Source organism: Bacteroides sp. RCH18, assembly GCF_058231005.1.
The window spans coordinates 1,268,771-1,326,441 of the sequence record NZ_JBIPTC010000001.1; the positions used below are offsets into that span (position 1 = coordinate 1,268,771).

The 57,671-nt window shown below is 43.6% G+C and carries 49 protein-coding genes (2 of these 49 running past the window's edge); 13 read left to right on the forward strand and 36 right to left on the reverse strand.

Annotation, left to right across the window (positions count from 1 at the left end):
- The 5 genes from ACHLI0_RS05090 to ACHLI0_RS05110 all read right to left on the reverse strand — a co-directional run.
- Positions 1–224: the 5' end (the start) of a TetR/AcrR family transcriptional regulator gene (locus tag ACHLI0_RS05090; RefSeq protein ID WP_054959585.1), read on the reverse strand. It extends 400 nt beyond the left edge of the window; the window shows 224 of its 624 coding nt (coding positions 1–224); its start codon is at positions 222–224; the stop codon falls past the left edge of the window.
- Entirely contained in the window at positions 211–4,434 is a 4,224-nt protein-coding gene (locus ACHLI0_RS05095) for an acyl-CoA dehydratase activase (protein ID WP_490748578.1), read from the reverse strand. Before ACHLI0_RS05095 ends, ACHLI0_RS05090 begins: the two co-directional genes overlap by 14 nt.
- Before the next feature lie 118 nt (positions 4,435–4,552).
- Positions 4,553–7,861 carry a S41 family peptidase gene (locus ACHLI0_RS05100; RefSeq protein WP_490748579.1) on the reverse strand — a complete coding sequence of 1,103 codons (3,309 nt, stop codon included), beginning with the start codon at positions 7,859–7,861 and terminating at the stop codon, positions 4,553–4,555.
- A 67-nt stretch (positions 7,862–7,928) separates the two neighbouring features.
- Entirely contained in the window at positions 7,929–8,855 is a 927-nt protein-coding gene (locus ACHLI0_RS05105) for a homocysteine S-methyltransferase family protein (RefSeq protein ID WP_490748580.1), read from the reverse strand.
- A 42-nt stretch (positions 8,856–8,897) separates the two neighbouring features.
- On the reverse strand, positions 8,898–9,719 hold the full coding sequence (locus ACHLI0_RS05110) for an MBL fold metallo-hydrolase (protein WP_490748581.1): 822 nt from the start codon (positions 9,717–9,719) through the stop codon (positions 8,898–8,900).
- Between the two features lie 213 nt (positions 9,720–9,932).
- Between ACHLI0_RS05110 and ACHLI0_RS05115 the strand changes: the two genes are divergently transcribed.
- The gene (locus ACHLI0_RS05115) at positions 9,933–10,478 is read left to right on the forward strand and encodes a methylated-DNA--[protein]-cysteine S-methyltransferase (protein WP_090615043.1); all 546 of its coding nucleotides are present in this window, start codon (positions 9,933–9,935) and stop codon (positions 10,476–10,478) included.
- Between the two features lie 195 nt (positions 10,479–10,673).
- Here ACHLI0_RS05115 and ACHLI0_RS05120 read toward each other — a convergent pair whose 3' ends face one another.
- Positions 10,674–11,213 carry a flavodoxin family protein gene (locus ACHLI0_RS05120; protein ID WP_234119298.1) on the reverse strand — a complete coding sequence of 180 codons (540 nt, stop codon included), beginning with the start codon at positions 11,211–11,213 and terminating at the stop codon, positions 10,674–10,676.
- Positions 11,214–11,479: 266 nt separating this feature from the next.
- Between ACHLI0_RS05120 and ACHLI0_RS05125 the strand changes: the two genes are divergently transcribed.
- Entirely contained in the window at positions 11,480–12,169 is a 690-nt protein-coding gene (locus ACHLI0_RS05125; RefSeq protein ID WP_008762363.1) for a Crp/Fnr family transcriptional regulator, read from the forward strand.
- Positions 12,170–12,258: 89 nt separating this feature from the next.
- Here the strand turns inward: ACHLI0_RS05125 and ACHLI0_RS05130 are convergent, their stop codons facing one another.
- From ACHLI0_RS05130 to ACHLI0_RS05165, 8 genes are all read right to left on the reverse strand, one after another.
- Positions 12,259–13,545, reverse strand: coding sequence for an alginate export family protein (locus tag ACHLI0_RS05130; protein WP_011107761.1), 1,287 nt, complete (start codon positions 13,543–13,545; stop codon positions 12,259–12,261).
- A gap of 7 nt (positions 13,546–13,552) precedes the next feature.
- The gene (locus tag ACHLI0_RS05135) at positions 13,553–14,344 is read right to left on the reverse strand and encodes a cytochrome c biogenesis protein (RefSeq protein ID WP_234155132.1); all 792 of its coding nucleotides are present in this window, start codon (positions 14,342–14,344) and stop codon (positions 13,553–13,555) included.
- On the reverse strand, positions 14,341–15,576 hold the full coding sequence (locus ACHLI0_RS05140; protein WP_234155131.1) for a cytochrome c biogenesis ResB family protein: 1,236 nt from the start codon (positions 15,574–15,576) through the stop codon (positions 14,341–14,343). Before ACHLI0_RS05140 ends, ACHLI0_RS05135 begins: the two co-directional genes overlap by 4 nt.
- 11 nt (positions 15,577–15,587) lie before the next feature.
- Positions 15,588–17,069: an ammonia-forming cytochrome c nitrite reductase gene (gene nrfA, locus ACHLI0_RS05145; RefSeq protein ID WP_217741215.1), complete on the reverse strand. Its 1,482-nt coding sequence runs from the start codon at positions 17,067–17,069 to the stop codon at positions 15,588–15,590.
- A gap of 43 nt (positions 17,070–17,112) precedes the next feature.
- The gene (nrfH, locus tag ACHLI0_RS05150) at positions 17,113–17,709 is read right to left on the reverse strand and encodes a cytochrome c nitrite reductase small subunit (protein ID WP_016267178.1); all 597 of its coding nucleotides are present in this window, start codon (positions 17,707–17,709) and stop codon (positions 17,113–17,115) included.
- 156 nt (positions 17,710–17,865) lie between these two features.
- On the reverse strand, positions 17,866–18,360 hold the full coding sequence (locus tag ACHLI0_RS05155) for a DUF4625 domain-containing protein (RefSeq protein ID WP_016267177.1): 495 nt from the start codon (positions 18,358–18,360) through the stop codon (positions 17,866–17,868).
- Entirely contained in the window at positions 18,360–20,516 is a 2,157-nt protein-coding gene (locus tag ACHLI0_RS05160) for a TonB-dependent receptor (protein WP_490748582.1), read from the reverse strand. The genes ACHLI0_RS05155 and ACHLI0_RS05160 overlap by 1 nt, the downstream gene beginning before the upstream one ends.
- 86 nt (positions 20,517–20,602) lie before the next feature.
- Positions 20,603–20,917: a hypothetical protein gene (locus ACHLI0_RS05165; protein ID WP_022471004.1), complete on the reverse strand. Its 315-nt coding sequence runs from the start codon at positions 20,915–20,917 to the stop codon at positions 20,603–20,605.
- Positions 20,918–21,369: 452 nt separating this feature from the next.
- On the opposite strand from ACHLI0_RS05165, the gene ACHLI0_RS05170 reads away from it, so the two are divergent.
- Complete coding sequence (locus ACHLI0_RS05170; RefSeq protein WP_490748583.1) at positions 21,370–22,653, forward strand: DUF2262 domain-containing protein; 1,284 nt, start codon at positions 21,370–21,372, stop codon at positions 22,651–22,653.
- Between the two features lie 10 nt (positions 22,654–22,663).
- On the opposite strand, the gene ACHLI0_RS05175 is transcribed toward ACHLI0_RS05170, so the two are convergent.
- From ACHLI0_RS05175 to ACHLI0_RS05210, 8 genes are all read right to left on the reverse strand, one after another.
- Positions 22,664–23,110 (reverse strand): glycoside hydrolase family 20 zincin-like fold domain-containing protein, encoded by a 447-nt coding sequence (locus tag ACHLI0_RS05175; protein WP_258893952.1) that lies wholly within the window; start codon positions 23,108–23,110, stop codon positions 22,664–22,666.
- 8 nt (positions 23,111–23,118) lie between these two features.
- Positions 23,119–24,465 (reverse strand): hypothetical protein, encoded by a 1,347-nt coding sequence (locus ACHLI0_RS05180; protein WP_490748584.1) that lies wholly within the window; start codon positions 24,463–24,465, stop codon positions 23,119–23,121.
- 54 nt (positions 24,466–24,519) lie between these two features.
- Positions 24,520–24,729 (reverse strand): hypothetical protein, encoded by a 210-nt coding sequence (locus tag ACHLI0_RS05185; protein ID WP_008764868.1) that lies wholly within the window; start codon positions 24,727–24,729, stop codon positions 24,520–24,522.
- Between the two features lie 37 nt (positions 24,730–24,766).
- Entirely contained in the window at positions 24,767–26,479 is a 1,713-nt protein-coding gene (locus ACHLI0_RS05190; protein WP_490748585.1) for an ATP-binding protein, read from the reverse strand.
- A 77-nt stretch (positions 26,480–26,556) separates the two neighbouring features.
- Positions 26,557–27,174 carry an HU family DNA-binding protein gene (locus ACHLI0_RS05195; RefSeq protein WP_022471001.1) on the reverse strand — a complete coding sequence of 206 codons (618 nt, stop codon included), beginning with the start codon at positions 27,172–27,174 and terminating at the stop codon, positions 26,557–26,559.
- Positions 27,175–27,531: 357 nt separating this feature from the next.
- Positions 27,532–28,230, reverse strand: coding sequence for an SIMPL domain-containing protein (locus ACHLI0_RS05200; protein WP_008764865.1), 699 nt, complete (start codon positions 28,228–28,230; stop codon positions 27,532–27,534).
- A 72-nt stretch (positions 28,231–28,302) separates the two neighbouring features.
- Entirely contained in the window at positions 28,303–28,941 is a 639-nt protein-coding gene (locus ACHLI0_RS05205; protein ID WP_008764864.1) for a DUF1062 domain-containing protein, read from the reverse strand.
- Positions 28,942–29,003: 62 nt separating this feature from the next.
- Positions 29,004–29,843, reverse strand: coding sequence for an RteC domain-containing protein (locus tag ACHLI0_RS05210; protein WP_490748587.1), 840 nt, complete (start codon positions 29,841–29,843; stop codon positions 29,004–29,006).
- 395 nt (positions 29,844–30,238) lie between these two features.
- Between ACHLI0_RS05210 and ACHLI0_RS05215 the strand changes: the two genes are divergently transcribed.
- Positions 30,239–30,514: a putative quinol monooxygenase gene (locus tag ACHLI0_RS05215; protein ID WP_062695920.1), complete on the forward strand. Its 276-nt coding sequence runs from the start codon at positions 30,239–30,241 to the stop codon at positions 30,512–30,514.
- A gap of 142 nt (positions 30,515–30,656) precedes the next feature.
- Here ACHLI0_RS05215 and ACHLI0_RS05220 read toward each other — a convergent pair whose 3' ends face one another.
- Both ACHLI0_RS05220 and ACHLI0_RS05225 read right to left on the reverse strand, forming a co-directional pair.
- Entirely contained in the window at positions 30,657–31,073 is a 417-nt protein-coding gene (locus ACHLI0_RS05220; RefSeq protein WP_062694845.1) for a pyridoxamine 5'-phosphate oxidase family protein, read from the reverse strand.
- Positions 31,074–31,162: 89 nt separating this feature from the next.
- Positions 31,163–31,981 (reverse strand): DUF6597 domain-containing transcriptional factor, encoded by an 819-nt coding sequence (locus tag ACHLI0_RS05225; RefSeq protein ID WP_062694842.1) that lies wholly within the window; start codon positions 31,979–31,981, stop codon positions 31,163–31,165.
- 99 nt (positions 31,982–32,080) lie between these two features.
- On the opposite strand from ACHLI0_RS05225, the gene ACHLI0_RS05230 reads away from it, so the two are divergent.
- The gene (locus tag ACHLI0_RS05230; RefSeq protein ID WP_008762345.1) at positions 32,081–32,623 is read left to right on the forward strand and encodes a 3'-5' exonuclease; all 543 of its coding nucleotides are present in this window, start codon (positions 32,081–32,083) and stop codon (positions 32,621–32,623) included.
- Positions 32,624–32,727: 104 nt separating this feature from the next.
- Here ACHLI0_RS05230 and uxuA read toward each other — a convergent pair whose 3' ends face one another.
- The 6 genes from uxuA to ACHLI0_RS05260 form a co-directional block, all read right to left on the reverse strand.
- Positions 32,728–33,897 (reverse strand): mannonate dehydratase, encoded by a 1,170-nt coding sequence (uxuA, locus tag ACHLI0_RS05235; protein ID WP_055221034.1) that lies wholly within the window; start codon positions 33,895–33,897, stop codon positions 32,728–32,730.
- 34 nt (positions 33,898–33,931) lie between these two features.
- Complete coding sequence (locus ACHLI0_RS05240; protein ID WP_008762343.1) at positions 33,932–34,744, reverse strand: SDR family oxidoreductase; 813 nt, start codon at positions 34,742–34,744, stop codon at positions 33,932–33,934.
- A gap of 20 nt (positions 34,745–34,764) precedes the next feature.
- Positions 34,765–35,835, reverse strand: a complete 1,071-nt coding sequence (locus ACHLI0_RS05245) for a LacI family DNA-binding transcriptional regulator (RefSeq protein ID WP_008764858.1) — start codon at positions 35,833–35,835, stop codon at positions 34,765–34,767.
- 425 nt (positions 35,836–36,260) lie between these two features.
- Entirely contained in the window at positions 36,261–36,548 is a 288-nt protein-coding gene (locus tag ACHLI0_RS05250) for a YtxH domain-containing protein (protein WP_008762341.1), read from the reverse strand.
- 44 nt (positions 36,549–36,592) lie between these two features.
- Complete coding sequence (locus ACHLI0_RS05255; protein ID WP_008764857.1) at positions 36,593–36,838, reverse strand: GlsB/YeaQ/YmgE family stress response membrane protein; 246 nt, start codon at positions 36,836–36,838, stop codon at positions 36,593–36,595.
- Between the two features lie 92 nt (positions 36,839–36,930).
- Entirely contained in the window at positions 36,931–38,064 is a 1,134-nt protein-coding gene (locus tag ACHLI0_RS05260) for a glycerate kinase (protein WP_055221038.1), read from the reverse strand.
- Positions 38,065–38,161: 97 nt separating this feature from the next.
- Here ACHLI0_RS05260 and ACHLI0_RS05265 point away from each other — a divergent pair, with 97 nt between their 5' ends.
- The gene (locus tag ACHLI0_RS05265) at positions 38,162–39,370 is read left to right on the forward strand and encodes an MFS transporter (protein WP_490748588.1); all 1,209 of its coding nucleotides are present in this window, start codon (positions 38,162–38,164) and stop codon (positions 39,368–39,370) included.
- A gap of 83 nt (positions 39,371–39,453) precedes the next feature.
- Here ACHLI0_RS05265 and ACHLI0_RS05270 read toward each other — a convergent pair whose 3' ends face one another.
- Together ACHLI0_RS05270 and ACHLI0_RS05275 are read right to left on the reverse strand one after the other, a co-directional pair.
- Positions 39,454–40,935 (reverse strand): RagB/SusD family nutrient uptake outer membrane protein, encoded by a 1,482-nt coding sequence (locus tag ACHLI0_RS05270; RefSeq protein WP_490748589.1) that lies wholly within the window; start codon positions 40,933–40,935, stop codon positions 39,454–39,456.
- 13 nt (positions 40,936–40,948) lie between these two features.
- Complete coding sequence (locus tag ACHLI0_RS05275) at positions 40,949–44,077, reverse strand: SusC/RagA family TonB-linked outer membrane protein (RefSeq protein WP_490748590.1); 3,129 nt, start codon at positions 44,075–44,077, stop codon at positions 40,949–40,951.
- A gap of 164 nt (positions 44,078–44,241) precedes the next feature.
- Here ACHLI0_RS05275 and ACHLI0_RS05280 point away from each other — a divergent pair, with 164 nt between their 5' ends.
- From ACHLI0_RS05280 to bioD, 6 genes are all read left to right on the forward strand, one after another.
- Complete coding sequence (locus ACHLI0_RS05280) at positions 44,242–45,354, forward strand: DUF4421 domain-containing protein (RefSeq protein ID WP_062694836.1); 1,113 nt, start codon at positions 44,242–44,244, stop codon at positions 45,352–45,354.
- Between the two features lie 121 nt (positions 45,355–45,475).
- Positions 45,476–47,890 carry an adenosylmethionine--8-amino-7-oxononanoate transaminase gene (gene bioA, locus ACHLI0_RS05285; RefSeq protein ID WP_490748592.1) on the forward strand — a complete coding sequence of 805 codons (2,415 nt, stop codon included), beginning with the start codon at positions 45,476–45,478 and terminating at the stop codon, positions 47,888–47,890.
- 31 nt (positions 47,891–47,921) lie between these two features.
- Positions 47,922–49,076, forward strand: coding sequence for an 8-amino-7-oxononanoate synthase (locus tag ACHLI0_RS05290; protein WP_055221042.1), 1,155 nt, complete (start codon positions 47,922–47,924; stop codon positions 49,074–49,076).
- A complete protein-coding gene (locus ACHLI0_RS05295) occupies positions 49,073–49,732 on the forward strand; it encodes a DUF452 family protein (protein ID WP_202572795.1) in 660 nt (219 codons plus the stop codon). Before ACHLI0_RS05290 ends, ACHLI0_RS05295 begins: the two co-directional genes overlap by 4 nt.
- 10 nt (positions 49,733–49,742) lie before the next feature.
- The gene (gene bioC, locus ACHLI0_RS05300; protein WP_490748594.1) at positions 49,743–50,528 is read left to right on the forward strand and encodes a malonyl-ACP O-methyltransferase BioC; all 786 of its coding nucleotides are present in this window, start codon (positions 49,743–49,745) and stop codon (positions 50,526–50,528) included.
- The gene (gene bioD / locus ACHLI0_RS05305) at positions 50,525–51,172 is read left to right on the forward strand and encodes a dethiobiotin synthase (RefSeq protein ID WP_259031368.1); all 648 of its coding nucleotides are present in this window, start codon (positions 50,525–50,527) and stop codon (positions 51,170–51,172) included. The genes bioC and bioD overlap by 4 nt, the downstream gene beginning before the upstream one ends.
- Before the next feature lie 24 nt (positions 51,173–51,196).
- On the opposite strand, the gene ACHLI0_RS05310 is transcribed toward bioD, so the two are convergent.
- The 4 genes from ACHLI0_RS05310 to ACHLI0_RS05325 form a co-directional block, all read right to left on the reverse strand.
- Positions 51,197–53,554: a PAS domain-containing protein gene (locus ACHLI0_RS05310; protein WP_490748595.1), complete on the reverse strand. Its 2,358-nt coding sequence runs from the start codon at positions 53,552–53,554 to the stop codon at positions 51,197–51,199.
- 90 nt (positions 53,555–53,644) lie between these two features.
- Entirely contained in the window at positions 53,645–54,169 is a 525-nt protein-coding gene (locus tag ACHLI0_RS05315) for a biotin/lipoyl-containing protein (protein ID WP_008762328.1), read from the reverse strand.
- A 58-nt stretch (positions 54,170–54,227) separates the two neighbouring features.
- Positions 54,228–55,739 carry an acetyl-CoA carboxylase biotin carboxylase subunit gene (gene accC / locus ACHLI0_RS05320; RefSeq protein WP_490748596.1) on the reverse strand — a complete coding sequence of 504 codons (1,512 nt, stop codon included), beginning with the start codon at positions 55,737–55,739 and terminating at the stop codon, positions 54,228–54,230.
- 62 nt (positions 55,740–55,801) lie between these two features.
- Positions 55,802–57,346: an acyl-CoA carboxylase subunit beta gene (locus ACHLI0_RS05325; protein ID WP_490748597.1), complete on the reverse strand. Its 1,545-nt coding sequence runs from the start codon at positions 57,344–57,346 to the stop codon at positions 55,802–55,804.
- Positions 57,347–57,591: 245 nt separating this feature from the next.
- On the opposite strand from ACHLI0_RS05325, the gene ACHLI0_RS05330 reads away from it, so the two are divergent.
- Positions 57,592–57,671: the 5' end (the start) of a DUF3575 domain-containing protein gene (locus tag ACHLI0_RS05330; RefSeq protein ID WP_008764843.1), read on the forward strand. It continues 508 nt past the right edge of the window; the window shows 80 of its 588 coding nt (coding positions 1–80); its start codon is at positions 57,592–57,594; the stop codon falls past the right edge of the window.

Here is a 57,671-nt window from a genome sequence, read left to right on the forward strand (position 1 = left end):
ATATCATGTATTTTGGGAATAAAAGAAAGTATGATGTTACCAAAAACGGCCTGAAACATCTTATCCTTCGTCCGGAAATAATAGTGAAGCGCCGGTCTGTTGATACCTACTTTAGCAGCGATATCACTCATACTGGTTTCTGCGAACCCATTCTCTATAAATAGTTCTTTGGCAGCCTCAATTATCTTTTTCTCCAAATCTTCATTATTATTAGTTGTTGTCATAATTCATTGTCGCATTTTTCAGATTATCAATAAACAAAAGCATACGGTTTGTTATGTTTACGTCGCTCACACCACTATCAAAGTCTAAAGATAGCAAATTTATATCCGGATAGAAACTTTTTATACGTTTTTCGACTCCTCTGGATACGATATGATTCGCTATGCAGCCAAAAGGTTGCAAACTCACTACATTGTTCACCCCTTGCCGGGCGTAAGACACGATTTCAGCCGGCAACAACCAGCCTTCACCGAATTGGGCATTCAGCGAAATAACGCTTTTAGCTCCTTCCGCTTCTTCAAAGATATCATTGAAGGGGGCAAAGTAACGGAACTTACTTGCTGTCTCATTTATTTTATCAATCTGTTTCTTTACAAACTTGTAGATCCAGTCGTAAATAAACTCAGGCAACTGTCTGTTTTTTATGTAAGAATCCGTATTGACTTTCCTGTTCACAAACCCCTGCATGAAAAAGTCAGCCAGAATCGGCGGAACTACTTCTATCTTTCGGCCTATCAGCCAATCAATGATCTCTTTTTGTGCAAAAGGATTGAATTTCAAGAAGATTTCTCCTACAATTCCGACTTTAGGAGTATCTACAGCCCTACATACCTCATTAAATTCAGTGATTGCCGATTGCAACAAAGAGTTCAACCCCTTTATGTCTCTTCTCAGTATCACTTCAGGTGCCAGTTGCAGGTATTTATCACGCAGCTTTGCCGATGCACCTGCTTCTTTCTCACGTACCACAGACGCATAATAAAACTTAGCAATGCAATCACTATACAAAACGGCATGAAAAGTTATCGGTACTACTTTCATCCAGTTGACCTTAAACGCGGGCTGGTCATTATCTATGTCACTGCCCACAGAGATAGAGATTACCGGAATATCCGTATATCCGGCATCCACCAACGCCTTTTTTATCAAGGAAATATAGTTGCTGGCACGGCATTGTCCTCCCGTTTGGGTGATGGCTATGGCTATTTTTGAAACATCATATTTCCCGCTTTTAAGTGCTTTTATGATATCGCCGACTATCAGAGTAGCCGGATAACAGACCTCATTATTCGCATACTTCAGCCCCCATTCATTTGAATCATTATCACTGAGAGGAAGGTTTTCCGCATCATAACCGGCTACTTTCATAATAGCAGGAATCAAAGGTGAAATAAACGGAGTAAAGTAAGGAACCAGTATCTTACGGTCACGGTAAGACTTGTCATAGACAGGAACGGTCGTAAAGTCCTTTACATCGCCTTCCGTTCCATCCGCATTCGCAAGTTTGAGGCTTTCAATCATGGAACGTACTCTCAACTTCATTGAACCGATATTATTGATATCATCCAGTTTCAATAAAGTCAGCGATTTGTTATGACGCATCAGCAAATCCCTTACTTCATCCACCAGAAAAGCATCCGGTCCACATCCGAACGAAGTCATCTCTACAAACTGAATATTCTTTCCTTGTGTCGCACACCATTTCGCAGCCTTCAGGATACGGTTCGTATACGCCCATTGAGCAACAAAATGCGCATCATCCGTCGGTATATCCATCTGACGCACCAAATCATCCGTTATCACATTCACTCCCATATCCGAAAGCATATCCGAGACTTTGTGCTGTATCAGAGAATCGGTATGATAAGGACGTCCGGCAAGCATGACAGTCAGAGTCTCTCCCTTTCCAGTCTGCTGCAATATGTTTTTGTTATAATCGACCAATGTATTAATAAAAGAGTGCTGTTCGCTTTCCGCTTTTTGGAATGCTTGCTGAATCGTCCGATCGTCCACGCTCAAACCGCTCAGATATTCACGGCATTGTTTAAACAACAGATTCCGGTCTTTGAAAGTTATTGCAGGGGAATCAACCGGTATACCTTCGGACTGCACACTTTTGATAACCTCCGAATAACCTGTCACAATCGGACAATTATAACTGTTTTGTTCCATCCCTTTTCTTTCGAAAATAACAAAAGGCATAAAAATCCGGTCAACCTTCTTTTCTATCAAGTCCTGAACATGACTATGTACCAGCTTAGCCGGAAAACAGATATTGTCCGACATCACCATACGCGCATTGTGCTCATACTTTCTGAAATTGGACGGATCAGACAAACAGACTTGTATGCCACAGGAAGTGAAAAGAGTGTGCCAGAATGGATATTCCTCGTACATATTCAGACATCGGGGGATTCCGATAATCTGCTCGGGTGCTGCAATCTCTGCGCTGCGATGAAACAAAAGCTCTTCTTTTTGCCGATAGACATTCAGACCTTTCCGGTTACTGCTCTCTCCATTCGTGAAAACTTTCTCGCACCTGTTTCCCGAATAGTAACTTTTGCCGCTTTCGAACTCGTAACGAATGACCAGACAACGATTATCGCAACCCTTGCAATATAAAGAACGTGCCGAATATTGAGCTTTATTGATAATCTCATCCAATGATACGGACTCCCCCTGATGTTTCATCGCATATAATGCACATCCGAATGCTCCCATCAATTCGGGTGTATCACATCTTGCCACTTCCGCTCTTGAGAGAAGTTCAATGGCACGGACCACCGCATCATTGCGCATGGTGCCTCCCTGCACAACAATATCTTTTCCCAAAACAGATATATCTTTCAGTTTCAACACCTTATACAGGCAATTCTTGACAACGGAATATGCCAGTCCGGCGGCAATATCATTGATCGTTGCACCCTCCCTGAGTACCTGTTTCACTTTTGAGTTCATAAAAACGGTGCACCTTGTTCCCAAATCACACGGTGCTTCCGAATGGCAGGCTGCCAGAGAAAACTCTTGTGCCGAATATCCCAGAGATTTGGCAAACGTTTCAAGAAAAGAACCACATCCGGAAGAGCATGCTTCATTAATCTCCATCCGGTCAATCACACCATTATTCACAAAAATAGCCTTCATATCCTGTCCGCCGATATCGAGGATAAAAGACACATCCTTGTTCAGATAATGCGCTGCCATATAATGGGCGATCGTTTCGATAATCCCCGAATGAAGCTGAAAGGCAGACTTGATAAGGTCTTCCCCATATCCGGTAGAACAGCTTCCTTTTATATTGAGTACGGTATTCTGCTTCAAACATTCATCGTTCAACTGATTCAGCCCCTCTTCCACAGCTTTTATCGGATTGCCGCCATTAATATTATAATAAGAATACAGAAGCCTTGAATCTTCATCCAGTACAACAATCTTTGTCGTAGTAGAACCTGAATCGATGCCGATAAAGACATCCTGTGTTCCGGCTTTCAAGCCGGAAGATATCATCTTATGACGGGATATTCTTTCTTTCCATGCTTCATATTCTTCATTACTTGCAAAAACAGGTTCCAACCCTGTTGAGGCAAGGTTACCGTTACCGTTTAAAGTAGTGCCAATCTTATCGATCAAATGGGACAGTTTACAGTAATCCTCTTTATCAAGATGAAATAGAGCAGCACCTAGTGCAGGGAGCAAAGTGCCGTTGGCCGGCAGTATGATCTCTTTTTCATCGAGGGACAAATAATCAATGAAGGCTTTCCGCAGTGCCGGAATGAAGGTTAACGGACCACCGCAAAACAATACGGGAGTTGTAATATCGCAACCGTGCGCCAGCGTCACTACCGTTTGAACTGCTACCGCACGAAAGATGGAAGCCGCAATATTCTCACGACTTACATTTTTAGCTATCAGATTCTGAATATCCGTTTTACAGAAAACGCCACAACGGGAGGCAATAGGATATACCTGTGTCGCATTCATGGCAAGTTGATTCAATTCATCAATATTCACTCCCAGTATAATCGCCATCTGGTCAATAAAAGCGCCCGTCCCTCCTGCGCAATTGCCGTTCATACGCAAATCGGTCGCTTCGGCATCATTAAAGAAGACGACTTTCGCATCTTCTCCTCCGATGTCTATCATGGAAGTCACATGAGAATAATCCTTTTGTATCGCTTTCGCTGCCGCAACAACCTCCTGTACAAACGGCAACGAACATTTCTCTGAAATTCCCATTCCGATAGAGCCTGTTATCCTCACGGAAATATCTTTATCTCCGATTTCAGATAACAGCTCTTTCAAGAATGATAGAATTGTCTCTTTTGCTTTCGCATTGTGTCTCTCGTACTTTGAAAATAATAGATTATCATTTTCATCGACGGCAACTAACTTCGCCGTCGTTGAACCTACATCAATTCCTATTTTAATCATGTTCTACACTATGTTCCCCTAGTTTGACACTATTGTCAAACACAAAAGTAAGAATAAGTTGGACACATCATTTCAATAAGCTCTTTTTTTCGGTTCTTTTAACACAAACGAACGATGTCTATTTCTTCCGGCTATCTATTTCTTTAAGCAATTCATCTACAGCCATTTTGAGTTGCGTGTCCTCTCCTTTCACTACAGTCTCCGGGCTGTTGGCAACTTTGATATCAGGTTCCAGCTGAGTATTCTCCAGATAACTGCCATCCGGTAGGCGATAGCCGATGATAGGAATCCCAAATACCAATGAAGGGTCCTGCAAAGTTTCCCAAGATACACTTGTCATAGTTCCCGGGACAGGCATACCTACCAGTTTTCCAATATTCTGATGCTTGTACACCCACGGGGTGCCATGCGCATTCGAATAATTGGCTTCACACTGCAACATAATAGAAGGCTTGTTCCAGCGACGGCTTGGCATATCACAGGCTTCACGTCCGCGTACCACCTGAGTGAAATATTTCTGACCGCTGAAAAGTATTTCAATATCTTCATGCAGACGACCGCCTCCGTTAAAACGGGTATCGATCACAATTCCGTCACAGTTATTGTATTTTCCCAGAATATCCGAGTAAACAGTACGGAAACTGCCATCTCCCATAGATTGAATATGAACGTATCCCAAACGACCGCCGGACCATTTCTCCACATCCTCAGCACGTTGTTTCACCCAACGTTTATATAATAAGCCATTAAGCTGTCCGCTTGTGACAGGTTTTACCACTTCTTCCCAACGTTCCTTATTCTGTGGGTTGTACAGCGAAACCAGTGTTTTTTTCCCTGCCTTATTATTCAAAAGATCAGTGATGTCCTTATCCGGAGTTATTTCTTCCCCGTTGATTTTTTCTATAATGCACCCTGCCTTTACTTTGGTACGGGAATGATCGAACGGCCCTTTCTCTACAATTTCAGCAATCTGCATACCCTTTCCCTGATAATTCCAGTCAAACAATAAGCCCAGATTAGAGGTTACATCCCCATTGCCCCTCGGAGAATAGCGCCCTCCGGTATGCGAAACATTCAGTTCACCTAACCATTCGCTCAGTAATTCTGCAAAATCATAGTTATTATCAATATGCGGCAGAAATTTACGATAGGCAGCTGTCATGGCATCCCAGTCCACTCCGTGCATATTAAGATTGTAGAAACGTTTTTGATGTTGTTTATAAACATGATCGAACATCGCCTCACGTTCGGCTGCCAAATCCATTTTCATTTCAGCCTGATAACTGATAGATTTCAGAGCATCCGACTTCGCATCCATTTTCTGCATATTTCTGCTTCCCAGCAAGAAGATATCTCCTTTTTTATCCAGCATCAGTGATGACCAGCCGGAATTAAGTTTATGGAGACGCTTCGTATCTTTTTCACGAAGATTCATTTTCCAAAGGTCATATCCCTCTTCGAAAGCAGAGAAATAATACAGATTTTCTCCATCTTTGGAAAGAATAGCACTACCTAAATCAGAAGAGTTAGGAGTCAGGCGTACAATACGGTCCTCAATACCGCTGAGTTCCACAACAATATCTTTCTTGTCTGCCTTGTCCTTTTCGGTATCCTCCTTATCTCCTTCTTTGTCTGCCTTATCTTTTTCTTTGTCTGCCTTGTCCTTTTTAGACTGACTTCCGTCCTTTTTCTTATCACCGTCTTTCTCCTTTGCTTTCTTCTGCTCCTTTTCAAATTCTTTGAGCAGTTCGAAGTCCTCTTTACTCAAACGGTAACGGTCGTAAGCATCCTGATTCAAGAATACCAGCATCACATCCTGTTGTGATCCCCAGGAAGCATGGGCACGCATACCATAACGTTCGGTCTGGAACAGAATGGCATTTCCATCCAGTACCCAACGTGGAGAGCCGCTAATATAACCGCTGTTAGTCAGATTAGTGATAGTACCTCCCTGTGCACTGACAATACCGATATCCGAATAGGGATCATGACGATTGCCGATAAACTCAAGCGTAAACCACTTGCCATCGGGCGACCATTCGTAATCGAATCCGCCTCCTGTATTGTACCATGTAGAACCGTCTGTCACCTGACGTACTTTTTTGGTTTTCAGGTCGAGTACCATCAACCGGTTACGGTCTTCGATAAAAGCCAGTTCCTTACCATCCGGAGAGTATTGCGGGTAAGCACGTTCTACGGTTTTGGAGGGGAGCAATACTTCCTCTTCAATAAGAGTGGCGTTAGGGAAATTCGCCTCTTCTTTACGAGCTATCTTAGCAGTATAAAGTTGCCAGTTGCCGGTCCGCTCGCTGGCGTAAACCAGCGTACGGTTGTCGGGAGCAAAAGATACACCGGATTCCTTTGCCGGAGTATTTGTTATTTGCTTGGTCGTAGCATAATCGGTTGAAGTCACAAAAACATCACCTCGCACAATAAAAGCCACCTGCTTACCATCCGGAGACACAGAAGCGGAAGTCGCACCCTGAGAAAATCTGAGAGTAGCAATCTCTTTTTCATCATCACGCACAAGATCAACATTTACTTTCTTCGGGCGGGCATTGGGCTCTTGTGTATAAAGTTCTCCGTCATACGTATAGCATAAAGTTCCTTTATCGCTGATTGACAAGAAACGTACCGGATGTGTGCGGAAAGTGGTGATGGCTTTCACTTCCTGCGGAGTGTTCAGGGCAAAATTATATACATTAAATGAACCGCCATTGCGCTCACTTAGAAAATAGACCGAATTACCATCCGGTGCATATACCGGATTACGGTCTTCTCCTTCACGATTGGTCAGATTGGTATGTTTTCCGGTCGAAGCATCGTACAGCCAAACGTCTCTTGTTATAGATGAGGTATGGTGTTTTCTCCATTCATCTTCAAAACCTTTGCGGTCCTGATAAAGGAAGTTTTTTCCCGATTTATCAAAGCATACCCATTCGGCAGGAGTAGCCAACACTTGTTCGGTACGTCCTCCGGTAACCGGAACTTTATATAATTCCGTCATGGCTCCGGTAGGAAAAAGGGCACTTTGCGCAGGGTCCTGAATGGAGGCGGAGAAAAGTACAAATTTACCATCTGGAGTGAAAGCCGAAGGAATCTCCGAGGCAGAATGATAGGTCAATCTACGTGCAGTTCCTCCATCAGCAGGCATGATGAAGAGATCAAAGTTTCCATTCCGGTCACTGGCAAATGCGATTTGTTTACCATCGGGCGACCAGACAGGATTAGCCTCATAAGAAGCTTGTGTTGTTAATTGGGTAGCAGTTCCCCCTTGAACGGGGACTTTGTAAATGTCGCCTTTATAACAAAAGACGATTTCCTTTCCATCCGGTGAGATGCGTGCATCACGCATCCACAAAGGGGTAATAGCATAGCTGGATAATGCAGTCAGTACCAGCGCTAAAGAGATGATTATTTTCTTCATATTATTGTATGTTTATATATTTATTCTATATTCCTTGTTTCATGAGAAGACCGTATTTCTAGTTAGTTTAAGTCACTTCCGATATTTTAGCGATTTTTTCCATGTGACTGCTGTCTGTTCCACAACACCCACCAAATATTTTAAGATGACAATCAGATTTCAACTTTAAAATAGCTTCACTCAGATCGGCTGCCGAAGAAGTATGTAAATGATTTGCTCCATCCAATTCTTTATATGACAATTGGGAAGTATTTGCTTGTATACCCCAAAAGCGAGATTTTACCGTTTGTGTTTGATTGAACTTATGAGAAAGTGCTTCGTAAACAATATCAGGATGAACACAATTTGTCATATAGCACACAGGTTTGTTAGACACATGATTATCAATGCAATGTATGGCATCATCAATGGTATGCCCATCTATCAGTTTTCCGTCTCTTTGAATCGTAAAGCTGATAATATAAGGAATATCCGTATCAGACATAGCGACTGCCATCCCGATAGCTTCCGTCAATACAGGCATAATACCTGCATATAAAAAATCAACTTTGGCAGATTTAAACAAACCGGCCTGCCAACTATGGAAGTCTATTGCCTCTTCCAGATTTAGAGCCTCTCCGCCAGTGTATGCATCTCCCTTACATCCCATCAAACCACCGATATACATATCTACATTTGCTGCTTCTTTTATGGAACGAAGAAAATCCACATTATCTGCAATAATGGATTCATTGTATCCAGCCATATAAATCCGTTCTTTATTGGCCCTTCTTGTTGGAGTTGTTGCAAGAAATGGTAGTTGATACCTATATGCAATATCAATATATTCATTCCATAGCGTTTCTAATGCCAGTCTACCTTTCTGCTGATAGACTAAGTCAGCCATTGCAACAGTACCACTGATATCCAAATCAAACTCCCTTTTTAGTCGCTCGCCTAAAGCACCTTCCATTAATATAAAGGGATAAGAATCTATGCAGTCTTTAAAATTCATCCAGTTTGTTTTTATATATTCTTGTTTAGTCGTCTCAGATAATTATAACAGAGAATCCGTCTGAATCAATTTCCCTGTATGGTTATAAAATATTCTGTCTCCAAAATCCTTATAGAAGAAAGCATATTTATCTACTCCCGTACAATGGCAGACACCTATCTTTTGAGGTAAATATTCGTGCAAATAATCAGCAATAACCTGATATTTGGATTCTTCTGCATTATGAACATGAAATCCACCTAAAAGCAAATTACAGGGGAGTTCCGGAAATGCCGTTCTTACAGTCCGCAATATATTTGTAATACCCCGGTGGGAACAGGCACTTAAAATGGAAAGTCCTTCAGGCTCAACCAGTACCATAGCTAACTCGTCCGGAAAGGTATCGGGGACTCTAGAACCATCTTCCTTTTGAATCCAAAATCGTTCAAAATGTGTATCCTTCCGGTCTATAATATCCACAGAGGGAAAAAGAAATACTCCGGGAACCAGTTCAGTCAACTCATCAATAAAACGAAAACGAGAAAGATCAAGCGAGCGTGTATATTTCATTCCATTCTCACGTTCATCCTTGAATTTAGGAAAAAACACTTCGCGTTTGCAAACAACCGTTGCTTCGGCATTTAGTTCAAGAAAATGGCGTAGTCCACCCGTATGGTCACTGTGACCATGAGATAATACTAAATAATCTACTTTTTGCAAGTCAATATTCAATAACCGGGCGTTACGGATAAATAAATCGGAAGCTCCCGTATCAAAAAGTAATCTGTTTTCCGGTGTCTCAATATAGAGGGAAAGACCATGTTCTGCCTGCAATTTACGTCCATAGACACAATTTTCGACAAGAGTCATTATTTTATAGTTCATGTGGTTTGGTTCTTTATCAAATACTACGAAATAAAAAGTTCTGCTACAAAATTATAATAATTCTACGGCAGAACAAGTAATCAATCAATTTAAATCGACTGTAAGGGTAAAAGATTTTGTTTCAGGCTTCTATTGCCGAATTATTCATTTTGTAGTTTGAATACAAATAATTACTTTTACATCCATATCAAACCCTTTAAATAAAGAATCAAAATGGAGAAAGAAGCAAAAGGTAAAGTAAATACAGTTCAGATACAGTACTATCAATCTCCATGCGGGAAATTGATACTCGGTTCTTTCGAGAACAAGCTCTGTATGTGTGACTGGGTGGTGAGTGAAGAACGCAGAACAACAATCGATAAACGAATACAAAAAGCGCTAAATGCTCAGTACGCAATAGAAAATTCTGAAGTGATAACGCAAACGATCAGCCAGCTAGATGAGTATTTTTCCCGTCAAAGGACTACGTTTGATATTCCTCTGCTTCTTGTCGGGACAGAGTTTCAAAAGAGTGTATGGAATGAATTATTAAACATTCCCTACGGAACAACGATATCTTATGCTCAATTATCACAGAGACTGGATAATCCTAAAGCTATCCGCGCGGTAGCCTCTTCGAATGGAGCAAATTCTATTTCAATACTTATTCCTTGTCACAGGGTGATTGGCAGCGATCATAAACTGACCGGATATGCCGGTGGTCTTGTAGCTAAAAAGACTTTATTGGAACTGGAATCGAACGAAAGAAGATTATTGTAACAGAATCATTAAACTAAACTTCTCTCATTAAATCCAGACAAAAATATGGTGTCACTATCCCATTACTATAGTGTCACTATCATACTGCTTTAGTGTCACTATCCTACAGGTATAGCGTCACTATATACTCAGCATAGTGACACCATCCTGAAAGGTTGTTATATAAGACGGGAAATGTTTACCTAAAGCGAACGTTTACACCATTTTTCCCATCTCATAGGCTTCCTGCATGTAGGGAGTATCTTTTATTTCTCCTACCTTCCAGGCACCTATTCCATAAATCACTCCTTTTTCCTGCGGATTTTCCAGACAATCGAGGAAGCCACGGAAACCATCAATCGTACGTTCCATCATCCCCTTATCATTCTCCGCCGCTGCAATAATGAAATAAAATTCCTTATTCGTTATTTCCGTATAACGCGCACAACAACGGTCAATCATAATCTTCATCTGTCCGCACATCGTATAGAAATAAACAGGTGTTGCCATTACAATGACATCAGCCGCAATCATTTTCTCTACAATTTCTGCGGCATCATCTTTCTGGGGGCAGGGTTTGCCATACATGCTGCAAACACTACATCCCGTACAAGGATGAATTGCTTTCTCTTTCAGAAAAATCTTTTCTACTTCATTGCCTGTTTCGAGGACACCTTTCATAAATTCGTCACAAAGCATATCAGAATTACCGCCCTTTCGGGGGCTGGACGAAATAATCAGAACTTTTTTAGCCATAACTATATTACTTTTATTTTTTGAATTTCATTAATCAGCTTTTTCACTCTGCAAAAATAGACAATTTATCATATAGCAAATGTAGATAAATTACAGAGATGTGTACCCTAATTACTGATTCAAACATTTTCTGTCATTTTTACTTTTTATCAATATCCTTTTCATCTCATCCATAATCGGTCTTTCGGCGGCACAAACATAAAAAAAGATTTTCTCTGCCCATATATAATTCATATCTTTGCCCATGATACGAACAACATAATGCAATGAAAAAAATACAACTGACCAACGCACATAAAGAAAAATTATTTCAAATCCCTTTATTTCGGGATTTACCTCTGAACATCAAGGAATCTCTATTGGACAAACTGGATTTCGTTATCTATGCAGCGGATAAAAAAGAAATAGTTGTTACGCAAGGTACACCTTGCAACAAACTATATGTGTTATTGGAAGGAAAACTACGCACGGATATCATTGACGGATTGGGGAACGAAGTGATGATTGAGTATATCATCGCACCACGTACCTTTGCCACCCCTCACCTTTTCAATTCAAACAATACGTTGCCAGCTACTTTTACTGCTTTGGAAGACAGCGTGGTACTCATGGCAACCAAAGATTCCACTTTTAAAGTCATCAGTCAGGACCCGCAGGTGTTGCACAATTTTCTTTGCATCGCCGGAAATTGCAATATATGTACCGTATCACGTTTGAAACCTCTGTCGCGCAAGACTGTACGCGAAAGGTTTATTGTTTACTTATTCGAACATAAGAAAAAAGATTCTCTGACAGTAGAGATCATGCATACCCAGTCACAGCTTGCCGAGTATCTGAATGTATCACGTCCTGCTTTATCCAAAGAAATCAATAAGATAATCAAGGAAGGGCTGATCACAATGGAAGGAAAAAAAATCGAGATTCTGAATAAAATGGCGCTGGAGAAATACTTATAATAAAAAGAAAGTGGCACAGCCTAAATTTAATGCTGTGCCACTTTTTATATTCTATCAACGGTTTAATCTGAATCCTAGCTAGGTTTCAATTACCATTTTGTAAAAAACACTTTCGGGTTGATATTGACAGATACCCATCCCCAGTCTTGCCAACTCTTATGATTTCCGCCTTTCACAGCATCCATCGTCTTCGTTCCAAGCATAAAAGAATAACCGGCAGAGAGTTTCACATCTTTCATTACAGACCAATTGATCTGATAGTCAACTTCCGAACCGAGTGACTTCTTCAAATCTTCTTTAAAATCGACTTCAGTAGCAGTAGCAAAATAATGATAATTGAGTTCCATATCTACCTTGGCAGATGCACGAAAACGAGCCCCAAGACGACCATCTATTAATCCGGGAGCAAATCCTTTGTTGAATGCAGAAGCGTAGAAATAATCCATGCTGCCATAGAATTTATGATGCGTCCCATAAAGAGGGTCAAAAGCCTTAAATTTACTACTACCTTCTTCATTTCCGCTCAAATAATCAAAGCTTACAACCATTCCCCATGTCTTATTGAACGCATAAGCTGCCGTAGCACTTGCCATGAAAGCAGAAACACTCTCGGCATCCTTGTTCTTACCTGTTTGGTAGTAGAAAGCGCCATCCAAGTTCCATCCGCTATTTTTATATGTAAGATAAGTTCCCATCGTTTGCAAGTAGCGGGTATGAGAATCTTGAGTGAGCTGATTCCCTGTCTCTAACCCTAAATTCATAAACAGTAAAGAAGCCCCGAACGGAATCTTATCTGCTTTATAGTGATACCACACAGTCTGCATATTCTTGTAAGGCTGACCAATAGAAGAATTGTAATAAGTGCCACCTGCCGTTTTTTCATCATTCTGATTGAAAGCAAGAATAGCGTGTATTTCATTATTTTTATTGGCATATCCCAATTTCAACGCATCATGATAACGGCCTGCCACATTCCAGTCCAGTCCGCCCAAAATACGTTCATCATCATAAACTAACGTCTGACGACCTAACTGCGCAAAGAATCCTTTTCCAAAATCCAGCTTTGCCCATGCCTCATTCAAGATAAAGCGACCATTCTTGTCAATCTGCGGATCTTGTCCCCATACTCCGACATGCTGTGCCGACATCTTGATTTCAAGGTCCGAGCGCTTGTAGTCCAATGACAAACGGGCACGGTTATTAATAAATGATGCAGCCTTCTGCCCTTCATTGCGAGGGACTAAAGCACCGTTTCGATACTCCGCACGAGGTCTGATTTGCATAGACATCGAAAATTCATTTTCCTTCTCCGTAGTTTGTGTGTATGCCATGCTTGGCAATAGCATAAGAACGAATGACCAATAAAATGTTTTCATTGATATTTCAATTTAAGTTATAAGTATGTACACTAACTCCTTGTGCCGATGGAAGATAATTGATTCCATACCAACACATTTGTAATAAGACAAATGATACTAACAGAATGACTAATGCCGGACGACTCTTCAACGGTCTGCCCAGTCTGAAATGGATATATACCAGATAGGAGAACCAAGTAGCTGCCGCCCATGTCTCTTTCGGGTCCCAAGCCCAGTAGTGCCCCCATGCTTCCTTCGCCCAGATAGCTCCCGTCAGCATTCCCAATGTCATAAATGCCAAGCCTACATAAGTCAGGTTATCGCATAAGTCCATCTCTTTCCGTTCAATATCCTTCTTTTTGAACCAAAGCAGATAAACAGCCATGACCACCGCAGCTCCCAACATCGCATAAGCAAACATATACACTATGACATGAGGGGCAAACCACGGACTTTGCAAAGCAGGCATCAGCGTTTTATTGTGAATCTCCGGTTTAAAGATATTGATACAGATAAATACCAGTGAGAGAATGCAACTGAAACTAAGAATCCATTTATATTTCCAACGCACGTACGTTATCAAACCCGCCAACGGAAGGAAGAAAGAGTACCACAGACGTGTCTCTCCCATCGTCCGCATCGGAGGACGTTCCAGAGAAATCCACATACCGAGGATAAAACTGAAAAAGATGACCAGCCCCAACAAGGTAAATCCATAAGTCCATACCGGCTTCTTTCCTTTCCAGGCAGCAAACGCGCCCAAGCCCCAGCAAATCAATGCGGCTATCGCAAACCATATAAAATGTTCCCAACTCATTCCTTGTCCTCCTCTTTCCTCTTTTGTGCATTGACAAACAGACAAATTGCTCCGAGCATCATCATGATGATCCCTGCATATACTACAGGCAACCACGGGTCGTGAACCAGCTCAAAGACACTGATATCGCTCCAGCGACCTTTCGACTCATCATAGCTAAGTTGATAAATTTTCCATCCTGCTATCTCCATCGGACGATTTACTTCAATCGTACTCTCCGTTATCGTTCCTTCCTGTGTGTAGACTTTTACTTCCGAAGCAAAACGTTGCGGTTCCCGTTCCGGCATCACCAGACTCGTCAGAGAGTCGAGACGCAACGCCTTATAAGGAAAGAGAAAACTACCACAGCTCACCCAGCCTTCTTTCGTCTGTTTGTTCTTTCGGTTGACGGCCTTCAGATGCACTGCATATGTCGCTCCCATCGAATGGAAATCTGTAAATTTCAGTGTGTCTTCTGTAGCTACGGAGGCAGCCATCGGAATAGACTGTTCGACAAACAAGTCCCAATCCAGCAGACTGCCCTCGGAAACTCCGTCTTCAAGCAGTAAATGCACAGGAGACTTTTCGGGGAGTACTCCCCCCGTTTCATTGTCAATCAGCATCAGTTTCGGAGGATATTCATCAATCGTAAAATCCTTCAGTTCGATAGCCAACGGAAGTTCTATCAATTTTCCTTTATCATCGGTAGCCCTCCATTCCGCGTTTCCCATTCGGGTAGTCATCTTCAAGCGTTGCATATCGGCATTTCCCAGAGTAGCCGTAATCAATGCCACGAACAATCCTACGTGATTGAGAAGAAAGGATAGTCTGCCAATCCTGAATGGAAAGCTGGCACGGAGTATAGTCAATCCCAATGCAGTGACCATCCAAAAGTAAAGCAGGACGAAAGGCCAGGACGAAATCATCTGTGAAAATCCCAGTATATCATTGGAAGCGTGACCGGAAGGAGCCTGCCGGATAAGTCCCATGATCACCGTCATGCCGACTACCCATACCAAGGAAGAAACGGCAGCGGAATAATGGCTCAACCATCCAAACAGATACACACGTTTACGAAGAAGGTGCATGGCTACCAGCGCAATGATATAAACCACTAACACAATCACATTGACCGGACAGGCAAACAGGCTCCAGTTGATGGCTCCCACTGCCATTTGCAGCAAAATACCTATCACCAGTAATCCCGCACCAATCACCAGCCCTTCTTTATAACTCCACGGTTTGCTCCACATATATCCCTATTTTACTTTTGCGCCAGACGTCCGTTTGCCTTTGCCTTCTCCAGCCATGCCGGAACGGTCGTTTTCAGGAATTTCTCCTTAGCAGCTCTTTCAGCATCCATATCAAGACCGATATATTCCTGCGCTTTGGCCTTCGTTGAAATGTCCGGCATCGGAACGTCTTCTGTATACCCATGCTTCGCTAAAACTTTGGATACAGCCAGACGAGCCTGCAAAGCACGGTCCAGACCATGAGAAAGAATTCTCTGAATCTCCTGCGGTGCATGGAAAGAACCTCCATGTGATGCCACACCGAAGTCCCAACGCCATTGTGCCTGACGAATCAATGCAAGCACATCTTTCATCTGATCTTCTGTAGCACCCTTATCCCAGGCAAATTTTGCTTCGATATGCGCCTTGGCCAGTTCCTGTTCCAGACGGTTACGGATTTCATTTGCCTTGCGCTGACGCTCGTACACATTGTTACGTAAAGTTTCTTCACTCTCACGATGACAAGTCTGACAGGTGCGGTCAATCATTGCCAATGGGCTCTGAATGTGATGGTCACTGAATTTCACTCCCCCTTCGCTCTTATAAGGCATATGACAATCAGCACAAGAAACGCCCCTTTGTCCGTGAATACCCATCTGAGCAATTTCATAGTCGGGATGCTGGGCTTTCAAGATCGGAGTACGGCTTAACTTATGAATGTAATCATAGAAACCTGCCTCATCATAATATGCTTCCATGTCTTCTACAGTGAAACCTTTATCCCACGGGAAAGTCAGATATTTACCGTCACCCTTGAAGTAATATTCTACGTGGCACTGCGCACAGACCAATGAACGCATTTCCTGTGGAGTAGCTTTTGTGATATCTTTTCCCTGACGCTGGAAAGCTTCAATCAATGCCGGACGGCTGATATGAAGATTCATTGTTTCCGGATCGTGACAGTCGGAACAACCGATCGGATTCACGATTTCATCACCAAAGGCAGCCCATTTGTTATTATAGAAAGAATCGACTCCCAATGCTTCCATCATGCGGGGAACATCCGGACTCTTACAAGTCCAGCAAGTAGAAGGCTGAGGACCATCGTGCGGGCCTGCAGGAGAACCGGTACGAAGTGACGCCGTGATATCCTCGATAGCATGCATATGTCCGCGCGGAGTGGAATAGTCTTTTGAAAATGCATATCCTGCCCACAGAATAACCATTTCCGGACGTTTTTCCAAAGCATCAACAGCGACATTGCCATTAAACTCGCTTTCAAAATCAGTCTTTGCCGTTTCCGTCCAAGTCTGATATTCGCGGGGAAAATTATCTTTAAACAGTTCGTTGCGTGCTTCAATACCTTTAATGACAGTTTTGCGGTTATTAAAGATACTGGCGACTTCCGCCCTCCTCTCCATCAACGCAGAAACACATAATCCTAAAACAAAAACAACGACCATTGAACCTCCGAACAACAGCCATCCTTGCCATGATTTTAATTTCTTTTCCATTGTATATCGGTTTTATTATTTTATTACGTAGTTATGCATATGCTTATTCCTTATTATTAACCATCTTCCGAAGCCATTCCGGTACGGGTGATTCGGGAAGAGGGACGATAGCTGCCGGAGTAGCGGACAACGAATTCTTACCACCATGAGGTACATCCCGATGACAGTCCCAGCAAGCCTTTCCTTCTCCCACCATAGACATCATATAATCTATCTTTCCTGTTTTTACAAACTCCGTATTCAGTTGCGTATGGCAACGGATACAGTTATTCATAATCACCTGCGAACTGGCCTCGTGGGCCTGTATCACCTGTGGCTCGCTTTTGGTGAGAAATGCAGCTACGTGCTTCATACCATCCATTCCTTTGAATGTCCATTTCTTTACAATGTTCTCGTGAGGAACATGGCAATCGTTACAGGTAGCATCCCGTGCATGTGAACTGTGAAACCATGTAGCATAATAAGGAGACATGATGTGACAATTCACACACGCTGCCGGATCATCGCCCAGATACGTATGTGCCCGAAGCATATACATAAATAAAGCTCCTCCGCCTACAATAATACCGCCAATGATAACGGCTACTATCCTTGATCTGTACGAAGGAAAAATTCGGTTTATAAATGGTAACTTCATCATAGTGAAAAAGTATTTTTCACAAAAGTAAAGCTTTGAAAACACAAAAGGTGTAATAACTATTACACCTTTTAAAGAAAATTATACGAACACTGATTAATAAGAGAAAAAAGATACTCCATCCCGCCCCCGTTTTGCATGGCAGGCTGGCTCTTTCAGTTATTCATCGTGATGATGATCGTCCCCTTCGGCAGTAGTGCTCAATACAATATTGCGCGCAATGTAGGTTTCGTTTCCTGCGGCATCCGTACAATAAACCATCAGATGATAATCGCCCGGAGTAGCATTCGCCGGAATTATAATATCGTGATGATGGATGTGCGCCGTTTTCTTTCCGGAGATATCATAAGACCTGTTGAAACTGAAATCGACAGTGGCTTCGTCCGTAGCGGCAGCCCTGCTCTTTCCATGCGAATGGTGGTCGAAATTACTATGTATTTCAATCATATAAGACTTTAACATGACGTCGTCCGACAGATCCATTTCAAAATGTACTCCGTGCTCGTCGCCAATTTTCAGTTCTTGCCCTTCTTCCGGTTCACTTAGTTCAATCACCGGTTTGGTGGTATCGCTATCCGAATCGTCACAAGAAATAAATGCAAATACAGACATTGCCAGAAGGCTGATTATCGGGAGGTAAAGTTTTGTTTTCATTACAGTAATTTTTTAAATGGAATTTTGATTAATAATTGGAAGTTTCGTCCCGGTTCCGGAATTTCTACTTTCCTGTAAAAACTAAGATGATTGTAATATCTGGTATTAAAGATATTACGGGCGGTCAGGGTTATTTCTATCTCGTTAGTCCTGCCAACCGGAATATTCAGCGAGCCACCCAAATGAAACAGGTTGGCCCCCGGTGTACGGTCCTCATTACGGTCTACACGGTTCTGACGGGCAATAAGTTGCCACTCCGCATAAAGCATGCAGTGTTTTCTTTGCCATGTCAACGTATTCCGCATACCGAACGGCGGAGAAAAACTTAACGGAATATGCTCGTCACAGTTGTAGGTGTAGACGTATTCTCCGGAGATACGGTAATTGAAGTGACGCAGAAAGTTAATGTCTATCGTAGCTTCCGTTCCGGCAAACAGTGCTTCGGCTCCCGTGTAGCGGTAAATCTGTCCGGCATGCGGCAGAACCGACCATTCGCCCGTGGGACGCAGAAAGATGTAGTTACTGAACCAACTGACAAAAGGAGACACGGAAACGGAAAGTCCGTGATATCGCAGGTTGTAGGAAGCATCCATCTGCCATCCTTGCTCGGATTTCAGAGAAGCATCTCCCTGCTCGTGACGGAAAGTGCCGTGATGTACGCCGTTAGCAGCCAGTTCATTGGCTCCGGGGAGGCGGAAGCTACGTCCGATGTTCACTTTCACCATGTGCTGAACGGTGGGTGTCCATACCAGTCCCAAAGAAAAGGAATAGTCACCGAAATGCTTTCGGACGGCATGACTGTTCCATTTATAGGACTCTACTTGTTCATCATCATATCCTTGCCTCCGAAGGTAATCCGCCAGATAAACGTCCTCATGCGGAGAGATGCCAATATAACCATAATCATATCGCACGCCTCCACTGACAGAGAGAATGTTATTAGGCTTATACGTCGTAAGCCAGAGCAATCCGGTAGTAGAACGATGGTACTCCGGCAACAAGAATGAATAGCCGGAAATGTCGTTCTGCTGATGTTGCCCATCCCACCCCAACGTATGCTCCCATGAAGAAGAGCCAATAAAGCGGGCTTTTACCGAAGCACTGTATGTATTCAGATCGAAAGCCAGTTCTTTGTCCGGGTCCTTCTCCGGTGCAGGCTGGGAGCCGTAATGAGTATGAAAAGCACTCCATTCCTCCCGATGGTTATTCTGAAATCCCAAATCACCGGACAGGATCAGTCTCTCCCAAGCATATTGCTGATGTGTGGTTACTTTCAGATGATTTACCTTGCTGTAAGGCAATTCGATATTCCGGCTGTCTCCGTCATCTTCTACGCGCGATGCGTCGGGGACACCGTGTGCGCCCGGAAAGAAGCCCGTCTTCTGATAGACATTACTGATGGAATAGTCTGCTTTATAGCCTTTTCGCTGATATTGGGTGAAAAGGCCGATATTGCGTTCCACTCCTGCCGTATTTTTCAGTTTACGACCATAGACGGGCATTTTCTGAGTCAGGTAGACAATGGTATCCGTAGGGATGCGGTAATCACCGAAGTGCTGTTCGGAATAACGGATTTGCGCATACCAGGCATTCTTTTTAAGTCCCAGCATCAGCGAACCTGCCAGTGTTCCGTTGACGGATTTACCCAATAGGGTGACATCGCCGAAGAGCATATTCGCAGAAGGTATGGGAGGAGAGGCTATATCAATCACTCCACCCATGGCATCACTGCCGTAAAGCAGTGAGGAAGGACCTTTCAATACATTGACTGCCTCGATATTAAAGGCATCCAGTTCCAGTCCGTGGTCGGCTCCCCATTGCTGGCCTTCCTGCTTGATTCCGTTTTCCAGTACGGCTATCCGGTTGAATCCCATCCCCCGAATCATCGGTTTGGAGAAGCCGGAGCCTATATCCATAGCTTGTACTCCGGGAATGTTCTCCATTGCCTGCATGAAGTTTCCCGTAAAATGTTTGCGCAGAAAATCCTGTTCTATCACTTCAACCGTAAGTGCAGACTTCTTGGCTTGACGCTGTTGGTATGACTCGGTCACAACAACATCAGGTAAAAGCATACTCTTGATTGAATCGGACTTCTGTGCGTGGACGGATAAGGTTACAAACAGCCCTATTACGCCCGAAATAATTCCGATACGCATCAATTACAATCTTTTATATAATGTGTAAAATGAATGTGGGGACAAGTTACAGTGAACCTGTCTTCCTAGAAAATATGAATATGTAATTATGCGGCAGGAGGCGCGCGTAGGTGATGCGAATAAGTCCGTTTGCAGACAACCTTATCCTGATAAGTAATCGGCTCGTAAGGAACGAGCGTCAATATACAGTGAAATTCTACCGACTGAGGTTCTGTAAAGAGAGAAAGGGAGTATTTACATATCGCACAATCCTCGGCATGACTCCGGGAATGGTCAGCATGAGAGCATGACGTTTCATCTTCACTTCCATGATAGTGAAAGGTTTTCACTACAAAGAAGGGAATGAATGTCATGAATAACATCCATGCTATGTATGCTCTTATTTTTCTCTTGTGATACATTCTCCCCTATCGTTTTAACAGAATAGTGAGGCAAAGATACTCGTATGAAACAGACGGCGCAAATTATCTGACTTAATATGTGTTATTAAAAGAATGGCAAATGCCAAATTTCGATAGCGAGGAACGACGGACGTTTGCCATTTAACTCTCAGGATATATCAACTTTCCCGAAAGCGTGGGGTTTGTTCTCTCAAACAGAGCACAGAGGGAAATTATGATTTCAAGATAAACAGAGTTTCGCATGTTAAATGGTTCAGAAAGAAAATGAACGAATTTAGAGAAGCTATCAGAATACCGAAGTCAAGGATGAACAGAGGTGTAAAACTATAGCTCAAAGAAAAAGCCGTAATTAATCTACCTATATTGATGGATTGTTTCTGCTTTTTGTAATTTTGCGAATGGACTGAGGAAACTTTATCCAAAGTAAATCAATAAACTTCACAACCCGCATTATGAAAAAGGAACAAACGACAGATAAAAACAGTTGGAATTTCCATTTGACAAGGTCAATTGCCGACCTATACGATGTCACTTTGGAAATTCATACAGAGTTTTGGCTCAACACCCTCCAAATATGGTTTCGCGGCTATCAGACTCCCGAAGGGTATAAAGCAACAATCTGGGGCAAGAAGGTAGATTTGCATATCGCCATCGCCCCTTTGGGCACACCGAGCGAGACATTGCCTGTCATCAAAGAGAAAACGACAAGAAGCAAGAATGCGCAACTCCCGTCAGAGCAGCAGATCTATGTCAACGAACTTCAAAAAAAAATAAAATCCCTCAAGAAACACCTGCCGCCCAAGGTGGACGAAGTGTTGGAGCAACGTTGTCTGGATGAGATGAACGCCGACAGAATCAAAACAATCATTCGAGAGTGCGACACGATATGGGGTGACAAAGGGTTGTCTGTCGAAGAAAAGATCAACAGGCTCGTTCCATATAAAATCGAAATATACAATCTTGTGAGTATGCTACAACTGCCAGACGAGTTGGTACGTGCCGACACGAACATCTCCATCCTGATGGCCACTATTCTATACTATGCGCAAAGTGTAGAAAAAAATGCGAGGAAATACAAAATAAGAATACCCAAGCTAGTACGTCAATTGGTGAAATTAGTCGATGGTATTATTACCCGCATGAATGAAACTCAGAACAAGCTAAACGGCGTTGAACGAGATATGACTAAGGAAGAATATAAAACCTATGACGCTTATCTAGATATAAAGATTGGAGCAAAGTCTGCCTTTTGCTCGTTTGAAAAACAATTGGAGTTATACGAGCAACTTTGGGAAATGCCCTCGCTTTCTACCGACACCAAAATAGAATGCTTGAATGAGGCTGTCAAACTCGTTAAGAAGCAATACGGTAAAAAAACGGAATCCCGCTGTCCGCACGCCCCCCTTGTCCGAAAACATCTGCGAGCCATTAGTGGCTATCTGAACGAATTGGAAAAAGAAGGTGAAGCAACTTGGCAATTACGTATGGCAGACGAATTGCTTCCAACAGCAAACGCATGGCGGGAGGACTGTGACTTTCCGGCACTATCCAAAGAGGGATTTGCCTCGCAAATCGAATTACAATCTGTTCATATAAAGACCAAAGAAAAGGAAGAAGGTTCTATCCATTACGAATTGGAACTCTTCTTCCAAGACACGGAAGATACGTTTGCCGGACATTTCCTATATGCCACCATCGAAGATGGCAAGGTGGAAGAAATCACATTGATGGGATAGACACAAGGCATCAGGGGCAATTACTGTCGGAAACATTTTCAATACGGCGAGGAGCTATTTGCTTGTTCGCCGTATTATTTGTTTCCTCCTGCAAGATTTTGTCCAAGGTCTTCAGTCCGTATTGAATGGCTTTTTGCGTCGCTCCTCTGATGGAAAGTTTCTTTGCCGATATATTGAGTATATAATGTTCTTTACCTTCCAATTCAAAATCTGTCCAAAGTTCGATAACCGAATTACCGCTTGCCCGCCTCCCTCCGATGATGGCGCTTTGCCCGAACCGTTCTCTCAATATCTCTTGCAACTTAAACAAGCAGGAATCCAGCTTGGGCAAATTAGTCTTCACTACGGTCTGCGGGGTGATGATGAAATTCTTTGCATCTCTCGCCTGCCCGTAAGAGTATGCCGCCACTAACAGCAGCAACAATACTATCTTGAATTTTCTGAAGGTGAAACTCATAATCGCTTTTAGTTAAGATATTGCATCAAGGCATTGCATTGTTCCATGTTTTCTTGTAGCGTATCTGCCATTTGCGGCTTTTCGGGAAGTAACTCGCCGCATATCCGCTTGACATCGGATAGTTCCATCAATCCCGGGAATCTCTTTCGCATCAATTCTTTCTTGGAGGGATATTCGTCCGGAAGATTGACGTACAGCATTTGGTAGTAGCTAAGGGCTAATGCGATTTGCTGCATCTGCCTTGTCTCTCCTTCGGGGTATTGTTCCAGTTTGCCGATGGCTTCCGTAAACAAGGCTTGCTGCATTTCGATGACAGCCGGATAATCGCCCAACAATACAACCGTCTGCAACAGGTAAACACGGCAAGTGGCAAGTTCCTGTTCCGGCAACGGCAGTCCGCTCAGGCGTTCAAACCCCTCTTTGACCTCAAAGAGAGAGAGCAGGCATGACGGAGGCAATGTGCCCGGTTCCTGCGTCTTTAGCCATTGGTGGCAAGCGTAACCAACTACGCAACGTTGAAGCAAACGACTATTTTCATCTGCAATCAAGGAGGCATACCGGTCCGCTTCTTCAAAATTATGACGTTGAATATATTGATACATTACGTTTCTATGGAATGAATCAAGTTCGCCTTCTTGTATCCCTTCATCGTTTTTTCGTTCTTTTAACCATTTGCGATATGGCTGCTCCCAACCGGCAAGGAAAGGCATTTCCTCTTCTTCATAATCGACATCCAGCTCATTGCCGTAAGATGCTGCCACTTCAAACGCTTCGGGAACATCCAGCAGCCGTAGCAACGCTTGGATTCTTTCCGGTTCGGGAGCATTAGCATCATCCCACCCCTCTATTGCGCAAAATAGCGGAAAGAACGCATACCAATGTCCTAGCGTGTCGGCTCCCCGTTTGTCACCTCCGGCAAGAGCCTTGGAAGCCAATGAAACAATCTGTTCAGCCAATTCCAAAGGATCGAGCAGACGGAGTTCCGCTTCGGGCGATGCCGGAATAACACTCATATCAAGGAGCTTTTTCCATAATACGCATCCTGCGGTGACACAGCATTTCCCGGAACGACGATCCACATAAATGCCACCACCTTTCAAGAAACCGCCCTCTGCGGCAAGCTCCATTGCCTCACTACGCTCCGGTTCGGGCAGTTGCTCTGGTGAGAGTAGGGAAAGATAACCGACCTTTTCCAATTCGTCGCGAACCCGCAAGACCGTGTACCCACAGTCTAATTGGTTCTGAAGATGATAAAGACTATGGCAAATACTTTGTGCCAAAGGCGGAACAGGCAAAGCAGTCGCTACGGTTATTACGGAATATTCCACCAAACTCTCTATTGCATGCATTGACATAACTACAATAATTTATTAAGGATTGTCTAATTCAATATGATTTTATATAATAATTCATGGCAATTCGAAAAGATACTGCTTGATTGCGCCTTGTTCTACCAGTGTTTTTACCAATACCAGGCTTTTCCGATAAACGGCATGAAACAAAAGACTGCAATTGTATTCGCTCTTATAAGACGGTTCCAGTATGTAGCCCGAACAAATCATAGACAAGGCTTTATCAATGTCGTTTTCATCTCGTACCAATCGAAAGAGTTCTTCCATTACTTTATTTTATTGTGAAGTGTAGTCCTTGAGGAATCTATACTTCCCAACACTTCCATCCTTTGTTTGCACAAATATATACCACATAAGTCCGTACATGATAGTTAGGGAATTTTCTTTTTGTATCTTCTCCGTATTTCTTGACCTGCACTATATGTTCCGCAAGCGGTTCAGTAAGTGTCAGCATTTTTTCAGCCTCTTTTGCACGATAATACTTAAACTCAACCACACGGTCGTCTGTGTAATAATCTGTACCGGGAATACCTGTCATTTCAAAATCCGAACGTCCTACCGAATTATTCTGCTCTATAGCAAATGTATAACAGCTACTTAAGTAACGCGACACCAGTTCATAAAAAGAACAGCGAATAAAATTTTCATTCATCTTATCAAATACCTGTGCAGAGAATTGTCCCAAATATTGTTCAAAGTAGTTTTGTACTAGGGGTTCCAAACGGCGGTCGGCATCATAACGTTCATAAGTAGGCACATAGCGTTGTGCATTTCCTTCAATCCGGTTTAATTGGTTATAATAATCCATATAGACACTACGCATAGTCAGATTAGGTAGTACCATGCGATAACTATTTTTCAACGTTGTCATTCCCAAATAGAACAAACTAATAGGATAAAATTCCTTATCAAAAAACTTCTTCTTATTGAACTTACTGGAAAGATCAGCTACATTATAAGACAATTCGTCATCAATAACCAATGCATCGAGCATTGCCTTCGCATTATCTAACGAAAGAGTAAGCCGACGAATCCAATTAATATCCGTTCGCAAATTTTCATCCACCAGTTCATCAGGAATACTACCCGCATTGGCTGCAAATTTCTTGAAAAAATAAGTAAGAATGGTCGCATTGAATAACCGGTCTCCATTAGGGCGGAAACGGTATCCGTCATAATTACTCACAATCAGTTGCCAAATTTCATTATAGCGGTCTTGTCCTGTAGAATACTTATCAAGCACGTAGCGCAAATAAACTTCTGTTTCTTCATACGTAAATCCGAGCATATTCATAAAACCCGGTTCCAAAGTAAGTATCTCTGCTATATTGTATCCGCTAGTCAAGTCATCCATCGTAACAGGTAACACCCCCGTACAAAAACAAGTACGAATGCTGCCTTCACCGATACCAGCCTTTATTACTTTAAAGAAAGTACGCAAGAAACTATCATTGGTTGTCACTTCCTCATAAAGCGGGTCATTATATGCTGTAAGTAATTGGTTGGTAAAGTTATCGTATTCGTCAATCAATATATAAACTTTAGGAAAGCCATGGGAACGGGCATAATTGAGCACCTCTTCCAGCATTTTGGAAGCATCTCCACGAGTGGTAAACTGAAAATCTCCGAATAAATCTCTGTTATGTTCGACCATAAGATCTACCGGACCGCAGTTTAAATCATTGAAGTTCTGCGCCAATCCCTCTATACTATTCGCCATCACCATTTTTGAAAAATCATAGCGAATAATCATATATTGATTATGTTCTTTCGTTGGATGACTACCAATCCAAGTACCTCCAAACAGTTCTTCAAACCGATGTGCTTTGGTACGATCATAATAGCAAGCTAAAGTAGAAACCAACAAGCTCTTGCCAAAACGGCGGGGACGAAGAAACACAGGAGCCTTATATTCCTCTAATTTCGAAATATAGTCTGTCTTATCCACATAATAGAACCCACGTTCACGCATTTCTATGAAATCAGCTACTGCATAAGGTATTGTTATTTTTGCCATAATCTCACTATTTTATCTATATACACACAAAGATACAAAATTGTTAGCAAAAAGAAAGATGGTTTTCTGTTATAATATCATTCTTCCTGTTTCCACACATAAAAGACAGTTCGTCCTGCTCCCCTCTTGCGAAGAGTCCCCTCCTTGATGAAAGTATTCAAATCATCAATTGCTTTCAATCGGGGGAGTCCAGTCAGTCTGCTATATTCTATACGCGTGATTCCTCCGTTCTTCTTCAGAAATTCCTGCAACATTTGGAGACGGTCTTCAATGGATATTTTAGTATCATGAGTTTTTACTTTGGAGTTCTCAACTCGTTCAAGTTCTATCTCCCGTTTTATTTTCTTTTTAAATTCTTTGGAAGTACGTAAATGAACATTGTCAAAACGGATAGACTCGGCACGAATTTCTTTCTTAGTCATCACTTTATGGGTACACTTCAACGAAATGCTGAAATGTCCAAGTTCGCCCAGTTCCACGATGTATCCATCCGCCAAGGCTTCGGCCAGTTCATCAACTACAGCGCCAAGTACTCCTTCAATTATATTGTGCGGGAAAGGTTGGTGACGGGATACGCGTTCTATAAAATCTTTTTTCGAATAAGTTCCACTCGGAACGATGCGGGCATGAAGGGGTTGTTTCTCTCCTGTATTCTGAACATCTGGCGTTTCGTATAAATCATAATATGTACTCATTACTATCTTTGTTTTATCAGTTTATATATTTATTGCTTGCTTTCCTAATATTTGGCCCTGTATATACTATTCTTTAATGCTTAGCCTGCATATAATTATTCGTCTGACTATAGTTCTCTTTTCGTCTGACTATAGTTAGACGAAAGAGCAACTACAGTCAGACGCAAGTATCACTATAGTCAGACGAATAGTCTATCGCATACAAAGGTACAGTTTTATGTAATGCAAACTTTAATTCTTAGCAAGAAAAAGATAACCCATACTAAGAAATTAATCTCCCAACAGCAACTTACTAATGGAGCATTCCTACCAGTTTGCGTAGTCAATGCCTTTGTACACATTTTCGCCTTATCCATATTACTCAATGGCAAAACGCGCCGTCATCTCATACCGCAATTTAATAACGCGATATTGCTCAGTGGCAGCTGTCCCCATACTGACATTACTCTGTGCCTGATAAAGAGAATAAGGACTTACATAGCTCGAAGCCGGTTCGACAATACGAATGACCTCACCCAGTTTTTGTCCCATAGCTTCCACAAGATAAGATGCCTTTTCACGTGCTGCTTTCAATGCTTCTATCTTACCTTGTTTCCGATAGTTCGGCAAATCCTTGTGCTTCAGCTCCCCGATACGCATAGACTCGATACCTTTCGTATCAATCTTCTTAATAACGGCATTTATCTTTTCGAAGTCAGTAAACCGGATGTCCAGTTGCTTACCTATCAGAAATTCTTTTCCTTTCTGACGCCAATAGTCTCCGATTTCCTGCACACGAATAGCCTCATCCGAAATTCCTGCTCTACTTAGCACCCGACGCAAATCTTTTTCAATCCATTCCAACGGAACTTTCGTTTTATAATCTTCCGGCTTGGACTTCGGCACAAATTCCTCTTTCCAATATTCCTTTATCTGAATCAAAAGATGAATCTCATCCGGCACAACTTCTATTTCAGAAGAACCGGTTACCTCAATATATCTTCCCTCACTCTCCTGAGCATCGGCAACGACACTCCATACACATAAAACAATAGCTAATAAAAACAACTTTCTCATATCTCTGAATTTATAATAGTACTTAGTTTCTGAATTCCCTGTTCCATATCAGACAAATGTAGTAATAAAAAATCAATCAATGCCTGTTTTTACCATAAAGCTATCCACAAAGTCCATCATAACAAGCAAATGTTCTTTATCTATCAACAGGATATCTCCGTCCTTTACTTTGTATTTCTGCGGCTCTTTACCGGAAAGAAGCGAAATCACTCCCTGTTCAAACAGACGCCTTAACTGAGTGCTGGAAAGAAGAAAATTCCTTCTTAATAAAGACGACAATTTCAAATTAAATTCAAACTCGCATTTGATTTGAATCTTTATGATTGCATCGGACATACGGATTATATCTTCTTTCGAGAAGTTATCCATAACCTCATATTCTACACTATCATAATCCGTTTTCAAATGATTCCTGCCGGCAAGTTCGGCAGAAAAAGCATATTTCCAGGCTGCTTTCCGATCGTTCATGGAAAAGCTATGAAACAGGACTTTATCTATCAAATCCGGTTTGGTACGTGACAGCAAAGTAATGTTGCAAGTATTATCGCATTTCACACACCGATATATCAGCCAGACATCGATGTTCTTTTTCTGCGCATTCATTCTAAACTTATCACTACAGTAAAACCGGTCACTATCGCAATGACTGCATTTCTTAATTAATAAAGGAGAATTCTTTGCTTTTATCTCCCATGTAAATGTTGTATCCATAAAGCAAAGTTGGATATAAGCCATTTATAAAATTCACAAGATGTCACAAGATGGCGTGAAATTTATCTGTCGAGTTCATCCATCATCTTCTGTATTTTATCCTTCAACTTATCAAGAAATTGTGTCCTGTTCTTCTTCCTATTCCTGATTTCCAAGAAGATACGATAAAAGTCCCCAATCTCGATATTGAAAAGTACCTCGCAACAAAAAGCGATGTCTTTCAGACTGGTATTTCCATTATTAAAGCATTTGCCCGCATAGATCGCATAGATGAATTCAACCAAGGCAACTTTACTATCTGTCCATTGCAGCAATTTACTGTCTACTATGGAGGTGAATTTAAGATGCAGTTTGTCTGACAGCGAATCGATCTCGTCTGATACATATTCTATCAAATGACTATTCGCCAGAATCATTGCAACGCTTGAATCGTGTAAGGTGGTAAAAGAAGGATCCCTGTCCAGCAAATGACAATGAACATCGGAAAGAATATCATAATTCTCACGGATAAAATATTGCTTATCAAGTTCGGTCTGACCGGCACGATAATAATCATAGAAGCTATTATTCAAAAATGACTTCTGTATATTCTCCAGTTCCATCTTTAAATATTTGCATTGAGCCGACAGGGATTTGCCGACACGGTTCTTTTCAATCTGATATAAACGGATATAAAACATCAGCAAGCCGGAAATCTGCGGTTTCCAGACTTTAAAGAACTGAATTTCTTCTTCAGGGTTCTGAAATTGATATTCGGCAACTGCCCTTTTCAGCAAAGTAAGTGATGTCTGTATGACATCTATTATCTGCTTTATCCGCTCGAGAGGGGCAATCGGCTGTTGCTCAATCCTTTTAATTTCTTTTTCTATGTTCAGCTTACTATTTCTTACGAAATTTTCCATTCATTCTCAATGTACCCGCAGCTTTCGAATCATCATAAGGAGTCTGACTAAAAGCCTGAATACCAAATTGCACTCGTCTTTAAAAAACGATGCAGTGAATAATAAAATTGATAAAATGAAAAACCGGTTCAAGTAGAAGTACTCAAACGAAAGAAATTAGCCTGTGGTTTATGAGGCTAATATTAAGCTATAACAAATTTAAGAATGGTGCCCAAAATAGTTGCTTTTAGAATTCAGATGCAAATATAACCGATTTTTTATGATTATATGAAGTTTATATGAAAATTTGAAAACAGCCTGCGGGAAGCTACAGAAAAATACTATCTTTGCCTTCGGTTCTTCACAAACACAGTGATGAAACCATTCTTTTTAATCACATAAATAATAAAAGAACTATGATCAGATTAAATGTTTTTGTTCGTGTAAACGAAACAAACCGCGAAAAAGCGATTAAGGCAGCAAAAGAACTGACTGCCTGCTCTTTGAAAGAAGAAGGATGCATTGCTTATGATACTTTTGAAAGCAGTACCCGCCGTGATGTTTTCATGATTTGCGAAACATGGCAGAATGCTGAAGTATTGGCAGCACACGAGAAAACCGCTCATTTTGCACAATACGTAGGTATCATTCAGGAATTAGCTGAAATGAAACTGGAAAAGTTTGAATTCTAAATGAATGTCAGATAGACGAAAACCACGTCTTCCAGCCTAAACATAAAAGAGAAAAACAGTCCTTACTTTGGGAATGTCTTTCTCTTTTTTCGTACACAAATGTACCGTTACCTGTCAATTTTATAATCGCTCCAGATCAAGATTAGTCAAGCTTTTTATGAATAAAGGTACCTTCAATCCAGTAGGTTGCGTGATTGGCGGTGAACTTTAGCAATACATAGCCCGGATCTGTAGGACCACCGGGAAAGTGTTCGATAAACCAGTCCTGCCAAAGTTCCTGCTTCAGTTTCTCGTCTGTCACGACTTCCACTTCTCCCATCAATGCCACACTGTCCCCCTTCTCCTGAAAACATAATCCTGCTTTCGGATTCGATAAAAAATCAATAGTCTTTAATGAATCCGCTCCGGTGGACATCCAGATAGTGGAAATTTCTTCTGCTGCAATTTTACTCATTGGCACAGGACGGGGATAGCCTTCCTTGTTCACAGAAGCAAGGGTGACAACTTCGCATTTCTGCAATAACTCCGCCGCTTTCTCTTTCATAGTTTTTGTTGACATAATCTTATTGTATTTATTTTATTTCGCCACAAAGATAACGGCACAGATGTCCGTTCTATTGTAAAAAATCGACTTTTACTAATCCGGTTCTAAGGTTCGATATAAGTCAGCGTTATATCCTCCGGAACTGTGAGCGAAAGAAATGATGTAGGAGTATTGCCCGACAATGTTTTGATTTCTTTTGAGAAATGTGCCAGGTCATAATATCCTGCGTCGATGGCAGTAGTCAGCAGGTTGACAGAGGCCGTGTTTCTCAGTAATTCTACTGCATTCTTGAATTTAACAATGCGGCTATATTCTTTAGGAGTGAATCCGGTGTTATGTTTAAACTTCCGTTCAAAATGACGCTGGCACAGGCATACCTCATCCATCAGACTACGAACAGAACGCTTCCCACCGGACTGATTGATTATATTCACCGCTGCGGCAACTTGGGAATCAACAGGCTGATAGTTATGTGCAAGATACGCCAGGAGATATTCTTCAACGACCTGAATCCGTCCCCGGACATCATTCTGCTCACATACCCTCTCGATAAAGGTACTGTCAAAAACCGCCTGCATTTCATTCGTACTGATTCTGTAATTCGCAAACTCATGCAAAGGCAGCTTTGTAAATCCGGATAACCCACAAGGCAGAAAACGAACGCCGAACTGATGAACGAATTCGGCATAAGTGACAAGCTCCGAATATTTCGTCATCGGACCCACAAAGTAAGAACGATAAGGCTGCATGACCAGCGTTTCTTCTTTTACCTTACTCACTGCTTCTCCCAACGTAAAAATGAAATCGGTACAACCATCCGGCAAAATATGGATACGCATACCATATTCCGGAGTTCCCTTAAATTCCCAATAATTATCAATATAGGGAGCGAGTAGACGAGAGGGCTGATATTCTGTGTACATCGGTCTATTTTATACGCAAATATAAAGAGAATAAATGCCAATTCATGTATTTTGCAAAAAATATCATGTACATTTGTGTTTCAAAAAACAGCAAAACGCATGAAGGACTTTGCAGCTATCGACTTTGAAACAGCCAACGGAAAGCGCACCAGCGTATGCAGCGTAGGGGTGGTCATCGTGAGGAACGGAAAAATCGTTAAGAAAATCTATCGTCTGATCCGTCCTTGCCCCAACTATTATACGCAATGGACAACAGCAGTTCACGGACTGACTTACGCGGATACGGAAGAAGCGGAAGATTTTCCTGATGTATGGGCAGAAATAAAACCGCTTATAGACGGTCTTCCGCTTGTTGCTCACAACAGTCCTTTTGATGAGGGCTGTCTGAAAGCTGTTCACGAGCTATACGAAATGACTTATCCCAATTATAAGTTTTATTGTACTTGCCGCACTTCACGGAAAGTGTTTGGAAAAGAGTTGCCCAATCATCAGCTACATACGGTGGCAGCCCGATGCGGATATGATTTAACCAATCATCACCATGCTCTCGCCGATGCTGAGGCTTGTGCACAAATAGCCTTGCTCATCATCCCCGAGCCTAAAAAGCCAAAAGTTGATTTGCACACCGGAAGCTTATTTTAATACGAAAGCTCCGTAAATGAGCAATATAAAAGACACTACCACTATTATTACTGTCAATAATAGCCGTAGTGTCTTTAAAATAGATTGCTAATTATGAATTCTGCTTATAGAATAGACTTTGCAATACCCATTTCCAAACCGCGAAGTTCTGCCAATCCACGAAGACGGCCTAAGCAGGAATATCCCGGATTTGTTTTCTTCTTCAGATCATCAATCATCTGATGACCATGGTCCGGACGCATAGCGATAGAACATTTACGACGTTGTTGCAGAAGAATCAGACTCTTCATTACGTTGTACATATCTACATTTCCCTCCAGATGGTTAGCTTCATAGAAGTTTCCTTCTTCGTCACGCTGTGTACTACGCAAGTGTACAAAGTTGACACGATCGCCAAAACGCTCCATCATACCTGCAAGGTCATTGTCAGCACGTACACCGAAAGAACCTGTACACAAGCAAAGACCGTTTGATTCGTTAGGAACGGCTTCAATCAGTTTTTTAAAGTCTTCTTCCGTACTTAGAATACGCGGTAAACCTAAAATTGTATAAGGAGGGTCGTCCGGATGGATCACCAGCTTCACTCCTACCTCATCAGCCACAGGCGCAATTTCTTTCAGGAAGAAGATCAAGTTAGAACGAAGTTTCTCAGCATCGATATCATTATAACGATCCAATGCTTCCTGAAACTGTTCTACGGTGAAACTTTCTTCCGATCCCGGAAGTCCGGCAATCATATTACGAACCAACAATTTCTTATCGTCTTCACTCATTTGTTCGAAACGGGCTTTTGCTTTGGCTATTTCTTCCGGAGTATAGTCTTTCTCCGCATTCGGACGTTTCAGAATAAAGAGGTCGAAAGCAAGGAAGGCCGCCCTCTCAAAGCGAAGAGCTTTAGAGCCGTCAGGCATTGTATAAGCAAGGTCCGTACGTGTCCAGTCCAATACAGGCATGAAGTTATAGGTAACTACCATTACACCACATTTGGCCAGATTACGGATGCTTTCCTTATAGTTTTCAATATATTTCAAGAAATCACCGGTCTGCGTTTTGATATGTTCGTGCACAGGTACACTTTCTACAACGGACCAAGTCAGACCCACTTCTTCAATCATTTGCTTACGCTTCATGATTTCTTCTACTGTCCACACTTCGCCGTTCGGAATGTGATGAAGTGCGTTTACTATACCGGTAGCGCCTGCCTGTTTAATATCCCACAAGCTTACTGGGTCATTCGGACCATACCAGCGCCAAGTTTGTTCACATAGATACATAATATGATAAGTATTAAGTAATAAGTAATAGGTATTAAATGGAGAATGCGTCAAAACCTCCGTCGATAACAGCTACTGTACCTGTTACGAAGTTAGAAGCATCACTGATCAGATAATGAATAGTTCCGTAAAGATCTTCCGGTTCACCGAAACGATTGAACGGAGTATGAGCAAGAATTGTCTTGGAACGGTCAGTCAGAGAACCATCAGGATTTGTCAACAGCGCACGGTTCTGGTCAGTCAGGAAGAATCCCGGAGCGATAGCATTGACACGCAGACCGTTACCGAATTTCAAAGCCAGTTCGCCAGCCATATATTTAGTGAAGTTAGCAATAGCAGCTTTTGCAGCTCCGTAACCAACCACACGTGTCAACGGACGAAGAGCCGATTCGGAACAGAAGTTTACGATAGAACCTTTCTTCTGTTCTACCATGATTTCAGCAAATACCATTGTAGGCAATACTGTACCAAACAGATTCAGATCTACTACTTTCTTAAAGGCATCAATCTGCAAGTCAAAGAAAGTTTTGTCCGGAGCAATTGTTGCGCCTGCCATATTACCTCCGGCAGCATTCAGCAATACGTCAATACGGCCATAGGCTTTCATGATCTCCACTTTGTTACCTTCCAGCACTTCTTTGTCCATTACGTCCGTATACAGGAACATAGCTTCATTTCCTTCAGCTTTGATACTTTCTACCAATGCCTTACCTGCTTCTTCGCTTCTATCGAGTACAACAACTTTAGCTCCTTCTTTAGCTAAGTATGCAGCGATACCCTTACCTAAGATTCCGGCTCCACCGGTAATAACAACAACTTTGTCCTTTACGTTAAATAATTCATTCATGGTTCTTTTATTTATATGGTTTATAACTTATTGTTCAGATAATATTTCAGATTTTCTTTTAGAAGAATATCAATCGGCATCAGGTTCACCTTTTCGGGGTTCTGCTTGAACAGCAAATGATTGCACAATGATTTGATACCATCATATCCTTGTCGTTCGGGACGCTGTGCTACTAATGCAGTGATAACGCCATCGGAGAGCAGTTGAGTATTCCTTTCAATAAGATCGTAGCCAACCAATTTTACTTTTTGCATTCCTCTTGCTTTCAGGTAGTTTCCTAAGATGTAGCAAGTTGAATTAAAGATGATGCCTCCTTCTATAGTTGTATTCGCTTCAAAGATTTCGTCCAGCTTGATAAAATTGTAAACCGAATCATTGATTTTCAATTCTACTTCATGCAAATTTCCGGTAAATCCTGTTTCTTTCAGATAATGACAAAAGCCTTCTCTCCGGTTCTTTCCTTGATTTGAGTCGTTTTTTCCACTATGAATAATTCGTGCCATCAGAATATCCGAAGTCGAAGAAATCTTGTCTGTCAATAATCGCGCAGCAATCACTCCGGCATCATAAGACTCCGTTCCGAAATATGCCAACTGATGTTGCCCTTCAATATTGGAGTCAACATAAACATAGGGAATTTCATTCCTGTCAAGCTCTTGCGAAAGCCGTATAACAGAGTCGGTAAACAGTGTTGCAATCAATACCCCATCTACTTTTTCATCCAACAGGTTGCGGACAATATCATCAAATGTCTTGTTATTGTATTGATCGAAAAAGAGTTTAGTGATCGTTATATTATAAGATTCCATCTCTGAAGCCGCCTTATCGATACCCTCAGAAATAGCTTCCCAATATTCTCCGTGCGTAAAAGAAGGAGTAATTGCCACAAAATGATATTGTTTTTTAGATGCCAACGAACGCGCCATCAGATTCGGCTGATAATGAACCATCTCCAGAATAGTCTGGACTTTCTTCCTGTTCTCTTCAGATACCCGTCCACGATTATGAATCACCCGGTCTACCGTACCGACAGAGACTCCCGCCATCTTGGCGATGTCTACAATACGAATATTTGAGAATTCTTTGTCCATATACTGATAAGTATCTTGTTTTTCGACGACAAATGTAAAATGAATTATTGAATTAAGCAAAAGTGTGTGCGCACACACATTCTATTATAGAAATGCTATAAATATGATATTCAGATATTTAACAAAGAAAGACAAGTAATACGTATGTTGTTAAACATAAGAAAAAGAGTGGAAAAAGCCATCAAATATTCGTTTGGGAGGTAATAAACACCATGACAGAAAAGCTTTTTATCTGTGAAAAGAACAAAAAAGAGGGATGTAAAAGGTAAAATGTGTACGGACACACACTGATTATTCTATGCAAAAGCAGATATGAAGGATAGTGACAGTATCCGGTTAAGGTAGATTTTCAAGAAGGAAGCTATAAGTACAAAAGAAAAGTGATAACCAGTTATTTTAAACCTGATTACCACTTTCAAGGATGATTATTTCTCCCATTTTTCTTTTGCTTTTCCAACTGCTTTATCAGCCTCTTCAGCTACTTTATCTGCGACCTTAGCTCCTGTTTCAACAGCTTTTAAGCCAAGATTCATTGCTTTTCTTTCAGCTTCGGCTGCTGCTATTTCAGCATCACGACCGATACGGTGAATAGCGTTATAAATATCACTCTCCAACTGTCTGGCTTTTGCTGTACGTGAAAGACGATAAGCTACTGCACCAAGGATTGAACCAATTCCAAGTCCAATCCAGAAATTTCCATGTCTACATTCCATAATTAAGTTCTGTTTTTAGATTAAAAATAAATTATATAAAATCTTTATTTAGATTTCGAGAATAAAGAAGCAATCCATAATACCAGAATAGCTCCTACGGTAGAAGTTATCAAACTTCCAATCAATCCCGAAGCCGCAAGTCCGAAAAGGGCAAATACCCAACCGCCCAGCACTCCTCCGAGAATACCAAGTAACAAATTTATAATAAGGCCAAAACCTCCGCCACGCATTATCTTACCTGCAAGAAAGCCGGCTATAATACCAATAATAATATACCAAATAAAGCCCATTTTATCCTCCTTTTTTATTTAACAACATCAGGTACCACGAATAGTTCAGTAAGTCAAAAATGAATTAACGACAATTTACACTACAAACGCCATTATAAATTCACTAAAGAGATAATTTGGGCAACAGTCCGGCAAATGTTTTTCTTAGCAACTTCCGGCTTCATGGCTGTTTCCAAAGACATGGGCGAAGGAATGATAGAAAAGACACCTTGAAAACCTGCCTGATTCAGAATTTCCGTATCCTCTATACTGCCTGCCACAACAATGACCGGTATCCCTTGTCGTTTCGCCTCTTCTAATATTCCGGAGGGTACTTTTCCCATTAAAGATTGACGGTCTGTTCTCCCCTCACCGGTTATGATCAGATCAGCACCTTTTATTTTCTCACTAAATTTCAATGTTTGGAGCAGTAAATCAATGCCGGGCTTTAGTTCAGCATTCAGAAAAGCAAGAAAGGCACCTCCCAAGCCTCCGGCAGCTCCTGCTCCGGGAACGTGAGTAATTTCTCTTCCGGTAGTTGAATGGATCAACCGGGAAAAAGACTGCATACCCACATCTAATTTCTCTATCATTGTATCATCCGCCCCCTTCTGTCGGGCAAAAACATGCGCAGCACCTTCCGGGCCACAAAAGGGATTTCGCACATCACAGGCTATCGTGAAACGAGTATCTTTAAGTGCAGGATGAACGGAAGAAAAATCAATAGCGGCAATTCGATGCAGAATTTCGCCTCCTTTTCCCAAGACTGCTCCATCCTTATCGAGAAATCGGGCTCCTAATGCTTGTAACAGACCTACTCCGGCATCATTCGTAGCACTTCCTCCGATACCTATGACAAATTCCCGATATCCCTGTTCAATAGCGTGCAATATCAATTCACCGGTTCCATAAGTAGTGGTCAGCATCGGATTTCGTTCCGTTTCTGATAATAGCGGCAGACCATTCACGGTGGCCATCTCAATAAAAGCAATGCATTTGTCGCCCGAAACTCCATAAGTGGTTTCTATCGGACGCATCAAAGGATCATTCGCTATGATCTTCTGATAAGTGCCTCGTGTTGCTTCTACCAAGACAGTCAATATTCCCTCACCTCCGTCGGCTATCGGAAAACGAATGACTTCACAATCCGGACAAACCAGCTTTATGCCTTCTTCCGCCGCCTTTTCCGCCTCTGATGAGGAAAGACACCCTTTGAAAGAATCCATCGCTAATACTACTTTCTTCATTACTTATAGATTTAATTGTGACAAATATATTGAGAAACGGGAAGTTTACGTACCTTTGCAGTCATTTTTTCAGGAACATTTCAAAAGAATAGGTATTATGGTACAGAATCAGGAACAACCCGTAGGAAGAATTACATTTTCTATCCTCATCGCACTAAGCCTTTCGCATTGTCTCAATGATCTTTTGCAGTCCGTTATATCGGCAGCCTATCCATTATTCAAAGACGATTTGGGACTCAACTTTGCACAGATCGGCCTTATCACACTGGTTTATCAACTCTCGGCTTCGGTATTCCAGCCAATCACCGGAATCATCTTCGATAAACATCCCGTTGCCTGGTCACTACCTATCGGAATGAGCTTTACAATGATAGGAATGATCAATCTGGCATTCTCCAACAATCTTTACTGGATGCTGGTCTCTGTTTTTCTGATCGGAATCGGTTCTTCCGTCTTGCATCCGGAGGCATCACGTATCACTTTTCTTGCCTCGGGTGGAAAACGGGGACTGGCACAATCGTTATTTCAGGTAGGAGGCAATTTAGGAGGTTCACTAGGTCCTTTATTGGTGGCTTTGCTGGTGGCTCCTTATGGCAGAGAGCATCTAGCCGTTTTTACACTTTTTGCTTTGGCTGCTATCGGAGTCATGTATCCGATCTGCAAATGGTACAAATCTTATCTCAACCGAATGAAAGAGCAAAAGACTACAGTGAAAAAGGCTGTACATTTGCCTTTACCGATGGATAAGACTGCTTTATCTATCGGAATCCTACTGATATTAATCTTCTCAAAGTATATCTATATGGCAAGCCTTACCAGTTATTATACATTCTATTTGATTCATAAATTCAATGTAACTGTACAGGAATCTCAATTATACTTATTTATTTTTCTGGTAGCTACTGCTATCGGAACATTGCTCGGTGGTCCTATCGGCGACCGTGTAGGACGTAAATATGTGATTTGGGCTTCTATTTTAGGGGCTGCACCTTTTAGTTTACTGATGCCGCATGCCACTTTAGCATGGACCATCATCTTAAGTTTTTGTGTAGGACTGATGCTTTCGTCTGCTTTTCCGGCTATCCTGCTTTATGCGCAAGAGCTACTCCCTACCAAGCTAGGATTGATTTCCGGTCTTTTCTTTGGTTTTGCCTTCGGAGTAGCAGGTATCGCTTCGGCTGTACTTGGCAATATGGCTGATAAATTTGGAATTGAGTCGGTTTATAACGTTTGCGCTTATATGCCGTTATTGGGATTAGTCACGTTCTTTTTGCCCAATTTAAAGAAACAGAAGATACAGGTATAAAAAAAATGACCGGTATGCATCGTCACGACGTATACCGGTCTACAAGTTAAGGTCAAAGTCAAAAAATTAAGAGAGCTATTTATTTATAAGTTAGGGTTTGCATTTATCTCTTTTTCAGGGATAGCATACAGATAATAAGAACTGTTTGCCGAGAACGCTTTACCATCCGGAAAATTAAGGAACCAATGTCCTAACGGATTTCTTTTCGCAAAACTACCGTCTTCCTGCCAGCAATCCACTTCCGTTTTCTGCATATCCTCAGATAAAGCCATACGTTCTACCGCCTTCTGATTACGGAGTACATCCGTTATACCGAATCCTTCTCCCCAAAGTTCGCGCCGGCGTTCCATCAGAATTTCGTCAATCACCTGCTCTTTCGTTTTCCCTGTCACATCGTAATTACCTGCGCCACGGGCAGTACGTAATGTATTCAATGGGGCAACAGCCTGATCCAGTGCTACTCCATCCCTGGCCTTGGCTTCCGCTTCTATCAGATACATTTCTGCCGAACGCATCAGTACCAGATCCGCAGTATCATCCGAACGCATATGGAATTTCTTATAACCCAGATATCCTTCACGCATCCATTGGAAAAGAGGCAGACGGATGTCATCTTTAGCAAAAGTATCCATCAAGTGCGGATCGGCCATAAAGCTACTGTAAGCTCCGACATACGTTGCATCCAGATAATAGAAATTATAACTTGCATCCGATTGCGAGAGTGTTTGAGGAGATCCCCAAATCCATTCTTTATTGGAAATATTATTAAAACCTTCGTATTCGGCAGTGGTAGTCATTAATGAATATCCTTTGCGTGCAGCTTCGGCAGCTTTGGCGGCTTCTCCCCATTGCCCTGTCAATAAGTAAGCACGTGCCAGAAGACCGTTGACAACATCCGTATTCGGTTTGAATTTCTGCCCGTCGCCCTTGCGGACGTAGTTTGTCAGATAATCCTGTGCGAGATTCAAATCATCAAAGATCTGCTGGAAAACTTGTGCCACTGTCGATTTTCCTTTCGGCTCGGTACTACTCGTAGTCGGTTCCGTATATATAGGCACACAAGGAGCATCTTTATCTTTCAAATATGTAAACTGATAATGCTGTACCAAATGCAGATAGCAAAAGGCACGCAAAGCCAATGCCTGTCCCTGTGCCTGCCGAAGTTCCTCGGAGTCACCTTTAATCGAAATGGCAGTGTTGCAGTTATCAATTGTCTTATAGATCAGATACCAGGCAAACGAAGTTCTTCCATCGGAAGGAATCGCCACGTCATTGAACTGATAGGAAGAATTGAACCCATATTTCGGACGGGAAACAACATCGCTCGCCATCATATCATCCTGACATTGAAGTGCCCGATAACCAATATTGGCATACGTCGTTCCGTATTCAAACAGGTTATACCAAGCTCCGTTGAAGAGACGTTCTGCATTTCCAGCTACTGCTACCTGATCGGAGCTTACCGCATCCGTCGGTTCCGTATCCAGAAAGCTACTGCTACAACTCGTTGCCAGAAACAGTCCGGCAACAGCAGTAAGTATAGATTGAATTTTTATCTTTTTCATATATCGTGTAATTTTAGAAAGATAGATTGATACCTCCGGAAATAGTTCGCATAGCCGGATAACGGTAATAAGTGATACCCGTGATTCCCTGTTCAGGGTCAAGTCCCTGATTCCGGTGAATAGTAAACAGGTTATCTCCCTGCACAAACACCTGGACACTGCTCAATGCCAGTTTGCTGATCCACTGTTTCGGCAGATCGTAAGAGAGCGTCAGGTTTTTCAGTCTCATATATGAGTTGTTCTGCAAGAAACGGGTGGAAGCTGAGTTCCAGTTATTGGAAGTAGTGCTCAAAGCAGGCACGTCTGTATAACGGTTTTCCGGTGTCCATCTCTTCAATATCTCCGTAGACCAGTCACGGCCTTCCAGACTTCCGTTGTGCAGAATCATGGTAATATCACGATTGTAGATATATCCGCCGATACTATAAGCAAAGATGGCGGACAGATCGAACCCTTTCCATGAAAGCGATGTATTAAAACCGCCATAAACTTTCGGGAGGGAAGATTTATTGACGTAATAATAACTTGCCGAAGCATAATCGCTTGTTGTGACACGTTTTCCGGTCAAATTATCATTGGCATCTTTCTCATCCATATACCACAGCGGATTACCGTTGTCAGGGTCTACTCCCGCCCATTCTTTCATATAGAAGTCATAGACTGACCGTCCTACCTGCAATTTATTCACGCCACTTTGCGGCATATCCTTCAGCGGAAGTTCCGTCACCTTATTCTTATAATGCGTCAGGTTCATTCCGAGTTTCCATACCCATCCATTCTGATTGATAATGGTTCCGTTCAGCACCATCTCAATACCTGTATTCTTCAATGCGCCTACATTTTCATCAATAGAACCATATCCTAAGGAAGGAGCGATCGGACGGGAATAAAGCAAATCTTTGGAACGACGCGTAAAGAAGTCGAACGAACCGGAAAAACGGTTGTTAAACAGTGAGAAATCAACGCCGACGTTAAAGTTCAGGTTCGTCTCCCACTTCAGGTTCGGGGTAGCCATACGGTCGGAAACCAAGGCATTCTCTCCGAGATTGGAAACGATGGTATAAAGTCCCTTGCTTGCATAATAAGTACCCAGATTATCATTTCCCTGCGCACCGTAGCTCATCTTTAATGTCAGAGCAGAAAGCCAGTTGGTAGTGGAAGCCATAAAACTTTCACGGTCGATACGCCATGAAGTTCCCAAAGACCAGAAGTTACCCCAGCGAGTCTCCGGTGCAAAACGGGAAGAACCGTCACGACGAAAGGAAGCGGAGAAAAAGTATTTATTCTGATAGTCATAAAGCGCCTGGGTTAGATATCCCACCAAAGCATAATCGATACGATAACCGGAACCGCCTGTCAACTGTGAGCCGACTACCAGTTCGGGCATATCAGGCTGTGCCATCTTCGTACGTGAAGCAGTCAGTTCATCATAGCGGTACGAATAGGCTTCCATTCCGGCAAGCACATTAAAGTGATGATCACCGATGGTTTTATCATACGACGCGATATTGTTCCATGTCCATGAAAAAGTACGTGAGTTCAAGCGGCTGGAACCACCTCCGTTTTCCAGAGCCGGACCGATTTTCGGATTCGTATAATCCAACGTATTATAGTTGATCAGGTCGAAGTTGAAACTTGTCTTGAATTTCAGCCCTTCGATGATCGTAGCTTCGAGATAAGTACGACCGGAAAATTCATCTTTCATCCGTTCCGATTTATCCAAAGGCAAGGTAGCCGGCAAGTTCCAGTTAGCCATAGAACCGGAAGGACGGTATGAACCGAAATCATAGATACGATCCCCATTATCATCCAGCTTGTAGCTGCCGTCCGTATTCATTTCATAAATAGGATAAAATCCGGGCATAGTACGTCCTGCAGTAATCACGTTGCTTGTTTTGGAATCCGAAGAAACCGGATAATTCTGCATGGAATGGGCGAAACTCAGGTTGATGCTTCCTTTCAGCCAGGAAGTCATTTCACTGGTCACGTTCGAACGAAGGTTGAAACGTTGGTAGCCGGATTCGAGTGCAATACCTTTATCATTCAGGTAGCCGGCAGAAAAGAAGTATTGATTAGCCTTTCCACCACCGGAAACACTCAGATTCAGTTCGGTACGAAGCGCTTGCTGCTCCATCGCGTCACTCCAGTCGGAGTTCCATAACGGACGAGCACCTGCTGCCAGCTTTCCGTCTGTCCCCACAGGTTGCGGATATTGTGTACCGTAAGGATTCGGACCGCCTCCCATCAATTTTGTAACCAAGTCTTTGGAAGCCTGAGCAGCTGCGGTGACAGGGGTATAATCGGAGCTCTTGGCATACTGGTTGCGAAGCGCTTCCCAGTAAAGTTCGAAATACTGATTGGTATTGACGCGGTCATAATCACGTACCGCACGACTGGAACCACCCAGTGTAGCTTTCACCTTGACAGTAGCTTTCGAGTCCTGCTGTCCCTGCTTTGTGGTAATGATAATCACACCGTTCGCACCACGCGAACCGTACAGAGCTGCAGATGCAGCATCTTTCAGCACAGTCATGGAAGCGATGTCATCAGGATTGATCGAGTTGACGCTGCCATCAAAAGGTACGCCATCTACCACATACAACGGGGCACTGGAAGCATTGATCGAACCGATACCACGAATACGGATTTCGGCATCCGTACCGGGCTGACCGCTGGAAGCACTGGCTTGCACACCGGATACCGTACCTTCAAGTACACGGGATACGCTGGAAGTCTGTAACTTCTCGATCTCTCCCGCCTTCATTGTCGAGGCAGCTCCGGTAAAACTATATTTTTTGGCGGTAGCATAAGCTACAACCATCACTTCTTCCAGTTCTTTGCTCTCCGATTCCATGGTGACATTGATCACATTCCGGTTGTTCACCGCTTGTTCCACTGTCCGCAATCCTACAAAGCGGAAAACGATAGTCCCATTGGCAGGGGCTTCAATTGAATAGTTTCCATCGATATCGGTAATGGTGCCGGAGGAGGCCCCTTTCACTTGTACGGAAACACCGGGTAAAGGCTCTCCTTCAGAAGTCACAGTACCCGTTACGCGTTTCTCTTGTTGTGCTTCTGCATACACTACATTGCCGGCAGAAAGCAATAGAAACGCCACTAATAAACGTAAATAGATTCTCATAATTTTGTGGCTTAGGATTTATTTGCTTGTTCTAACTAACAGAATACATATCTCATTTGTTTAGGAAACGAAACATTTTTTTAGACGATTATTAGTATAAATCAACGAAAGGTAGTACATTCGTGAAACGAACAGCATCAATCATAGCAACGAAAAATCACAGGATGAAGCAAATTGTTCTATCTCTTTTTCTGTTTCTGTCACTCTCCTTACAGGCCCAAACTGAAAGGAGAGATACCCTTATGAGCGATAGTCTGCAAACTGATTCTGTGATACCGGCCAAACCAAGCGCTTTCAAGAGAGCGATCAGGAAGTTCATGAATTTCAGTGACTTCGACACCCTTTATATCAGTCACAACCGGTATAATTACGCATTGATGACCACCCATTTCAGCAACTTTGAATATTATTCCGTTACCAGCAATCTGCCCCAACCGCAGAAGCTGAGTTTCTCTCCCAATCCGCATAACAAGATAGGATTGTACTTCGGCTGGCGATGGATCTTCCTGGGATGGTCTGTAGACGTGGACGACATTTACCGGAAGACCAACCGAAGGAACAAGGGAACCGAGTTCGATTTAAGTCTATACAGTTCCAAGCTGGGAGTGGACATCTTCTATCGTCGCACAGGTAACAACTATAAGATTCATAAGATCAACGGTTTCCCGGAAGATGTCCCCGCCAATTACTCCGAAAAGTTCAATGGGATAAAAGTAGATATCAAGGGACTGAACCTATACTATATCTTCAACAACCGCAAATTCTCCTACCCTGCCGCTTTCAGCCAGTCAACCAATCAGCGCAGGAATGCAGGTTCGTTTATCGCAGGCTTTTCCATTTCAAAACATAATCTTGAGTTCGACTATGCGGAACTTCCGGATTTCATACTGGAAGCGATGAATCCTGCCATGAAAGTCAACAATATAAAATACACCAATGCCAATATCAGTTTCGGTTATGCCTATAACTGGGTATTTGCCCGCAACTGTCTGGCATGCTTGTCTCTCACTCCCGCCATAGCTTACAAAGCCTCCGATGTAGATGCAGAAACCCACGAAGGGAAGACATGGTACGGCAATTTTAACCTGGACTTTCTGATCCGTGCGGGAGTTGTCTATAATAACGGAAAATATTTCGTCGGCACTTCATTTGTCGGAAAGAACTATAATTACCACCGGAACAATTTCTCACTGGACAACGGGTTCGGAACGCTTCAGATATACGTCGGATTCAATTTCAATTTACGCAAGGAATATAGAAGAAAGAATACAAGATAAAGGGTGTGTATAAACGATACAAGGTAAGGGTGTATATTTGCAGTATATTATTGTATCGCTTGCTTATCCAAAGAATCTTTGTACATTTGCCCCGTTCTTAACTTCAAAAAACAAGAACCTGATGAAGAAACAACGCCACATACAGACCACCCGTTCCCTTCTTTCCCGCTTCCGCTACTGGGGCAGGAAGAACTATGCCGCTTTTGCGAGTATGGGACGTGAATTTCAGATCGGTCATCTGCATACCAATGTGGTAGATGTGGCTCTTCGCAAGCAGAATGCAAAAGTTACTATCCCTTATCATACATTTATGACACTTCAAGAAATCAAAGACCAAGTACTGGCAGGCTTCGACATATCGTCCGCCCAAGCCACTTGGCTGGCCAACATGGCCGACAGCGAGGCGCTTTATGCCGCCGCGCATGAGATTACCGTCACCTGTGCTTCGCACGAGTTCGATATGTGTTCCATCATCAACGCCAAGTCCGGCCGGTGTCCGGAGAACTGCAAATGGTGTGCACAATCCTCTCACTACAAGACTCAAGCCGAGATTTACGATCTCCTGCCCGCTGAAGAATGTCTCCGACAGGCAAAATACAACGAAAGTCAAGACGTCAACCGTTTCTCCCTTGTCACCAGCGGACGAAAACCTTCTCCCAAACAGATCAGTCAACTTTGCGATGCGGCCCGCCTTATGCGGAAACATTCGTCCATCCAACTTTGTGCATCCCTTGGATTACTCAACGAAGAAGAACTCCGCGCCTTGCACACAGCCGGAATCACCCGCTATCACTGCAACCTCGAAACAGCTCCTTCCTATTTCCCCACACTCTGCTCCACACATACACAAGAGCAGAAACTGGCCACTCTCGACGCCGCCCGCCGGGTAGGAATGGATATCTGCTGCGGTGGCATCATCGGCATGGGAGAAACAATGGAACAACGCATTGAATTTGCTTTCACCTTGGCGGAATTGAATGTACAGTCCATCCCCATCAACCTGCTAAGTCCGATCCCCGGAACTCCACTGGAAAATGAAAAGGCATTGAGCGAAGAAGAAATCCTGCGAACCGTCGCCCTGTTCCGCTTCATCAATCCTACCGCTTTCCTGCGTTTCGCCGGAGGACGTTCGCAGCTCACTCCCGAAGCCATGCGCAAAGCCTTGTTTGTCGGCATCAATTCCGCCATCGTGGGCGATTTGCTGACCACACTCGGTTCCAAGGTTTCCGACGACAAGAAGATGATTCTGGAAGAAGGTTACCACTTCGCCGACTCTCAGTTTGACCGCGAGCATTTGTGGCATCCTTATACTTCTACTACCGATCCATTGCCTGTCTACAAAGTAAAGCGGGCGGACGGAGCAACAATCACACTCGAAGACGGGCGGACACTCATCGAGGGAATGTCGTCCTGGTGGTGTGCTGTGCACGGATACAATCATCCGGTATTGAATCAGGCGGCAAAAGACCAGTTAGACAAGATGTCCCATGTCATGTTCGGAGGACTGACTCATGATCCGGCCATCGAGTTAGGCAAACTGCTGTTGCCCTTGGTTCCCCCATCCATGCAAAAGATATTTTATGCGGATTCCGGTTCGGTGGCGGTAGAAGTTGCCTTGAAGATGGCCGTGCAATATTGGTATGCAGCCGGAAAGCCCGACAAGAACAATTTCGTAACCATCCGTTCCGGTTATCATGGCGACACTTGGAATGCCATGTCCGTATGCGATCCCGTCACCGGGATGCACAGTCTTTTCGGTTCATCGCTTCCTGTCCGATATTTCGTTCCGGCTCCCTCTTCGCGATTTGACGGAGAATGGAATCCGGACGACATCATCCCCCTGCGGGAAACGATAAAGAAACACTCCAAAGAACTGGCGGCGCTCATCCTCGAACCCATTGTTCAGGGAGCAGGCGGTATGTGGTTTTATCACCCGCAGTATCTGCGTGAAGCGGAAAAACTCTGCAAAGAACACAATATCCTCCTGATCTTTGACGAAATAGCCACAGGGTTCGGACGCACCGGCAAACTCTTTGCCTGGGAACACGCCGGAGTGGAACCGGACATCATGTGCATCGGAAAGGCGCTGACCGGAGGATACATGACACTGTCTGCCGTATTGGCAAGCAATCAGATAGCAGATACCATCTCCAATCATGCCCCAAAGGCTTTTATGCACGGTCCTACCTTTATGGGGAATCCGCTCGCGTGTGCGGTGGCGTGTGCTTCTGTCCGGTTACTGCTCGACTCCGGCTGGGCAGAGAATGTGAAACGAATCGAAGCTCAGTTAAAAGAAGAACTGGCTCCCGCCCGCAAGTTTCCGCAAGTAGCGGATGTACGGATATTAGGAGCCATAGGAGTCATCCAGACAGAACGTTCGGTGAGCATGGCATATATGCAACGCCGCTTCGTAGAAGAAGGTATCTGGGTACGTCCGTTCGGAAAACTGGTCTACCTGATGCCCCCGTTCATCATCTCTCCGGAGCAGTTAAGCAAACTGACTTCTGGAGTACTTAAAATAGTCAGAGAGATGTAACTCAACTATCTTCTCAAAAAATGAATAGATTATGATTTTAGACTCTATCAATCAAGAACTTCTGACTTTAAAAGAGAAGAAGAATTACCGTTCCCTCCCACAGTTGATTCATGATGGAAGAGACGTGACAGTAGACGGACGACGGATGCTGAACTTATCATCCAATGATTATCTGGGGTTAGCCAATGAAGTGTCTTTAAGAGAAGCGTTCTTAAAGACCATTACTCCGGAAACCTTTCTGCCCACTTCCTCTTCCTCCCGCCTGCTGACAGGCAACTTCACTGCCTATCAGGAACTGGAACAGCAACTGGCCACTATGTTCGGAGCAGAAAGCGCCCTTCTGTTCAATAGCGGATACCACGCCAACACAGGGATACTTCCTGCCGTCAGTGATGCCCGTACATTGATCCTTGCGGACAAACTCGTACATGCCAGCCTGATAGACGGAATCAGATTATCATCTGCCAAATGTATCCGGTACCGGCACAATGACTTAGCCCAGCTCCGGCGTCTTCTTGAAGAAAACCACGGTATGTATGAGAAGATGATCATCGTTACCGAGAGTATCTTCAGCATGGACGGAGACGAAGCCGACCTGCAAGCGCTGGTACGATTGAAACACGATTACTCCAATCTTCTTCTCTATGTAGACGAAGCCCACGCTTTCGGAGCACGGGGCGAGAAAGGCTTAGGATGTGCCGAAGAACAAAACTGCATCAACGACATCGACTTTCTGGTAGGAACATTCGGGAAGGCGGCAGCATCCGCCGGCGCATATATCGTCTGCCGGCAGACCATCCGGGAATATCTGATCAATAAGATGCGTACCTTTATCTTCACGACAGCCCTTCCTCCTGTCAATATCCAGTGGACCGCATGGGTACTGAAACACTTCGCCGATTTCCGGAGCAAAAGGGAGCATCTGCTGCAAATCAGCCGGAAACTGAAAGAAGCACTGACCGAGAAGGGATACAACTGTCCTTCCGTCAGCCACATCGTGCCGATGGTGGTCGGAGCAAGCGAAGATACCATCAGGAAGGCCGAAGAATTGCAACGCAAGGGATTCTATGCCCTGCCGGTACGCCCGCCTACAGTACCCGAAGGGACTTCCCGTATCCGCTTCTCATTGACAGCGGACATCACAGAAAAAGAAATCGATACACTTATAGAAATCATTAACGGATGAAACAGACTTTTATTATCAGGAACAATGAAAAGCACCTTCTACTATTCTTCGCAGGATGGGGAATGGACGAAACGCCCTTCCGACATATCCATCCGGCGGAATGTGACTGGATGATTTGTTACGATTATCGTTCGTTGGAGTTCGATACGACTTTGATACAGGCATATTCCGAGATTACGCTGATCGCATGGTCGATGGGAGTCTGGGCGGCTTCGCAGGTAATGAAGCAATATCCCTCCCTGCCTGTTTCCCAAAGTACCGCCATCAACGGAACACTTTATCCGATACACGAAACGGAAGGAATCACGCCATCCGTTTTTGAAGGCACCCTGCAAGGACTGAACGAACAAACCCTACTGAAATTTCAGCGAAGAATGTGTGGTTCCGCTGCTGATTACAAGGTTTTTCAGACAATGGCTCCCAAACGTCCGGTTGAAGAACTGAAAGAAGAGCTTGCCGCCATCCGGCAGCAATACCTGTCATCCCTCCCTTCGGAGTTTGTCTGGCAGACAGCCATCATCGGAGATAACGACCGGATTTTCCTTCCGGACCATCAAGAGCAGGCATGGAGCAACAAGGCAGACTCCCTCCTGCACGTCGAAGCTGCCCATTATCAGCAGGAGCTTTTTAATGAGGTAATCATGAATATTAAATAATCATTAATCAATGAATAAGACAATTATTGCAGAACGTTTCTCAAAAGCCATCTCCACCTATCCCCGTGAGGCAAATGTACAACGGCAGATAGCAGATAAAATGATCCGCCTGCTTCAGAAACATATTCCCTCTCCCTGTCCGAAAGTAATCGAGTTCGGATGCGGGACGGGCATTTACTCCCGAATGTTGCTCCGCACCCTTCGTCCGGAAGAGTTGCTTCTGAATGACTTATGTCCGGAGATGAGGTATTGCTGCGAAGATTTATTAAGAGAGAAACAAGTCTCTTTTCTTCCCGGAGATGCGGAGACGATTCCTTTTCCGGATAAAAGTACGTTGATTACTTCCTGTTCCGCTTTGCAATGGTTCGAGTCGCCGGAGGAGTTCTTCAAAAGGTGTAATACATTGCTTCACAGTCAAGGATACTTTGCTTTCAGTACTTTTGGGAAAAAGAATATGAAGGAGATACGTGAGCTTACCGGAAAGGGACTGCCCTATCGTTCAAAGGAAGAGCTTGAAGCAGCCTTGTCGTTCCACTTTGATATACTGTACTCAGAAGAAGAACTGATCCCCCTTTCTTTCGAAGATCCGATGAAAGTGCTGTATCATCTGAAGCAGACGGGGGTGAATGGTTTGTCAGCGCAATCATCCCTCTATCCGAAGCACGAAAAACAGACTTGGACCCGTCGAGATTTGCAGCATTTTTGCGAACGTTACACACAAGAATTTACACAGGGCACTTCAGTGTCCCTGACATATCACCCTATTTATATCATAGCAAAAAAGAAAAAAGTATGAAACAGAATGTATATTTTGTAAGCGGTATCGATACCGATGCCGGTAAAAGTTACGCGACCGGCTACCTGGCACGCGAATGGAATAAAAACGGCAAAAGAACCATTACGCAGAAGTTTATCCAGACAGGAAATGTGGGGCATTCCGAAGATATAGACCTGCATCGGCGCATTATGGAAATCCCTTTCACCCGGGAAGATCAGGAAGGGCTGACCATGCCGGAGATCTTTTCTTATCCCGCCTCCCCCCATCTGGCTTCCCGACTGGATCATCGTCCCATCGATTTCGACAAGATCAAGCATGCCACCGAAGTATTAAGCGAACGGTATGACTGTGTTCTGCTTGAAGGCGCGGGCGGTCTGATGGTTCCTCTGACTACGGAGCTCCTGACGATTGACTATATCGCACAGGAGAAATATCCGCTTATCTTCGTGACTTCCGGAAAGCTGGGCAGCATCAATCATACTCTCCTGAGTCTTGAAGCCATACAGAAACGAGGCATTGTGCTGGATACAGTACTTTATAATCTTTATCCGACAGTAGAGGATAAAACGATTCAGGATGATACGATGGAGTTTATACGGACTTGGCTCGAAAGGTACTTCCCGGAAACAAAGTTCTTATTAGTTCCCGAGATAGGAAAGTGAGTATAATACAATCACTTGTAGTTACTACCCGCAACACTTCCCCAACGCCTCTTCCAATGCAGCTTTTGAAACCGGCTTCGTGACAAAGTCATTACAGCCGGCTTCCAAAGCCTGCTCCTTGTCCGCTTCGAAAGCATAGGCAGTCAAGGCAATGACAGGAATCTCCTTCGAATAGGAACGAATAATGCGGGTAGCCTCCAGTCCACCCATACGAGGCATCTTAATATCCATCAGAATCAAATCCGGCTGGAACTGTTTATACATCTCCACCGCCTCAAAGCCATCTTTCGCCCATAGCAGGGTGTAATCTTTGCCGATCATATTCTTGATCAGTACAAAGTTGCTGTCCACATCTTCAGCTACCAGAATCTTCTTGATCTTCTGCATCCTCTTGATGGTGTGGCTGATGTATTTCGTTTCCGAAACCTCGGAAAATGCAATACGGTCATCCGAGCGTTCTTTATAAGGTATCGTAAAGAAGAAAGTCGATCCTTTGCCTACTTCCGAAGTGGCTCCGATCTCCCCTCCTATCTTCTCTATGATCATCCGGCAGATGGCAAGTCCGAGACCTGTCCCCTGCGCAAACGAGTTCAACTTGACAAAACGGTCGAAAATATGTCCCACCTTGTCGGGAGCTATTCCGATGCCTGTATCCTTCACATAAAAACGGATACATTGATTATCGACTTTAAAGCCAAAGCGGATTTCACCGGAAAGCGTGAATTTACCGGCATTGGTGAGGAAGTTGGTGATAACCTGCGCAATGCGGTTCCGGTCTTCTTCAATAATCAGGTCATCGTCTTCATTGTCCAAAATAAGGGTCACTCCTTCCTGCACACGATCCTTATGAATCTGATAGATATTCCGGCATACTTCACCCAGATTCATCGGCTGTCTGACGTATTCCAATGTACCGGCTTCTATCTTTGACAAGTCCAAGATGTCATTAATCAGCTGCAACAGGATCTCTGAGTTCTGATTGATAATGCTCGAATAGAGTTTTTCTTCTTCAAGGGTTTCGGCAGAAGGCAACAGATTGGAGAAACCGACAATCGCATTCAGCGGTGTCCGGATTTCATGGCTCATATTGGCAAGGAAGGCGGTTTTTAATCTGTCGGATTGCTCTGCCTTGATGCGTGCCTTAATCAGTTCCTGTTCGATATTCTGAAAGTTAGTGATATCCCAGGAGATGCCGATCAGAAGCGGTTCGCGCCCTTCCATCGGGACAAGCGCTTTCAGTGTCTGCACAATACGGGTCTCACCGGTGGCCGCCACGTAAGTCTCCTGCATATCAATCCGTTCATGCGTCCGGATCAATTCCAGATCATCCCTGCGAAACCTTTCGGCATCCGCACGCTCCGGAAAGATCTCAAAGTCCGTGCGGCCGATTGCCCGGGAGGCGGGAATCTTGGAATGTTCGGCAAATGCCTTGTTCCAATACAGATATCTGAAATCGTCTTCGGGATCTTTCACATACAGATAGACGGGGACATTATTCAGAATGCCGTCCAGCAGGAGGTTCAATTCACGAAGTTCATCCCGCTTCTTGATCACATCGGTAATGTCCTGCGTAAAAAACCAGATAAGCTCCGTATCATCTTCCTGTGTAAGGTAGGTAGAAACTTGGTGTACTCTGTTTTTCTCCTCGCCTTTGCGCACATACGCTGCACGGTATGAAAAGCTTCCGCCATTATCTCGTATATCTTTCAGTTTGGCTTCCCATAACTCCGGTGTGCGCATAGAGACGGGCAGGTCGTATATTTTCTGGGTACCCATCTGTTGGGTGACACCGTACTCTTCCATAAATTGCTTGTTGGCATATACCAGCGTTCCGTCACTGGAAACGGCAAGAATGCTGTCACTGACTTTGTCGAGTACGCTTTTGAATATCTCCAGCTGTTGCTGGGTGGCCACTCTTTCCGTGATGTCACGACACATGATCAGAACGTATTCTTCATCCAACGGAAAAATCCGGTTCTCGTAGTAATGGTGGGAGCCGTTGAAATCCATGTCGTGATGCGCCGCCGAGACAGTCCGCGTGGCGATCACTTTCTGCATATTGGCGTGGATGTTCTGATAGGCTTCGGGAGGCACCATCTGGCACATGTGCATTCCTTCAAAATCTTTGTTGGATATCCCGACATGATTGGTTTCTTCATTGGATACGACTTCAATCCCCACTTCGTTGTGGTTGAACACCGTCAGCATGTCCGGTAAGGAATTTAAGATTTTAACGGCATACCTTTCCTGAAAGCTGGTGGAGCTTTCTTCAGGTTGTTTATTCTGTTCCAGAGATCGAAGTTGTCGCTTCAGTTGCTCATTTTCTTTTCTAAGCAACTCCAATTCCTCTCTCAGTGCTTCTTTTGTTTGTTCGTTGTTCATAAGACATCCGGATATAAATACGTACTTATCTGCCAAAAGTAAAGAAAACTTTTGAGATAAGTACGTAAAACACCTTTATTTTTTCAAGAATCATTCAATCACCATAATCCGGTCGTTCAAACCGACCTTCATACCGTCTTCGACAAAGACTTCTTTCACCACTCCGTCGGTAACAGAACGAATCTCGTTTTCCATTTTCATGGCCACCAATACGCAAAGCGGGTCTCCACGCTTGACTTCGTCTCCCTTCTTCACGTATATTTTCAGGATCACCCCCGGCATCGGCGCCTGTACTACCTGACGTCCTACGGCTTCCGTACCGGCACGGGCATTGTGTATCTTTTCCATCTCTCCCTGTAGCTCTATCTGATAAAGCTCACCCTTATTCATGATGGTATAAGAATTATTGGAAGAAGGGGAAATCTGCACTCCATGCGAGTGATGATCGATGATGATCGAATGAATGGAGTCGCCTCCCATATTGTAATCGACCTCATATATTTTACCGTTGACCGCTATCTTCTTGATCGGTCCGTCTTCCAGAATCTCTACCTTATATTCACTGTCCGGCATATCCAGAAGCTTGGCATAATAAGTCGCTAACGATGTACCCATATCTTTCTAATTTTAATAAATGACCAACTTAACTTTCAATTTTCAACTCTCCACTTATTCAATAATTATTGGCAGTCATCTGCAACTTGCCATAATACTTCCAGAGAGATTCGCCCACTACAGGGAGTGTGGTGGCACGGGATGCAGCTTCTTTTTCCCTCTCGTAATGCCTGACGGCGGCAGCGATCACGGCAACAGTCGGGTCGGTATTCTGCCGACGCTTCAAGTCTTCCTTGTCAAAACGGGTGTCGATGAAAGTCGTATCATATTTTCCTTCGAGGAAAGCGGCATTCTTCAACACACGCTGATGGAAAGGAATCGTCGTCTTGATGCCCAGAATCTTATACTCACGCAAGGCACGTGCCATGTTGGAGATGGCGGATTCGCGGGTACGCCCCCAGCAGCAGAGCTTGGCAATCATCGGGTCATAGTGCAGGGAAACCTCGAATCCGGCATAGGCGGCACTGTCCAGACGGAAATTACGGCCTTCGGGAGCTTCACGAACGGTTATCACTCCGGGAGATGGCATAAAGTTATTCTCCGGATCTTCGGCATAGATACGGCATTCGATGGCAGCTCCGCTGAATTTTATATCTTCCTGCTTATACGGCAACGGATTGCCCGCAGCCACCGTGATCATGTCACGCACCAGATCGACACCGGTACATTCCTCCGTCACCGGATGCTCTACCTGCAAACGGGTATTCATTTCAAGGAAATAGAAGTTCTGGTCTTTATCCATCATGAACTCCAGTGTGCCGGCACTGTAATAACCGATCCGCTTGCAAGCCTCTACGGCTACTTTCAGCATCTTCTTACGGGTTTCGTCTTTCACAAACGGTGACGGAGACTCCTCGATCACCTTCTGATTACGTCGCTGAATGGAACATTCACGCTCGCCCAGATGAACCACATTGCCATATTTATCTCCCATAATCTGCACCTCGATATGGTGCGGATTCTCGATATATTTCTCTATATAGACCGCATCATTACCGAAAGAAGTACCCGCCTCGGACTGAGACAGACGAAGAGCCGTCTCCGCTTCTTCTTCGGAACGGACCAGACGCATCCCCTTTCCGCCTCCTCCGGCAAGCGCTTTCAACATAATAGGATAACCTACTTCCTTAGCAACCTTTTTCACTTCTTCGATCCCCTGCACGGGAGTTTCCGTTCCGGGAACGATGGGCAGCCCCGCTTCACGCATGATTTTGCGTGCCTCAGTCTTGATCCCCATCTTAGCAATAATATCGGCACCGGGACCGATAAAGATCACTCCTTCTTCTTCGCAACGACGGGCAAAGTCGGCATTCTCCGACAAGAACCCATATCCCGGATGAATGGCGGCTCCGGTCTTTTTGGCAATGGCCAGTATCAACTCCGGCTTCAAATAAGAAGTATCCTCCGGCGAATTGGAGATGCAATAAGCCTCCTCCGCATAGCGAACATGCAAAGCTCCCCTGTCTACATGCGTGTAAACAGCCACCGTCGAAATATTCATCACCCGGCAAGTACGGAAGATGCGCATGGCTATCTCTCCACGATTAGCAACTAATATTTTCTTTATCATAATCTGTTTCTTTTAATTGATCACTCTCCATTTTCAACTTTCAACTTTCCATTTTCCATTTATTAAAGTGGAATGTTAGAGTGTTTCTTAGGCGGATTGGACTGACGTTTGTTGGCCAGCATTTCGAAACTGCGTATCAGGCGCAGACGGGTAACGGCCGGATCGATCACTTCATCCACATAGCCCAGTTCCGCCGCGCGGTAAGGATTGGCAAACTTTTCACGATAATCGCTCTGAAGTTCCTTTCGCCTTTCTTCGGGAGTCTGTGACTTTTCGATCTCTTTCTTGAACAGGATATTTACTGCCCCGTCCGGTCCCATCACAGCGATTTCGGCAGTGGGGAAAGCCAGATTGACATCGCCACGGATATGCTTGGAACTCATCACATCATAAGCGCCTCCGTAAGCCTTACGGGTGATAACGGTCACTTTCGGCACGGTAGCTTCGCAGTAAGCATAAAGCAGCTTCGCGCCGTTACGGATGATTCCGCCATATTCCTGATCTACTCCCGGAAGGAATCCCGGAACATCGACCAGAGTCAGCAGAGGTATATTGAAAGCATCGCAGAAGCGGACGAAACGGGCAGCCTTTATAGAAGCATTGATGTCCAGTGTTCCTGCCAGCACCAGCGGCTGATTGGCTACCACCCCAATCGTCTTTCCGTTCAGACGGATATATCCGGTGACGATATTCGCGGCAAATTCTGCCTGAAGTTCAAAGAAGTTATTATCGTCGGCCACCGCTTCTATCATCTCCTTTATATTATAAGGTTGATTCGGATTGGTAGGCACCAAGTCGGACAGTTCGGGTGTCAGGCGAGTCGGCGAGTCGTTGGTGACAACGAAAGGAGGCTCTTCCATATTGTTGCCCGGCAGATAAGAAATAAGTTCGCGGATGTAATTGATACATTCAATATCATTTTCGGCCGACAGATGCGCCACGCCGGACTTTGTCATGTGGATGCCCACTCCACCCAGATCTTCCTTGCTTACTTCTTCCTGTGTCACACTCTTGACTACGTCCGGTCCGGTGATAAACATATAGCCGGAGTTCTTGACCATCAGAATAAAATCGGTCAGTGCAGGAGAATAAACGACACCACCGGCACACGGGCCCATGATGGCACTGATCTGCGGAATGACTCCCGAAGCCATGGAATTGCGAAGGAAAATCTCCGCATACCCTGCCAAAGAACGGACGCCTTCCTGAATGCGCGCACCACCGGAATCATTGAGTCCGATAATAGGCGCTCCCATCTGCATCGCCATGTCCATCACTTTGCAAATCTTCTTGGCGTGTGTCTCCGAAAGAGCCCCTCCGAATACGGTAAAGTCCTGTGCAAAAACATAGACCAGCCGTTTGCCGATCATTCCGTAACCAGTCACTACCCCGTCACCGGAGAATTTCTGTTTTTCCATACCGAAGTCGGTACACCGGTGGGTCACCAGTTTATCAAGTTCGATAAACGACCCCTTTTCCAGAAGTAAGTCAATGCGTTCACGGGCGGTCAGCTTGCCCACAGAGTGCTGTTTCTCAATACGGGCATCCCCGCCACCTTTTTCTGCTTTCCTGTTCAGTTCTTCCAGATTCTTGATAAGCTCTTTCATAGGCTGTTTGTATTAATGTTATGTGTAAAAATAGTCAGTAATAAATTAATTAGTTGTCATATTGATTACACAAAGGTATTTTTATATAGTAAACGTATCATTTGCCGAATTTGTTAGCATTTATGCCCTTAAACATCTTTATGGCGGATACGGGCTGGGAATCTTTTCTACGGGTTTACACAACAAAGTCACACAATCATGTGTTTATCGCATATCATTTTAATAAAACCTAGACCCTAACAAAAATGAGAACAATTAAACTTTTATTAGCAGCCGGTTTCCTGCTCGTATTGGGTACAAGCGCGTATGCGCAAGTACAACGGAA

What these genes read in the sequence shown, in the direction of transcription:
- ACHLI0_RS05095 (WP_490748578.1), bottom strand. Translation starts at nt 4,434, where the DNA reads ATGATTAAAATAGGAATTGATGTAGGTTCAACGACGGCGAAGTTAGTT.
- ACHLI0_RS05100 (WP_490748579.1), bottom strand. Translation starts at nt 7,861, where the DNA reads ATGAAGAAAATAATCATCTCTTTAGCGCTGGTACTGACTGCATTATCC.
- ACHLI0_RS05105 (WP_490748580.1), bottom strand. Translation starts at nt 8,855, where the DNA reads ATGAATTTTAAAGACTGCATAGATTCTTATCCCTTTATATTAATGGAA.
- ACHLI0_RS05110 (WP_490748581.1), bottom strand. Translation starts at nt 9,719, where the DNA reads ATGAACTATAAAATAATGACTCTTGTCGAAAATTGTGTCTATGGACGT.
- ACHLI0_RS05115 (WP_090615043.1), top strand. Translation starts at nt 9,933, where the DNA reads ATGGAGAAAGAAGCAAAAGGTAAAGTAAATACAGTTCAGATACAGTAC.
- ACHLI0_RS05120 (WP_234119298.1), bottom strand. Translation starts at nt 11,213, where the DNA reads ATGGCTAAAAAAGTTCTGATTATTTCGTCCAGCCCCCGAAAGGGCGGT.
- ACHLI0_RS05125 (WP_008762363.1), top strand. Translation starts at nt 11,480, where the DNA reads ATGAAAAAAATACAACTGACCAACGCACATAAAGAAAAATTATTTCAA.
- ACHLI0_RS05130 (WP_011107761.1), bottom strand. Translation starts at nt 13,545, where the DNA reads ATGAAAACATTTTATTGGTCATTCGTTCTTATGCTATTGCCAAGCATG.
- ACHLI0_RS05135 (WP_234155132.1), bottom strand. Translation starts at nt 14,344, where the DNA reads ATGAGTTGGGAACATTTTATATGGTTTGCGATAGCCGCATTGATTTGC.
- ACHLI0_RS05140 (WP_234155131.1), bottom strand. Translation starts at nt 15,576, where the DNA reads ATGTGGAGCAAACCGTGGAGTTATAAAGAAGGGCTGGTGATTGGTGCG.
- nrfA (WP_217741215.1), bottom strand. Translation starts at nt 17,069, where the DNA reads ATGGAAAAGAAATTAAAATCATGGCAAGGATGGCTGTTGTTCGGAGGT.
- nrfH (WP_016267178.1), bottom strand. Translation starts at nt 17,709, where the DNA reads ATGATGAAGTTACCATTTATAAACCGAATTTTTCCTTCGTACAGATCA.
- ACHLI0_RS05155 (WP_016267177.1), bottom strand. Translation starts at nt 18,360, where the DNA reads ATGAAAACAAAACTTTACCTCCCGATAATCAGCCTTCTGGCAATGTCT.
- ACHLI0_RS05160 (WP_490748582.1), bottom strand. Translation starts at nt 20,516, where the DNA reads ATGCGTATCGGAATTATTTCGGGCGTAATAGGGCTGTTTGTAACCTTA.
- ACHLI0_RS05165 (WP_022471004.1), bottom strand. Translation starts at nt 20,917, where the DNA reads ATGTATCACAAGAGAAAAATAAGAGCATACATAGCATGGATGTTATTC.
- ACHLI0_RS05170 (WP_490748583.1), top strand. Translation starts at nt 21,370, where the DNA reads ATGAAAAAGGAACAAACGACAGATAAAAACAGTTGGAATTTCCATTTG.
- ACHLI0_RS05175 (WP_258893952.1), bottom strand. Translation starts at nt 23,110, where the DNA reads ATGAGTTTCACCTTCAGAAAATTCAAGATAGTATTGTTGCTGCTGTTA.
- ACHLI0_RS05180 (WP_490748584.1), bottom strand. Translation starts at nt 24,465, where the DNA reads ATGTCAATGCATGCAATAGAGAGTTTGGTGGAATATTCCGTAATAACC.
- ACHLI0_RS05185 (WP_008764868.1), bottom strand. Translation starts at nt 24,729, where the DNA reads ATGGAAGAACTCTTTCGATTGGTACGAGATGAAAACGACATTGATAAA.
- ACHLI0_RS05190 (WP_490748585.1), bottom strand. Translation starts at nt 26,479, where the DNA reads ATGGCAAAAATAACAATACCTTATGCAGTAGCTGATTTCATAGAAATG.
- ACHLI0_RS05195 (WP_022471001.1), bottom strand. Translation starts at nt 27,174, where the DNA reads ATGAGTACATATTATGATTTATACGAAACGCCAGATGTTCAGAATACA.
- ACHLI0_RS05200 (WP_008764865.1), bottom strand. Translation starts at nt 28,230, where the DNA reads ATGAGAAAGTTGTTTTTATTAGCTATTGTTTTATGTGTATGGAGTGTC.
- ACHLI0_RS05205 (WP_008764864.1), bottom strand. Translation starts at nt 28,941, where the DNA reads ATGGATACAACATTTACATGGGAGATAAAAGCAAAGAATTCTCCTTTA.
- ACHLI0_RS05210 (WP_490748587.1), bottom strand. Translation starts at nt 29,843, where the DNA reads ATGGAAAATTTCGTAAGAAATAGTAAGCTGAACATAGAAAAAGAAATT.
- ACHLI0_RS05215 (WP_062695920.1), top strand. Translation starts at nt 30,239, where the DNA reads ATGATCAGATTAAATGTTTTTGTTCGTGTAAACGAAACAAACCGCGAA.
- ACHLI0_RS05220 (WP_062694845.1), bottom strand. Translation starts at nt 31,073, where the DNA reads ATGTCAACAAAAACTATGAAAGAGAAAGCGGCGGAGTTATTGCAGAAA.
- ACHLI0_RS05225 (WP_062694842.1), bottom strand. Translation starts at nt 31,981, where the DNA reads ATGTACACAGAATATCAGCCCTCTCGTCTACTCGCTCCCTATATTGAT.
- ACHLI0_RS05230 (WP_008762345.1), top strand. Translation starts at nt 32,081, where the DNA reads ATGAAGGACTTTGCAGCTATCGACTTTGAAACAGCCAACGGAAAGCGC.
- uxuA (WP_055221034.1), bottom strand. Translation starts at nt 33,897, where the DNA reads ATGTATCTATGTGAACAAACTTGGCGCTGGTATGGTCCGAATGACCCA.
- ACHLI0_RS05240 (WP_008762343.1), bottom strand. Translation starts at nt 34,744, where the DNA reads ATGAATGAATTATTTAACGTAAAGGACAAAGTTGTTGTTATTACCGGT.
- ACHLI0_RS05245 (WP_008764858.1), bottom strand. Translation starts at nt 35,835, where the DNA reads ATGGACAAAGAATTCTCAAATATTCGTATTGTAGACATCGCCAAGATG.
- ACHLI0_RS05250 (WP_008762341.1), bottom strand. Translation starts at nt 36,548, where the DNA reads ATGGAATGTAGACATGGAAATTTCTGGATTGGACTTGGAATTGGTTCA.
- ACHLI0_RS05255 (WP_008764857.1), bottom strand. Translation starts at nt 36,838, where the DNA reads ATGGGCTTTATTTGGTATATTATTATTGGTATTATAGCCGGCTTTCTT.
- ACHLI0_RS05260 (WP_055221038.1), bottom strand. Translation starts at nt 38,064, where the DNA reads ATGAAGAAAGTAGTATTAGCGATGGATTCTTTCAAAGGGTGTCTTTCC.
- ACHLI0_RS05265 (WP_490748588.1), top strand. Translation starts at nt 38,162, where the DNA reads ATGGTACAGAATCAGGAACAACCCGTAGGAAGAATTACATTTTCTATC.
- ACHLI0_RS05270 (WP_490748589.1), bottom strand. Translation starts at nt 40,935, where the DNA reads ATGAAAAAGATAAAAATTCAATCTATACTTACTGCTGTTGCCGGACTG.
- ACHLI0_RS05275 (WP_490748590.1), bottom strand. Translation starts at nt 44,077, where the DNA reads ATGAGAATCTATTTACGTTTATTAGTGGCGTTTCTATTGCTTTCTGCC.
- ACHLI0_RS05280 (WP_062694836.1), top strand. Translation starts at nt 44,242, where the DNA reads ATGAAGCAAATTGTTCTATCTCTTTTTCTGTTTCTGTCACTCTCCTTA.
- bioA (WP_490748592.1), top strand. Translation starts at nt 45,476, where the DNA reads ATGAAGAAACAACGCCACATACAGACCACCCGTTCCCTTCTTTCCCGC.
- ACHLI0_RS05290 (WP_055221042.1), top strand. Translation starts at nt 47,922, where the DNA reads ATGATTTTAGACTCTATCAATCAAGAACTTCTGACTTTAAAAGAGAAG.
- ACHLI0_RS05295 (WP_202572795.1), top strand. Translation starts at nt 49,073, where the DNA reads ATGAAACAGACTTTTATTATCAGGAACAATGAAAAGCACCTTCTACTA.
- bioC (WP_490748594.1), top strand. Translation starts at nt 49,743, where the DNA reads ATGAATAAGACAATTATTGCAGAACGTTTCTCAAAAGCCATCTCCACC.
- bioD (WP_259031368.1), top strand. Translation starts at nt 50,525, where the DNA reads ATGAAACAGAATGTATATTTTGTAAGCGGTATCGATACCGATGCCGGT.
- ACHLI0_RS05310 (WP_490748595.1), bottom strand. Translation starts at nt 53,554, where the DNA reads ATGAACAACGAACAAACAAAAGAAGCACTGAGAGAGGAATTGGAGTTG.
- ACHLI0_RS05315 (WP_008762328.1), bottom strand. Translation starts at nt 54,169, where the DNA reads ATGGGTACATCGTTAGCGACTTATTATGCCAAGCTTCTGGATATGCCG.
- accC (WP_490748596.1), bottom strand. Translation starts at nt 55,739, where the DNA reads ATGATAAAGAAAATATTAGTTGCTAATCGTGGAGAGATAGCCATGCGC.
- ACHLI0_RS05325 (WP_490748597.1), bottom strand. Translation starts at nt 57,346, where the DNA reads ATGAAAGAGCTTATCAAGAATCTGGAAGAACTGAACAGGAAAGCAGAA.